This window comes from Ruegeria sp. BG3 (genome assembly GCF_056538485.1).
Window position 1 is genome coordinate 220,980 of sequence record NZ_JBQFTE010000007.1, and the last position, 57,671, is coordinate 278,650.

52 protein-coding genes and 1 tRNA gene (2 of these 53 cut by a window edge) are annotated in these 57,671 nt (G+C 57.4%); 26 read left to right on the forward strand and 27 right to left on the reverse strand.

From position 1 onward, the window contains the following. A protein-coding gene (locus ACR0AI_RS12980; protein WP_480674346.1) for an SPOR domain-containing protein crosses the window boundary here: on the reverse strand, positions 1 to 79 show its 5' end (the start). The gene continues 1,241 nt to the left of window position 1, outside the view; only the first 79 of its 1,320 coding nucleotides appear in the window; it begins with the start codon at positions 77 to 79; its stop codon lies beyond the left edge, outside the window. A 202-nt stretch (positions 80 to 281) separates the two neighbouring features. On the opposite strand from ACR0AI_RS12980, the gene ACR0AI_RS12985 reads away from it, so the two are divergent. After that, positions 282 to 371 (forward strand) — tRNA-Ser (locus tag ACR0AI_RS12985). Positions 372 to 855: 484 nt separating this feature from the next. Beyond that, complete coding sequence (locus ACR0AI_RS12990) at positions 856 to 1,563, forward strand: IS6 family transposase (RefSeq protein WP_480674344.1); 708 nt, start codon at positions 856 to 858, stop codon at positions 1,561 to 1,563. Positions 1,564 to 1,706: 143 nt separating this feature from the next. Here ACR0AI_RS12990 and ACR0AI_RS12995 read toward each other — a convergent pair whose 3' ends face one another. Then, positions 1,707 to 3,362: a caspase family protein gene (locus tag ACR0AI_RS12995; protein WP_480674342.1), complete on the reverse strand. Its 1,656-nt coding sequence runs from the start codon at positions 3,360 to 3,362 to the stop codon at positions 1,707 to 1,709. A gap of 214 nt (positions 3,363 to 3,576) precedes the next feature. Then, positions 3,577 to 5,379, reverse strand: coding sequence for a caspase family protein (locus tag ACR0AI_RS13000; RefSeq protein ID WP_480701342.1), 1,803 nt, complete (start codon positions 5,377 to 5,379; stop codon positions 3,577 to 3,579). A 79-nt stretch (positions 5,380 to 5,458) separates the two neighbouring features. Here ACR0AI_RS13000 and ACR0AI_RS13005 point away from each other — a divergent pair, with 79 nt between their 5' ends. The 4 genes from ACR0AI_RS13005 to ACR0AI_RS13020 all read left to right on the forward strand — a co-directional run bounded on the left by ACR0AI_RS13005 (position 5,459) and on the right by ACR0AI_RS13020 (position 10,399). Continuing rightward, positions 5,459 to 6,199, forward strand: coding sequence for a DUF928 domain-containing protein (locus ACR0AI_RS13005; RefSeq protein ID WP_480701343.1), 741 nt, complete (start codon positions 5,459 to 5,461; stop codon positions 6,197 to 6,199). Between the two features lie 29 nt (positions 6,200 to 6,228). After that, positions 6,229 to 8,109, forward strand: coding sequence for a CHASE2 domain-containing protein (locus tag ACR0AI_RS13010; protein ID WP_480701345.1), 1,881 nt, complete (start codon positions 6,229 to 6,231; stop codon positions 8,107 to 8,109). 485 nt (positions 8,110 to 8,594) lie between these two features. Beyond that, entirely contained in the window at positions 8,595 to 9,302 is a 708-nt protein-coding gene (locus ACR0AI_RS13015) for an IS6 family transposase (RefSeq protein WP_480674336.1), read from the forward strand. 437 nt (positions 9,303 to 9,739) lie between these two features. Next, positions 9,740 to 10,399, forward strand: coding sequence for an IS6 family transposase (locus ACR0AI_RS13020; protein ID WP_480674661.1), 660 nt, complete (start codon positions 9,740 to 9,742; stop codon positions 10,397 to 10,399). A 608-nt stretch (positions 10,400 to 11,007) separates the two neighbouring features. On the opposite strand, the gene ACR0AI_RS13025 is transcribed toward ACR0AI_RS13020, so the two are convergent. From ACR0AI_RS13025 to ACR0AI_RS13035, 3 genes are read right to left on the reverse strand one after another with little or no spacing between them, the layout of a single operon-like run. Then, positions 11,008 to 11,613 (reverse strand): response regulator transcription factor, encoded by a 606-nt coding sequence (locus tag ACR0AI_RS13025; RefSeq protein ID WP_480674334.1) that lies wholly within the window; start codon positions 11,611 to 11,613, stop codon positions 11,008 to 11,010. Then, positions 11,594 to 13,891 carry an ATP-binding protein gene (locus ACR0AI_RS13030; protein ID WP_480674332.1) on the reverse strand — a complete coding sequence of 766 codons (2,298 nt, stop codon included), beginning with the start codon at positions 13,889 to 13,891 and terminating at the stop codon, positions 11,594 to 11,596. The genes ACR0AI_RS13025 and ACR0AI_RS13030 overlap by 20 nt, the downstream gene beginning before the upstream one ends. Continuing rightward, the gene (locus ACR0AI_RS13035; protein WP_480674330.1) at positions 13,891 to 14,532 is read right to left on the reverse strand and encodes a biliverdin-producing heme oxygenase; all 642 of its coding nucleotides are present in this window, start codon (positions 14,530 to 14,532) and stop codon (positions 13,891 to 13,893) included. The genes ACR0AI_RS13030 and ACR0AI_RS13035 overlap by 1 nt, the downstream gene beginning before the upstream one ends. A gap of 248 nt (positions 14,533 to 14,780) precedes the next feature. Between ACR0AI_RS13035 and ACR0AI_RS13040 the strand changes: the two genes are divergently transcribed. Beyond that, positions 14,781 to 16,136, forward strand: coding sequence for a PAS domain-containing protein (locus tag ACR0AI_RS13040; RefSeq protein ID WP_480674328.1), 1,356 nt, complete (start codon positions 14,781 to 14,783; stop codon positions 16,134 to 16,136). Here ACR0AI_RS13040 and bchO read toward each other — a convergent pair. The 4 genes from bchO to crtA are packed head-to-tail and all read right to left on the reverse strand — an operon-like array spanning position 16,133 to position 20,363. Then, positions 16,133 to 17,005 (reverse strand): alpha/beta fold hydrolase BchO, encoded by an 873-nt coding sequence (bchO, locus tag ACR0AI_RS13045; protein ID WP_480674326.1) that lies wholly within the window; start codon positions 17,003 to 17,005, stop codon positions 16,133 to 16,135. The genes ACR0AI_RS13040 and bchO overlap by 4 nt on opposite strands. 3 nt (positions 17,006 to 17,008) lie before the next feature. Continuing rightward, positions 17,009 to 18,643, reverse strand: coding sequence for a magnesium chelatase subunit D (locus tag ACR0AI_RS13050; RefSeq protein WP_480674324.1), 1,635 nt, complete (start codon positions 18,641 to 18,643; stop codon positions 17,009 to 17,011). Beyond that, on the reverse strand, positions 18,640 to 19,647 hold the full coding sequence (gene bchI / locus ACR0AI_RS13055; RefSeq protein ID WP_480674322.1) for a magnesium chelatase ATPase subunit I: 1,008 nt from the start codon (positions 19,645 to 19,647) through the stop codon (positions 18,640 to 18,642). Before bchI ends, ACR0AI_RS13050 begins: the two co-directional genes overlap by 4 nt. Continuing rightward, the gene (crtA, locus tag ACR0AI_RS13060; RefSeq protein ID WP_480701353.1) at positions 19,644 to 20,363 is read right to left on the reverse strand and encodes a spheroidene monooxygenase; all 720 of its coding nucleotides are present in this window, start codon (positions 20,361 to 20,363) and stop codon (positions 19,644 to 19,646) included. The genes bchI and crtA overlap by 4 nt, the downstream gene beginning before the upstream one ends. Positions 20,364 to 20,465: 102 nt before the next feature. On the opposite strand from crtA, the gene ACR0AI_RS13065 reads away from it, so the two are divergent. From ACR0AI_RS13065 to tspO, 3 genes are read left to right on the forward strand one after another with little or no spacing between them, the layout of a single operon-like run. Next, positions 20,466 to 22,016 (forward strand): phytoene desaturase, encoded by a 1,551-nt coding sequence (locus ACR0AI_RS13065; RefSeq protein WP_480674320.1) that lies wholly within the window; start codon positions 20,466 to 20,468, stop codon positions 22,014 to 22,016. Beyond that, a complete protein-coding gene (crtB, locus tag ACR0AI_RS13070; protein WP_480674318.1) occupies positions 22,013 to 23,056 on the forward strand; it encodes a 15-cis-phytoene synthase in 1,044 nt (347 codons plus the stop codon). The genes ACR0AI_RS13065 and crtB overlap by 4 nt, the downstream gene beginning before the upstream one ends. Continuing rightward, the gene (tspO, locus tag ACR0AI_RS13075; protein ID WP_480674316.1) at positions 23,056 to 23,538 is read left to right on the forward strand and encodes a tryptophan-rich sensory protein TspO; all 483 of its coding nucleotides are present in this window, start codon (positions 23,056 to 23,058) and stop codon (positions 23,536 to 23,538) included. The genes crtB and tspO overlap by 1 nt, the downstream gene beginning before the upstream one ends. On the opposite strand, the gene crtC is transcribed toward tspO, so the two are convergent. After that, on the reverse strand, positions 23,535 to 24,404 hold the full coding sequence (gene crtC, locus ACR0AI_RS13080) for a carotenoid 1,2-hydratase (RefSeq protein ID WP_480674657.1): 870 nt from the start codon (positions 24,402 to 24,404) through the stop codon (positions 23,535 to 23,537). The two genes, tspO and crtC, sit on opposite strands and share 4 nt — an antisense overlap. Beyond that, on the reverse strand, positions 24,368 to 25,948 hold the full coding sequence (gene crtD, locus ACR0AI_RS13085) for a 1-hydroxycarotenoid 3,4-desaturase CrtD (RefSeq protein ID WP_480674314.1): 1,581 nt from the start codon (positions 25,946 to 25,948) through the stop codon (positions 24,368 to 24,370). Before crtD ends, crtC begins: the two co-directional genes overlap by 37 nt. A 99-nt stretch (positions 25,949 to 26,047) precedes the next feature. Between crtD and ACR0AI_RS13090 the strand changes: the two genes are divergently transcribed. The 13 genes from ACR0AI_RS13090 (at position 26,048) to dxs (ending at position 38,954) form a co-directional block, all read left to right on the forward strand. Then, positions 26,048 to 26,917 (forward strand): polyprenyl synthetase family protein, encoded by an 870-nt coding sequence (locus tag ACR0AI_RS13090; protein WP_480674312.1) that lies wholly within the window; start codon positions 26,048 to 26,050, stop codon positions 26,915 to 26,917. Positions 26,918 to 27,009: 92 nt separating this feature from the next. After that, on the forward strand, positions 27,010 to 28,044 hold the full coding sequence (locus tag ACR0AI_RS13095) for a methyltransferase (RefSeq protein WP_480674310.1): 1,035 nt from the start codon (positions 27,010 to 27,012) through the stop codon (positions 28,042 to 28,044). Between the two features lie 126 nt (positions 28,045 to 28,170). Then, complete coding sequence (gene bchC, locus ACR0AI_RS13100; RefSeq protein ID WP_480674308.1) at positions 28,171 to 29,109, forward strand: chlorophyll synthesis pathway protein BchC; 939 nt, start codon at positions 28,171 to 28,173, stop codon at positions 29,107 to 29,109. After that, entirely contained in the window at positions 29,106 to 30,107 is a 1,002-nt protein-coding gene (locus ACR0AI_RS13105) for a chlorophyllide a reductase iron protein subunit X (protein WP_171327847.1), read from the forward strand. The genes bchC and ACR0AI_RS13105 overlap by 4 nt, the downstream gene beginning before the upstream one ends. Then, a complete protein-coding gene (gene bchY / locus ACR0AI_RS13110) occupies positions 30,104 to 31,660 on the forward strand; it encodes a chlorophyllide a reductase subunit Y (RefSeq protein ID WP_480674306.1) in 1,557 nt (518 codons plus the stop codon). Before ACR0AI_RS13105 ends, bchY begins: the two co-directional genes overlap by 4 nt. Continuing rightward, positions 31,660 to 33,153 (forward strand): chlorophyllide a reductase subunit Z, encoded by a 1,494-nt coding sequence (gene bchZ, locus ACR0AI_RS13115; protein ID WP_480674304.1) that lies wholly within the window; start codon positions 31,660 to 31,662, stop codon positions 33,151 to 33,153. The genes bchY and bchZ overlap by 1 nt, the downstream gene beginning before the upstream one ends. Next, complete coding sequence (gene pufQ / locus ACR0AI_RS13120; protein WP_170474577.1) at positions 33,141 to 33,368, forward strand: cytochrome PufQ; 228 nt, start codon at positions 33,141 to 33,143, stop codon at positions 33,366 to 33,368. The genes bchZ and pufQ overlap by 13 nt, the downstream gene beginning before the upstream one ends. A gap of 87 nt (positions 33,369 to 33,455) precedes the next feature. Next, positions 33,456 to 33,605 (forward strand): light-harvesting antenna LH1, beta subunit, encoded by a 150-nt coding sequence (gene pufB, locus ACR0AI_RS13125; RefSeq protein ID WP_170474575.1) that lies wholly within the window; start codon positions 33,456 to 33,458, stop codon positions 33,603 to 33,605. Positions 33,606 to 33,618: 13 nt separating this feature from the next. Next, positions 33,619 to 33,777, forward strand: coding sequence for a light-harvesting antenna LH1, alpha subunit (gene pufA / locus ACR0AI_RS13130; RefSeq protein ID WP_170474572.1), 159 nt, complete (start codon positions 33,619 to 33,621; stop codon positions 33,775 to 33,777). Positions 33,778 to 33,895: 118 nt separating this feature from the next. Then, complete coding sequence (gene pufL / locus ACR0AI_RS13135) at positions 33,896 to 34,735, forward strand: photosynthetic reaction center subunit L (RefSeq protein WP_170474570.1); 840 nt, start codon at positions 33,896 to 33,898, stop codon at positions 34,733 to 34,735. A gap of 3 nt (positions 34,736 to 34,738) precedes the next feature. Then, positions 34,739 to 35,725: a photosynthetic reaction center subunit M gene (gene pufM / locus ACR0AI_RS13140; protein WP_170474567.1), complete on the forward strand. Its 987-nt coding sequence runs from the start codon at positions 34,739 to 34,741 to the stop codon at positions 35,723 to 35,725. Position 35,726: 1 nt separating this feature from the next. Further along, positions 35,727 to 36,842: a photosynthetic reaction center cytochrome PufC gene (gene pufC, locus ACR0AI_RS13145; protein ID WP_480674301.1), complete on the forward strand. Its 1,116-nt coding sequence runs from the start codon at positions 35,727 to 35,729 to the stop codon at positions 36,840 to 36,842. Positions 36,843 to 37,031: 189 nt separating this feature from the next. Then, positions 37,032 to 38,954 (forward strand): 1-deoxy-D-xylulose-5-phosphate synthase, encoded by a 1,923-nt coding sequence (gene dxs, locus ACR0AI_RS13150; protein ID WP_480674299.1) that lies wholly within the window; start codon positions 37,032 to 37,034, stop codon positions 38,952 to 38,954. Here the strand turns inward: dxs and ACR0AI_RS13155 are convergent. From ACR0AI_RS13155 to bchF, 15 genes are all read right to left on the reverse strand, one after another. Beyond that, positions 38,951 to 39,376 (reverse strand): c-type cytochrome, encoded by a 426-nt coding sequence (locus tag ACR0AI_RS13155; RefSeq protein ID WP_480674297.1) that lies wholly within the window; start codon positions 39,374 to 39,376, stop codon positions 38,951 to 38,953. The two genes, dxs and ACR0AI_RS13155, sit on opposite strands and share 4 nt — an antisense overlap. 71 nt (positions 39,377 to 39,447) lie before the next feature. After that, positions 39,448 to 40,662: a 5-aminolevulinate synthase gene (hemA, locus tag ACR0AI_RS13160; protein ID WP_480674295.1), complete on the reverse strand. Its 1,215-nt coding sequence runs from the start codon at positions 40,660 to 40,662 to the stop codon at positions 39,448 to 39,450. Next, entirely contained in the window at positions 40,652 to 41,455 is an 804-nt protein-coding gene (gene puhE / locus ACR0AI_RS13165; protein ID WP_480674293.1) for a putative photosynthetic complex assembly protein PuhE, read from the reverse strand. Before puhE ends, hemA begins: the two co-directional genes overlap by 11 nt. Continuing rightward, positions 41,455 to 42,582: a magnesium-protoporphyrin IX monomethyl ester (oxidative) cyclase gene (gene acsF / locus ACR0AI_RS13170; RefSeq protein WP_170474548.1), complete on the reverse strand. Its 1,128-nt coding sequence runs from the start codon at positions 42,580 to 42,582 to the stop codon at positions 41,455 to 41,457. The genes puhE and acsF overlap by 1 nt, the downstream gene beginning before the upstream one ends. Then, a complete protein-coding gene (locus ACR0AI_RS13175; protein WP_171327865.1) occupies positions 42,579 to 42,875 on the reverse strand; it encodes a hypothetical protein in 297 nt (98 codons plus the stop codon). Before ACR0AI_RS13175 ends, acsF begins: the two co-directional genes overlap by 4 nt. A 12-nt stretch (positions 42,876 to 42,887) precedes the next feature. Then, positions 42,888 to 43,349: a photosynthetic complex assembly protein PuhC gene (gene puhC / locus ACR0AI_RS13180; protein ID WP_480674290.1), complete on the reverse strand. Its 462-nt coding sequence runs from the start codon at positions 43,347 to 43,349 to the stop codon at positions 42,888 to 42,890. A 9-nt stretch (positions 43,350 to 43,358) separates the two neighbouring features. After that, the gene (gene puhB / locus ACR0AI_RS13185; protein ID WP_480674288.1) at positions 43,359 to 43,982 is read right to left on the reverse strand and encodes a photosynthetic complex putative assembly protein PuhB; all 624 of its coding nucleotides are present in this window, start codon (positions 43,980 to 43,982) and stop codon (positions 43,359 to 43,361) included. Between the two features lie 17 nt (positions 43,983 to 43,999). Further along, positions 44,000 to 44,770 carry a photosynthetic reaction center subunit H gene (puhA, locus tag ACR0AI_RS13190; RefSeq protein ID WP_480674285.1) on the reverse strand — a complete coding sequence of 257 codons (771 nt, stop codon included), beginning with the start codon at positions 44,768 to 44,770 and terminating at the stop codon, positions 44,000 to 44,002. Between the two features lie 31 nt (positions 44,771 to 44,801). Continuing rightward, on the reverse strand, positions 44,802 to 46,223 hold the full coding sequence (locus ACR0AI_RS13195) for a PucC family protein (protein WP_480674283.1): 1,422 nt from the start codon (positions 46,221 to 46,223) through the stop codon (positions 44,802 to 44,804). Continuing rightward, the gene (gene bchM, locus ACR0AI_RS13200; RefSeq protein WP_480674281.1) at positions 46,220 to 46,888 is read right to left on the reverse strand and encodes a magnesium protoporphyrin IX methyltransferase; all 669 of its coding nucleotides are present in this window, start codon (positions 46,886 to 46,888) and stop codon (positions 46,220 to 46,222) included. The genes ACR0AI_RS13195 and bchM overlap by 4 nt, the downstream gene beginning before the upstream one ends. Then, entirely contained in the window at positions 46,888 to 47,787 is a 900-nt protein-coding gene (gene bchL / locus ACR0AI_RS13205; RefSeq protein ID WP_480674279.1) for a ferredoxin:protochlorophyllide reductase (ATP-dependent) iron-sulfur ATP-binding protein, read from the reverse strand. The genes bchM and bchL overlap by 1 nt, the downstream gene beginning before the upstream one ends. A gap of 10 nt (positions 47,788 to 47,797) precedes the next feature. Further along, a complete protein-coding gene (locus ACR0AI_RS13210; RefSeq protein WP_480674277.1) occupies positions 47,798 to 51,352 on the reverse strand; it encodes a magnesium chelatase subunit H in 3,555 nt (1,184 codons plus the stop codon). Next, positions 51,342 to 52,850: a ferredoxin:protochlorophyllide reductase (ATP-dependent) subunit B gene (gene bchB, locus ACR0AI_RS13215; protein WP_480674275.1), complete on the reverse strand. Its 1,509-nt coding sequence runs from the start codon at positions 52,848 to 52,850 to the stop codon at positions 51,342 to 51,344. The genes ACR0AI_RS13210 and bchB overlap by 11 nt, the downstream gene beginning before the upstream one ends. Further along, positions 52,847 to 54,124 (reverse strand): ferredoxin:protochlorophyllide reductase (ATP-dependent) subunit N, encoded by a 1,278-nt coding sequence (locus tag ACR0AI_RS13220; RefSeq protein WP_480674273.1) that lies wholly within the window; start codon positions 54,122 to 54,124, stop codon positions 52,847 to 52,849. Before ACR0AI_RS13220 ends, bchB begins: the two co-directional genes overlap by 4 nt. Continuing rightward, positions 54,121 to 54,609: a 2-vinyl bacteriochlorophyllide hydratase gene (gene bchF, locus ACR0AI_RS13225; protein WP_480674270.1), complete on the reverse strand. Its 489-nt coding sequence runs from the start codon at positions 54,607 to 54,609 to the stop codon at positions 54,121 to 54,123. Before bchF ends, ACR0AI_RS13220 begins: the two co-directional genes overlap by 4 nt. A 305-nt stretch (positions 54,610 to 54,914) precedes the next feature. Between bchF and ACR0AI_RS13230 the strand changes: the two genes are divergently transcribed. The 3 genes in view from ACR0AI_RS13230 to chlG are tightly spaced (at most 47 nt apart) and all read left to right on the forward strand, a layout consistent with a single transcriptional unit that may run on beyond the window. Continuing rightward, complete coding sequence (locus ACR0AI_RS13230; protein ID WP_480701347.1) at positions 54,915 to 55,697, forward strand: cobalamin B12-binding domain-containing protein; 783 nt, start codon at positions 54,915 to 54,917, stop codon at positions 55,695 to 55,697. Further along, positions 55,660 to 57,117: a transcriptional regulator PpsR gene (gene ppsR, locus ACR0AI_RS13235; protein WP_480674266.1), complete on the forward strand. Its 1,458-nt coding sequence runs from the start codon at positions 55,660 to 55,662 to the stop codon at positions 57,115 to 57,117. The genes ACR0AI_RS13230 and ppsR overlap by 38 nt, the downstream gene beginning before the upstream one ends. 47 nt (positions 57,118 to 57,164) lie before the next feature. Further along, positions 57,165 to 57,671, forward strand: partial view of a chlorophyll synthase ChlG gene (gene chlG / locus ACR0AI_RS13240; protein WP_480674264.1) — the 5' portion only. The gene runs 402 nt beyond the window's last position; only the first 507 of its 909 coding nucleotides appear in the window; it begins with the start codon at positions 57,165 to 57,167; its stop codon lies beyond the right edge, outside the window.

A 57,671-nucleotide genomic window follows, 5' to 3' on the forward strand; every position in this document is an offset into this window, starting at 1 on the left:
AACCCGACAACACCACCAAGGCTACAGCCAAGCACGCCAGCCGTTTTGGCCCTGGGCGGATCTCAGTCGCTCGCTTCATTTTGTCATCCCTTGCCTGAAGGGGCCTCGTTCCCCGAGCCCCACCGTCAGCCAGCCGGTTCTTCGCGCCAGTCTGCTGCGGTCTTTCATGCGGATCATAACGTGGGTATGGTTCTATGGAAAGTCCGCTGCTTAGGCTTCGGCAAGATTTCCCGATTTCGACTTGCCTCTGATTTCAGTTGGCCTTAGACCCTGCTCTCGACGGGGAGGTGGCAGAGTGGTCGAATGCGGCGGTCTTGAAAACCGTTGGGCGTGAGAGCGTCCCCAGGGTTCGAATCCCTGTCTCCCCGCCACTCATACCTGTCTCACTTCAGTTGTATTTTCTGATCCGGAATTGTTGCGCAATTCCCGCGCGTTGGCGCATGCGCTTTTAATCAGAGACGAAGCAAACCGTACATTCAGAGGACAATTCAGGCGCCAGTCTCAGTGTCGCATTTTAGCGGGGTCGCTTTGGATTGGATTTCCCTGATGACCTGCAATTTACAGGGAATTTTCGCAAACCGGGACTGACTTCCGTCATTTCTTCTACCAGAACTGTATGTTTTCAGAGGTTTATGCTGCAAATTCCCTAAATCGCGGAACAGGGAATTTTCTCGTGGGAACAGGGAATTGTGCCGACGGATCAGGGAGGGCGAAGTCTGTATCAGGGACGCAGGATCTGGAGATGTCAGAAGCCGAACAGGCGTTCCTGTTCGGACCATTCAAGTGGGTGGGTCACGCGGTCTTGTCAGATTAACATTGCTTGAGCGGGGGAGGGCAGTTGCGTAGCTTTTGCCCATGACCAGACCTGCCTCCTTCAAGTATTTCAAGACCAGCCCCGAGATCATCCGCCTTGCGGTGATGCTGTATATTCGGTTTCCACTCTCGCTTCGGAATGTCGAAGATCTGCTGCACGAACGCGGGATCGACGTTTCCCACGAAACCGTCCGATATTGGTGGAACAGGTTCGGTCCGATGTTTGCTTCTGAGATCAGACGAAAGCGAGTTCAGCAACTGCGCGCATTCTCGAAATGGAAGTGGCACGTGGACGAGGTTTTTGTGAAGGTGAATGGCAAGAGGCACTACCTCTGGCGGGCTGTAGATCATGATGGCGAAGTGCTGGAAGCAGTCGTCACCAAACGCCGAAACAAGCAGGCCGCATTGAAATTCCTCCGGAAATTGATGAAGCGCCATGGCTGTGCGGAAGAGATTGTGACGGACCGCTTCGCATCGTATCGGGCCGCTCTCAGAGAGCTTGGGGCTGCCGAAAAACAGCAGACGGGCAGGTGGCTCAATAACCGCGTTGAGAATTCACACCTCCCGTTTCGAAGACGCGAACGCGCCATGCAACGTTTCAGGCGCATGCGAAGTTTGCAGAAGTTCGCCTCCGTCCACTCCTCTGTCTACAACCACTTCAACCAGGAAAGATCGCTTACTAGCCGAGAAACCTTCAAGCTGACACGCACCGTCGCTCTTGCCGAGTGGCGCGGTCTTTGTGCCGAATAAAGGACAGCTCTACTGGCCTAGCTGAGACTGGTTCGAATTTGTCTGACAGCACCCCAATGACAGCAATGCGCAGGAAGCGGACTTTGCAAAGTCTTGATGCAAATCTTCCTGAAACTGACCAAAGCAAAAGAATAAGCGGTAATTCAGCCTCTTGATACGACAACATGACATTTGTCCCGAGATGTCGCATGAAACTCAAACGGGTTTTGGGTTGGTTTTAAGTGGTAGTAGTAGTTAAAGCCATGAATGTCTGGAGTGGACAATCTTAATTCGTAGCCGATAATCCCGCCGCTCAATTCACGGGCCCACCCACCCGTCCGCACGAGACTAGCAGAAAAGTTGGCCTCTGATGTGTTCCGTAGTTTCAACGAATTCACGATAACCATGTTGGGGTATGGACTGTTTTCAGGGCAATGCTCGACCAAACGCCATACGCCGTTTAGAATTTTCGGGTTTTCTGCTCCGCGCACAATTCCTGAACAAGCAAAGCTGGGAAGCTCTCGCAACGCGCTTAAAGTATCAATCGAGAAGGTCGTCGAGAACGTTTCCATGGAGCTAAACTGTTTTACCAACTCCAACAATGCGCCTCTTGTCTTGTTTCCAAGTTTTCCATCGGGTTCTCCTGCACCACAACTCAGCCTGTTGAGTTCCACCTGAATGGAGTAAACAACTTGTTCATCCTCAGACAACCCTGGCGGGCTTCCCGTCAAACCGACGAACCATCCTCTGTAGTTACGCGACAAACATTCCACGTCTTCGCCGCATGCGTCTCTACTTTGCTCATGCTCCAAATTGGTCAGCAACAATTCTCCCCAAGCGTCACCACCACCAAGCTCTTCGAGGCGCTCGTCAAATAGGACCTGAACCTGCTGCTGCTGGGCCAATAATTCGGGGATCGCGCAAATTTGAACATGAGCCGGTTCCTGAGGATTTTGGCACAGATCAGGAACATCAGGGTTTCCCAGGGCTCCGATTGCTTCAACTGGCTGGCCAGAGACTTCACGCACAGGGGCTGGGGCAGCAACTTTAAGGGGCGGAACCAAGAAAATGTCCTCGCCCGGTAACGATCCGTAAGTGAATGGTTCTTGGTATCCTTCTGTGAGAGAAAATACTGTGTCACGAATTTTCCGGAACATTTTACCTAGTTCTAATCCTGGTTCCTCTATATGAGACAGAATGGCCTGTGCGTATGGGCTGTTGCGCCCCTTTCCATCAAGCGCCAGTGTTCCGTTTCGCGCGGCATATCCCACCAACACACCTCTTGGGTCGATGCGGCCCAACCCGCGTCCAATCGAGCGTGTCGCCGATGTTCGGTTCATGTCAGCGAGAAAAGGATTATTGCGGCAGGCGTCAACAAGGATGATCTTCATGCCTTCCACGCCGGACAACGCATTCACAACAGCATCAAGACGGATGGCCTCGAACTCGACATCTCGATCATTTACCAGTTCCGCGTTCACGGGTATCAAGTAGTTGGTGTTGTCGATCTCAATACCGTGACCTCCAAAATAAACGACAGCCATCGAGGCGCCATCAGCAGCTTCCGCAAAGTTACGAAGTGCCAGGCGCATACCCCGGCCATCCAAGTTTTGGCCGCGGGTCACTGTGAACCCTATCCGTTCTAGCGCCTCCGCTATGTCGGTGGCATCGTTTGCCGGATTCGATAAATTTGAAACGTGAGCATACTCGGAATTCCCGATAACCAGAGCTACGCGTTTGTCCGACGCATAGACAGCACGGCCAAAAGCAACCAACGCTAGAACAATAGCCGTTACCAAAACAAGAAGACGTTTATCCATAGCTAAACCACGGGATGTGTGTTTTGGAAGAGCTTAACACGAGGCGTTTCTATCGCGAAGAATAAGACTTTCACACGATTTAAGCATCAAAAAAGGTGAACAATGCGACCAAAGCAACGTTATTCCGTCCGAGTAGCTTGATTGCAATGGCAGCAATGTGCGCGCCGTTGTGTTCGAAAGCAGTTTGAACAAATGCGTTGGAATATAGACTGTGCTACCGGCTGACTGAGATGATGCATTTCGACCAATCTGAGCCTACAAACTTATTCGGAGAATCACTTGGTTCGAAAAAGTACGATTGTCTGCTTCCATTCGTCGTGACATGAGTGAGTGCAAGCGTGCGGTCAGACAGACGGGCGCCTATCGCTCGCTTAAACGCACCGTTTCCAAAAGCCAGCCGACCTGAATAGACACCGTCGCGTTCATAGCTGAGCTTTACCCGTCGCGAATTTCCTACCCCCATCTCTCCGGGGCATTTAACGGTAACTATTTTCCAAACGCCTTCCAAAAGGTCGGGGTTTTTGACCGCCCGCTTCAGAAACGAACAAGCTGCGGTTGGTTGAGCCCGCAGCAGGTTCAGCGTTTGGGTATCGTCCAAAGCGGCCCCGCCTTCGATCCCAGAAAGCAGAGATGCGGCCAAATCATAGGCGTTTCGTGTTTGGGCACCTATCACGCCATCAGGTTCACCTGCGCCACAGCTCAATCGATTGAGCTCTTCCTGAATCGAGCGGACAACTAAAACTGTTGGCATCACCGCGTCGCCAAACTCTGCTAACGCGATCTTTCGCAGCTTGTACGCCTGCGCGACGCAATTTGGATCGGCACCGCATTGATCGCGCGAATTGCGCCAGTTCATTTGTTCTACGAGGGCTTGCCCGCGGGCCGCGCCACCTCGGACAATCTCGAGACGCTTTTGAAACAGCTTTAAAACCTCGCTGTCATATGCAAGAAGGTCGGGATCGCGGCAGATCAGGGATTGTGTTGCGTTCTTCGGATTTTCGCACCATTTCGGCAGGCCGACGGGTGGAGGCGTCTGAGTTGCGCTTTCGCGATACCTTTCGGCGATAGACAAGGCCAGCGCAGCATAGGCTGTGTCTGGATAGGTATTTGCAAATGCCTCCAAGGCGTTAGGCGATGTGCTTTCGCGAAAATCATCCCAAGCTGCCTCGGCCTTTTCATAGGTTGACTGAGGCGTCGTAGCACTTTGTTCCTTTGCGATGACACGCGTCGGCTTTGGCGGGGACACAAGGTAGATATCATGGCCTGGTAACGACCCATAGGTAAACGGCTCCTGGTAGCCGTCTGTCAACTCGAATACGGTGTCCCGCACTTTGCGGAACATTTTTCCCAATTCCAGACCGGGTTCTTCGATGTGGCGCAGAAGTGCTTGGGCATAGGGGCTGTTCCGACCGCTGCCGTCCAACGCCAGCGTGCCGCTGCGCGCTGCATAACCCACCAAAACCCCGCTCGGATCTATGCGCGCCAGTCCGTGACCAATGGATCGTGTGGCGGACGTGCGCGTCATGTTGGGGACGAAGGGGTTATTGCGGCAAGCATCGATCAGAATGATCTTCAGACCGTCGCTGCCGGAAACAGAGCCGATCAGCGTGTCTAAACGGATCGCCTCAAGATCTATGTCCCGATCACTTTGCAACTCGGCGTCCACCGGTATCAGATAGTTGGCATTGTCAATCTCGATGCCGTGACCAGCAAAGTAGATGAGCACCACTTTGGCTTTTTCCGCGACTTCGGCGAAATCACGGATCGCGATACGCATCTCGCGAAAACTCAAATTCGACCCTCGGGTCACGTCAAACCCGATGCGCTCGAGCGCGTCGGCCAAGTCATGGGAGTCATTGAACGTGTTCGGCAAGCTTGACACACGCTCGTATGAGGAATTGCCAATTACAAGCGCAACACGCCCGTCTTTGGCGTTCGATGCCGCTGGAAAACATAAAAGACAAGCAATGACCAATAATTGCAGAAAAAACCTAGTGTGGCGAAAGACAACAATCATACTACAAAACCTGAACCAATCCCGTCGAACATTGCCATATTACAACATCATATCGCATTTTTCGATGGTGAGCGCTTCGTTGCGGAAACTGGACACTGTTCGAAATCAAATTTACATTGAACAAAATAGGGTTCTTTTGTCGGTAGGTTTTTTCGCGAGGCATCGTGTGTGGTGCACTAGGCTTTCAAAAAACGCGTTAATTGCTCTTTTGATCGCAATTCTTTTGCCTGGCGATAAACTTGCGGCTGCCAATGAAAACAATACCCCAGACACGACCGAGGAGGTCGTATTCGTACCTCCTAAAATGGGAGCTCCCAAAGAGCGTATGGGGGCGGGGACGCGAAACTCTGCTTCCAATGGCGAAAATGCCGGTCTGTTGATGCTGGCGCCCGAAGACGGCGGTTTGACGACACTAGCGACGCCTCCGCTGGTTTGGCATTTGGAATCCGGCCACCGGGGTGATTTGGTTTTTGCGCTGAATCCGGTTGGGTCGCCGGGCGACCAGGTGCTGATCACCGGGCCATTCCCACCGGGCTATTACGGGTTGGATCTTGTTCGGCTGCAACAACAACTGGAAACCGGCAAGATTTACGAATGGCAAATTCTGCTTCTGGGCAGGAATACAGATACGGTGGAGGCGTGGTCGACGCGTCTTGTAGAACGTGTTTCTGAAGAGGTGAGTTCTGCGAACCCGTCCGCCGATGGACTGTGGTTTGACGCATTGTCGCCGCTGGTCGAAATCAGTCTAAGTGGTCGCGTTCGACCGGTGAATTCCAAGCAATTCGAGCAACTCTTGCGTTCAGCCGGAGTAGGTTATTGATACGTAAGGGCCGAAATAAAGCAGGCTCTATGACTTCATCGCTTTTGCCAAATTGGCAACGTTGGGCGCTGGTCGCATCGATCACATTGATCGCCGGAAGCCTGATAGTGGCCCTTCAGAACAAAGGGGTACTAGAGCCACTTGAGCTTGCTCAGTACGATTGGACCACATCGGCGATTGCGGAAAATACGCAGACCGAAGATGTCTATCTCGTTGCCATTTCAGATCAGGACCTGGGCCAATGGGGTTGGCCTATACCGGACGCTCAGCTTGCAATCCTTATTGATAACCTGCTTGAGGCTGGCGCAGCCGCGATTGGAGTGGATATTTATCGAGATGTTCCCGCTGGTTCTGGTCATGAGAGCCTGCTTGAGACTCTGGATGATCCCAAAGTTGTTGTGATTTCGAAGTTACCGGATGAAAGCGGTTCGGGCATTGCCGCACCACCTGGAGTGCGGACAGGATTTTCCGATATACCCATTGATCCTGACGGCGTCGCTCGCCGCGCCTTGCTGCTAGTCAGCGATGTAGAAGAGATTTTCCTGTCTTTTCCGGTGCTATTGGCGGCCGAATTTTCACGTCAGCCGGTGCTGCAAAGTGATCCGAACAATCCGCGCAATCTGATGTTTGGAAGCACGGTGGCACCCCCTTTGAAACCCGGTTCTAATCTGTTTCGAAATGTCGATACATCCGGCTATCAGATTATCATCGACTTTAAGAACGCGCTGCCAATCGTGAACCGGATACCTGCTTCGGAAGTACTAGCTGGGCGCGATCTGGAACCTGTCCGCGAAAAAGTGGTAATCATCGGCTTGACCAGCCAGTCGGTAAAGGACTATTTCGGGACACCCCTGAACCGCTCGACCGGAGCGAATTTTACCTATGGCGCTGAAATACATGCGGCCATTGTTCAACAACTGGTTGACTACGCAGAAGGCAAACTTTCGCCGCTAAACTCTTTGGGCAGTTCTCTGTCCTCAATACTGATCTTTGCCGCGGTTTTTGTCGGCGCATCAATCGCATTGTTTGTTCGGGTCACAGCAAATTCCATCGGTCTTGCCGTGTTTGGTTGCGCTGCATTGATCGTTGTAATGTCGCTAATTCAAAAAAGTGCCCTTTTGATGCCCGTCGTACCATCCGCGTTAGGTTGGTTCTTGGGATACCTATCTGCATTTGCGATCATCTCGGGGATTTCGCGCAATCAACGACGTGCGATTGTACAGGTCTTTTCCTCTCATCTGTCAGATGAGTTGTCTGCAGAGATTTGGAAGCAAAGGAAAAACCTGTTAACCGGCGGCAAACCGAAATCCCATCGATTGTTCGTTACAGCACTTCTTGCTGACATCGAAGGTTCAACACGGATTGGAAATTCGATGGATGCTGAAAGCTTCATGAATTGGATGTCCCGCATTCTGGACAAACTGGGTGAGATTGCCCGAAGACACGGAGGTTTCGTCGAGAAATATACCGGTGATGGCATTCTTGTGATCTTTGGAGCGCCCATACCCAGTGATACTCACGAGCATAGACAGGACGACGCCATTTCGGCCCTACGATGCGCCCAGGATATGCGCGTTGCTGCACTGGATCTGAATCGCAGCGCTGATGAGCGCCAAAAATATAGATTGCGAATTGCGCTGAACAGCGGAGAAGCATTGGGTGGAACGTTGGGAGTAAGCGGCTCTATGCGTTACAACGTTATCGGAGACACAATAAATGTGACTGCAAGACTTGAGAACTGGATAAAAACGCTGGATGCGGAGGCCGACGGAATGCGCCCCGTTTGCATGTCACTACAAACTGCAACGATGATAGACTCTCAAAAAGAATGGCCCGTCTATTCCACTTTTGTGCACGACGACGGTGTCACGAAGATCGGGGTTATCAAAGTTCTTCAGGTTCCAGACTGATTTCCGTTTGACCAAAAGCACGGTCACAGCGGCCAGTTTTTCGAAATTTCTGAACCCGACCTACAAATGTGCTGGTTCCGAATTTTATTTTCGACGTGAAGCACAATGTGAGGGATTCGATATGACCTCTTTGAAAGGCTGCCGCATTTGTGCGCCGAACGTCCAAAAAAATGTCACGAACGAACAATCCAGCTCTCTACTCGCTTGGTATTTGCTGATGAAAGCACATGTGCAATTACCGTTTCGAAGAAAGTGTCAGAAGAATTGGGTGTTCGCTACATTGTTGAGGGGAGCGTTCAAATTGCCGGTGAGCGTTTGCGCGTGACGTCCCAACTCATTGACGCGACAACGGGCCAGAACATTTGGGCAGACAGCTATGACCGAGACCTACAGGACATATTTTCAGTACAGGATGAGATAACGCGAACGGTCTTGTCAGAAGAACTTGTCTTGAGGCAGGCAGGACGGTTGCGTAGCTTTTGCCCATGACCAAACCTGCCTCTTTCAAGTACTTCAAAACCAGTCCCGAGGTCATCCGCCTTGCGGTGATGCTGTACATCCGTTTCCCGCTCTCGCTTCGAAATGTCGAAGATCTGTTGCACGAGCGAGGCATCGACGTGAGCCACGAAACCGTCCGATATTGGTGGAACAGGTTTGGTCCAATGTTTGCAGCTGAGATCCGACGGAAGCGTGTTCAGCACCTGCGCGCCTTCTCCAAGTGGAAGTGGCACGTTGACGAGGTTTTCGTGAAGGTGAATGGCAAGCGGCATTATCTTTGGCGGGCTGTTGATCACGAAGGTGAGGTTTTAGAAGCCGTTGTCACCAAACGCCGAAACAAAGCTGCAGCACTGAAATTCCTCAAGAAATTGATGAAGCGACACGGTTGCGCCGAGGAGGTCTTCACAGATCGCTTCGCTTCCTACAAGGCTGCGCTCAGAGAAATGGGCGCGCTCGATAAACAACGGACGGGCAGGTGGCTCAACAACCGCGTCGAGAATTCGCACCTCCCGTTTCGACGACGCGAACGCGCGATGCAGCGTTTCAGGCGCATGCGAAGTCTACAGAAATTCGCCGCCGTCTATTCCTCTGTCTACAACCACTTCAACCAGGAAAGACCGCTAGCCAGTCGAGACACCTTCAAGCTGACCCGCGCCGCCGCTCTCTGCGAATGGCGTCAACTTTGTTCCGGATAGGTTCGCGGTTTCCGCGGCAAACTGAGACTGGTTCGAATTCGTCTGACAGCACCCATTCAGAGGACAATTCAGGCGCCAGTCTCAGTGTCGCATTTTAGCGGGGTCGCTTTGGGCTGGATTTCCCTGATACCACGAAATTTAAAGGGAATTTTCGCAACGCAGGTCTGGAGCCCGACATTTCAGATGACACAACTCTATTTTTCCAATAGCTTATGTTGCAAATTCCCTAGAACGTGGAACAGGGAATTTTCTCGTGGGAACAGGGAATTGTGCCGACGGATCAGGCAGGGCGACCCTTTATAAGGGACGCAGGATCTGGAGCTATCAAAAGCCGAGGCACTGTCAGACAAAACCAGCTCTAGGCGGGCAGGGCGCCGATTTAGCGTCCGGACATGAAAAAGAAATCCCCGTTTCGATACTTCAAGACCAGCCCGTAGATCATCCGCCTGGCTGTGATGTTGTATGTTCGGTTCCTGCTGTCGCTTCGAAATGTGGAAGATTTGCTGCACGTACGCGGAGTTGATGTGAGCCATGAAGCCGTTCGAAACTGGTGGCATCGGTTCGGCCCGATGTTCGCATCCGAAATAAGAAAACGACGCACAACAGGCGTGAATTCTAGCCATTGGCGTTGGCACCTGGATGAGGTTTTTTTGAGGATCAACGGCGAACGTTACTATCTTTGGCGTGCTGTTGACCACGAAGGCGAGGTGCTCGAAAGCTATGTCACGAAGACGCGGGACAATAAGGCTGCGCTGAAATTCCTAGGAAAAGCAATGCGTAAGCATGGGCGAACGGAATTGATCGTGACGGACAGGTTGAGGTCGTTCAGGGCTGCGATGAAAGAAATCGGCGCTACCCATCGTCAGGAAACAGGCCGCTGGCTGAACAACCGCGCAGAAAATTCACACTTTCCTTTCCGACGACGAGAACGGGCCAAGCTCCGTTTTAGGCGCATGCGAAGTTTACAGAAATTCGCCGCGGTACACGCCTCGATCTACAACCTTTTCAATTCGGAACGCAGCCTCTCCTCCGGATCCAACTTCAAGATGAACCATGCTGCTGCTCTCGCTGAATGGCATGGTCTCTGCGAGGCATAAGGGGTAGCCATCCTGTCCTTATGGAGATTGGTTAGAATTCATCTGGCAGCACCCTCTGGGTCGACCGGACATCAGCCTCGAGTGAGAAAACCTAAGCTTGGTCTGGTTCATAGAAACCTTCCGAAATCTACAAAACAAGGTTCAACTCAGAATGAAATCAGGGAGTGGGCAAAATGCACTGCAAAGGCGTTGTACTATCAACGACTGACAATAACTTGGAAACGGCTGCCAAGCACTAGAACACAGACTATTTCTTAATCGAGTTTCTGATGGAGGCCACCAGATCGTGCAATTGGGAAATTTCGCTAAGCAACCCAAGGCGAACGAGCTCGGTCAGAGCTTCATTCGTTGACTTGATTTTGTTTGCCTTTCGCCATCCTTCGGCTGCAGCAGCGAGCTCAGCGTCCAACTCAATCAGGTAAGTTGTGGGATCCGATGCTCCGTTGGGTGCAGGACTATGCTGAGTGCTGCCGTCAAAAGGCTGACTTGCGTCAGTTGGCACGTTCTTTCCCCTAAGTTGCGGTGCGACTTAGGGTAGGTAGGTTTCGGGTCGCCCGGTAGTTGTGGTGATCCACTAAGTAGTAATACGTATAATTGTAACCGAGGCTCTATTCCGTCATCCTGATGAGGTCTGCGATTCCACGAGCCTGCATTTTTTCGCGGATGCGGGATCTGTGAACTTCGACCGTGCGACGGCTCAGCCCAAGTTCACTGGCAATCTCTTTGTTGAGCCTACCCTTAAGTAGCAACTGCAAAACCTGATGTTCGCGATCTGTCAGTTTTGACAGGCGCTCTTCTACGATTTTCTTTGGCACAGTCAAAATCGGTTTGTTGGCAAGACTGGTTTCAGCCGATTTGATTGCCTCAAGGATTTGTTCAACGGGCGGTGGCTTTTCGATAAAGTCGACAGCCCCCAGACGCATGGCCTCAACAGCGGCAGGCACGTCGCCATGGGCGGTGATTACGATAACCGGGCAGCGCGCATTTGTTTCGCTCAGATGCTTGAGCAGTTCCATCCCGCTCATGCCCGGCAGTCGGAGATCCATGATGAGGCAGGATTTCGCGTGTCTATCGAACCGATCAATAAAAGCCTCAGCCGAGGTGAGTGGTTCTGTTTGAAATCCATAAGCACCCAATACCGCGCAAAGCGAGCTCAGAACCGCTTTGTCGTCCTCGATAACATAGATCAGTATGTCACTGAGTTTGGTAGGCATTTGCTTCCCCATTCAACGGGAGGCTGAAGATCATAGTTGCACCGGTGGGCGCAGGTTCGACCCAGATTTTTCCCCCATGTGCTTCAAGGATAGAACGGCACAGAGATAAGCCAATACCCATGCCCTGGGTTGTCGTTGCGCGCAGAGGTTCGAAAAGAAAGTCCTTTATCTCCTCAGGAATACCGGGTCCGGAGTCCCGAACCACGACCTGAACCTGGTTTCCCAGCCTCTTGGTCTCTATGGTCAGCCGGTGGTCATCTCGGTTTTCCATGGCCTGAAGACTGTTGCGCACCAAATTGAGAACCACCTGAGACAATTGAACCGGATCTCCGACGACTTTGGGCAAACCGTGATCCAGATGGGTGGTCACTTGCAGGTCAGGGAGCTCGCTTGCGACCAATGCGAGATCCAACCCCTGTTGGATCACTTTGTTGATGTCGATGAGGTCTGTGTTCAGATCACCGCTGGAAATGAAATTTCTGATGCGTTGAACCAATTCGCCTGCGCGTGCGGTCTCGTTGACGGCCATATCGATATGGCTTTGAGCGGGCTCCGGAATTTCGACGCCGGACCGAACCAACTCTTGACGGCACGCGTTTACATAGTTCGATACCGCCGTAAGGGGTTGATTGAGCTCATGTGCGATGGCCGAGGCCAATTCCCCCATCGAACTTGCCCGGGCGGCGTCAAGCAGAGCATGACGCAACTTGATTTTCTCAGCTTCTGCTTTCTTCTGCGCCTCTAACGCGGCCTGTTCATGTTCCAGACTGTTCAATGCAAAAAGCGCACGCCGCAGAATCCGCAAGGCATCCCGGTCCATGGCGTCAAAAGGTTTGCTGTGTCCGCGTCGTTCCTCGCTCCAAAGCGCGAATGAGCCGCGTGGTGAAAGGCGGGTTGCACCTTTATCTGTTTGTGTTTCAATCTTCTCGGGTTTCCCGGCCCAACTGATCGTCTGGACGTATTCCGAACGCAGGAGAACCAGATAGTCTTTCCCATCTTCCGAAAGTTCCAGAAACGCTGCGCCGGCTGCCTGTTCGATTTGCTCATCATTCAGTTGCGTCATTGAGGACAGATGCGAGGACGTTGCAACACCGTCATTGGAATGTGCGCGTAAAGGTTGAAATTCGATTGGATGCGATGGTACCGAACCGACTGTGGTGACTGTGCGACCCAGAACCAGAACCAAGCCTTGGGCGTCTATCATCTCCATCAAGGCTTCGGCCTGATCTCTGACCAGATCACTCAAAGCAGCTCCGCTTCGCGCGCGCTGTTCGATTTGGAATGCGGTCTTTTCCGCGGTAATGCATTTTTTCAGTTGGTTTGTGTTTTCGATGCTTTGAAGCAGGGCAGAGGTCGTGCTGGCCAGAAGCTCTGCAAATCGCAGCCTGCTGGAGGACACGAGGCGTTTGCCGTAATGATGGCAGGCGACCAGCCCCCAAAGTTCATTGTTTGTCACCAGCGAAATCGAAAGGCTGGCACCAACACCCATATTGTTCAGGTACTCGACATGAACCTGAGCCACTGCGCGCAGTTTCGAGTACGTCAGATCAAGTGGACGAGAGGACGTTTCGCTGGCCACCTCACCTGACCGGGAGACGATCGGGATGCGTGTGCCGTTTATGTCGGGGATGGTGCGAATGACATTCAAAGTAAAATGTCGGCGCGCTGGATCAGGGATATCAGACGCGGGGTAGTGCAGGCCCAGAAAGCTGTCCGGTCGGTTTGTGCTCTCGGCGATGACTTCGCCGTGTTTGTCTTCGGCGAATTTGTAAATCATGACGCGGTCGAAACCGGTCACATCTCGGATCATCTTGGCACTGGCTTCGGCAATCTCGACCAGAACGCCGGGTTTGACGAGTTCGGAAATGATGCCCTGCCGCAGAATTTCGTCTTCCCAAACGGCAGTTGGGCTTGGTTCGGGTTCGACGAACTCCAGAATTATGTGGCCGCGATATCTGTGCGGAAAGCACTCGACGCGAAGCGCATCGCCCGTTTGGCTTTCGATGCTGAAGAACCAGGGCTTGAGGAGTTCCGGGATGGACGGCTCCAATGGCAATTCAAGCAATCGCCGTGTGTTTTCGTCGCCAATCAGCTCGGAGATATGCCTGCCCAGAATGGCTTCTGCCGCAGCACCGACGAACAGGTACGTGTTCTGGCTGGCGTATTCGATTTCCAGGGTTTCTTCCGATAGGGCAACCAGCGCGCCATGAGGCTGAACAGCCCCGATCAGATGGATCGGTTCGCGGTCGCACGTGCTGAGATCGACGCCATTGGACATCAAACCGCTCCCTGTTTGGGTCTCGGATCCAGTGGCGCAAGCCAGTCGTCCAGCAAACGAAACGTGTCCTTTGCGCCAGACACAAGATCATCAAGCGAACCGGCAGAAAACTGCAGGTGGTCCAGATATTGCAGGGTCATGCGCCACCGGTTTCGGCCTTCGACGCGGCACCAGTCCCAGTACCTGCGACCAAGGGTATTGTCTGTGTTCAGAAGCCTTTCCGCGGCCTTGTTGATGAGCGCCCCGCCCATTGTTGCACCCTCAACGACGTAGAGCACACCACCGACCGTTTTCGGTGTCACAACCTCGGCAATTTCTCTGCAGGTCGGGCCGGTCGAAACGTTGTCGTGATCACCTTCCAGATCGCGGATATCCTGCGCGATCAAGCGCGATCTCTTCTCGTACCAGAACGATGGTGCCGAAACGTCATCAACAGTAAGCGCCTTCAAGACTGCGTCATCCAATGGCGCATAAAACCCATGCAAGCGTTTAATTAACGCCTGATATTCAGACCGTTGTAGCGTACCGTCGAGCAGCGACGCGAAACTGAATTGCGCGTGCAGTTTATTGTGCAAGACATCCGTCTCGTTCCGCAAAATCGCCCTCAAGGACTGGCCGTCCAATTCTGACAAAGCTTTCAAAAACGTTCCTCCGGTCTGCGCTATTGGCAAGTCTGCGGTCCAAAGCGATGACATAGACCGCTACAAGCTCGGCAGGATCATTTTGAAACGACCGTGCGCTCATAACTTAGGTCTATCGTGAAAAAAATCTGGTGCAAAATCAATGAGACACTGGGTGAGCGATTTGAATACCTAGAAGTTCTGAGGTATGGCTTTTCATACTCAGGAAAAGGTGAGACGGCGTTGTGAGTAGTCAAGACACGGGTTTGTTGACAAAATTTTCCGAACTCGATGCGGGGACATTGAAATCCTTGCTGGCACAGACAGCGGATGTCCTTCTTTTTGTCAATGAGGATGGCCTGATCAACGATGTCATAGGTGACGCGCAGTTGCTCGACAGCATCGGGGCCTCTACCTGGAGCGGACAGCACATCAGCGATGCTTTGCCTGGTGACGCTTACGTTCAGTTCCGGGAGTTCCTTTCAGACGTAGCAAACGACCAACTCGGACATGAATGTGTGGTGCAGCACGAGACGGGCGACGGCCACACGAGAACGATCGCATATTCGATCGCGCCGGTGATTGAGGGACACCCTCGGATCGTCCTGGGTAAGGACATCAGCCCATTTTCCGCATTGCAAAACCGTGTCGTCGAATTGCATCGGATGATGGGAGAAAAACTGGATGCTCAGAAACGGGTCGAGGCCGAATATAGAACCCTTTTCAGCATTGGGTCAGAGCCGTGTTTGATTGTGAACGTGGCCTCCGGGCAGATAATTGACGCCAATCCGGCGGTTGCCAAAACTCTGGGGGAGGACCTGGAAACGCTGTCGAAACGGCTAGTTGTATCCCTGTTTCGAAAATCGGATCACAAGGAGCTGAAAGCGCTCCTTGATGCCGTTTCGCGCACAAAGGCTCCTGCTTCGTTGCAAGCGTTTCTTGCGAATGGTCAGCTGCTTGTTGTGGATGTATCGCCGAGTTTTGGTGGCAGCGAAACGGCCGTTCTGAGGTTGCGCCCTGCCGGGTCTGCGGGTGGACAGATGACGCAGGAAGACGTCCTCGTCGAATGGGTCCGCGCGGCAGTTGAAGCCATCATCGTCACAGATGAAGCGGGTAGAATTATTTGGCACAACACGGCGTTTGAGGAACTGGTCCATCTAACTCCGTCGACTTTGGAGCGGGGTCTGGGTGAGTTCTTTGATCCTGCGGACTTGGACTTCGCTTCCGTTCTGAAAATTCTACGGGACAATCCGCGCATTCGGTCCCTACCAGCCAGCGTTAGACGGCCCAACGGTCAAACCCTTGAAGTCGAGCTTTCCGGGACCGTAATCCCTGACTCTGATCCTCGCAGGATCGGGTTCGTATTTCGGAACCTTTCAACCCGGTTGACCAACGATAGCGCAAATTCCGTCGCTGACGCGTCGATTGAGGCGATGCTCAGTCGGATCGGAAAGGCTCCGCTGCGCGAATTGGTTCAGGAAGAAACGTCGGGTCTGGAGAAAAACCTGATACTTGCTGCGCTGAAACTGACTGGCAATAACCGAGCCGCGACGGCCAAGGTGTTGGGCCTCAGCAGGCAAGGTCTCTACAGCAAGTTGGACCGTTATGGTCTTGGGTCTGATTAACGGGCACCTTCAAACGTTGAACGGAAAAGAGAAACGAACAACTCGGGCGCTTCTTCATGCGCGAGATGCCCGAGATTGGGCAGTTCGGTCAGCGTTGAGTTGGGCAGAGACTGTTGCACCTCAGCTGTGCGATCCGGCGGCACTGCCTGATCGTTCAGTCCGACGACGATGTCCATTGGGGTCTGCGATTGGGACAGGGTTGTTCTGAAACCCCTCAACGACCATTGCGCCATCATGAACAAAGCCCCCTGAACATGTTTACGGTCCTTCAACAGCCTCGCATACAGCGACAGTTGCTCGGCAGGGATCGTTGATCCAGTTGAAGCGATCAACCGTTTCGCGCGAGATATGGCGTCAGGACCGAGTGTAAAAAGCCACGGTGTCAACGGGTTCACGGCCAAAGACTTGGCTATGAGCGGGAAGAGCACTCCTGCCAAACCGTCAAAATCGGTGAAGGCCGGGTTTATCGCCAAAATGGATTGAGGTTGATCGTCTGGCGTCAGGTGATGTTCACAGAGTTGCAGAGCAATTGCGGCCCCGGCAGAATGGGCGATGATTTTCTGCGGCTGCCATCCTTCCTGTTTGCAAAGGGAGGCGACATCTTCGGTCATCGGGTTCAGCCCGCTGCGGTTTGAAGCGCCCAGATTCGTAAAGCCATGTCCGGGCAGATCGATCGCAACGACATGATGGTCCCGCGAAAGCTCTGTCATCATTGCGTTCCAGCTATGCGTCGAAGCACCGGCCCCATGGAGGAAAAGTAGCGTTGGTCCTTTGCCACGCTCTTGTACATGCCAGCGATGCGGCGGGCAGATTACCCGGCGCGACCAGTCGTGATGTGGCCAGGTGGGATGATCGCGCTGCCAGTCCATCGCTCAGGTGTGGACTGCGGTTTCAATTGCTTGCGTCAGCCCTGCCGTGGTTGCGCGGGGCAGGGCGACATGGTCGGCGCCCATCCGATGCGCGAGGCTCCGCAGTGCCTTTTGCGGGCGGATGGCGGTATCCAGAACAACGCTGCGGATTTTAGAGGCGCGCAGCCAATCGGCGGTGTGTTCTGCATCTTCGGTGGCCTTTTGTCGGTTTCTCTGGCCATCCAGCGCCACGTTCGCACGTCCATCCGTCAGCAGGATCACAGTTGGGGTCATGCCTCGCTTATGAGCGGTACCCGCCATTATCCCTGCGCATTGCAGCCCGTCGGCCAATGGCGTCGCGCCACCTCCTGGCAGGGCGGCCAGTCGTCTCTTTGCCAAGACCAAAGACCGGTTCGGGGGCAGAAGGACATCGGCCGAGTCATTACGGAACCCGATCAGGGCCACTTGATCTCGATGGGAATAGGCGCGGGCCAGCAGGTGCTCGACTGCGCCCTTGGCCTCGTTCAAGCGCGCACGTGCAGCTGATCCTGAGGCATCGACAAGGAAGATCAGCAACCGTTCGGTCTGGGTCTCAAACCGTTTCAGGCAGATATCGCTGGGCAGCACGCTGACATGGCCCTCGGCGGCACGCCGCAGTTTCTGCCAGGGCGCGGCCATGCGCAGCGTGGCGATCAGATCAACCCGGCTGCGCCCGTCCGGTCTGCGCCGGCGCGATGTGATTGGCCGTCCGCGTTGTTTTGCAATCCGCGCATCCCCGGCCCCTGTTCCTTTGGCTCCGGCGCGGCGGGGGGACGTTTGCGGCAGAATCCCGTCAGGTAAGGCCATCCGCACGGCTTCGACCAGCACGTCTTGATCAGGTGTGCTGTCCGATGGCGAAGAGGGTGCGGGTTGTTCGGGGGTGGGCGCTTCGGCTTTGGGTTCCGAGGCGGGCAGGCATGTCGCACGATGAGCCAGAACCGACGTGGCCGCGATTTCGAGGTCTTCGGTTTCGACAGACATTCGCTCATTCAGGGCTGCATTACATCGAGCGGCTTTCAAAGCAAAAGATGGAGCGCGCAAGCTTGAGATGCCCAGTCGAGCAGAAAGATGCACAATCGTGGAGATATCTTCCGCCTTTGTCTGAACGGCTGGCAGCAAAGCACGCGCGTGCTTCAGATCTTTGGTATCTATGGCAGGCGGATCGCACGCGCGCAGATCGGTCAGATCAATGCGCAAAGCAAGGCGGTCAGACAGGGCAGGGGTCAGCGTTTCGTCCGGCTCGGCGCCTTCATCGAACGCTATCAGGCAGGAATGACCTTCATCCAACCGGCGCGTCAGTTTGGCGGCCAGTTGAGAATGGCAGCGTTCCGCCATACACAGGTGATAAGCCGCTGGTAGGTGCAAAAGACCTTGGCGATAGATTGGCTGTCCTTTTGCAAGGGTTGCGGCGAAATCCATCGAGGCAAATAGCTCGGCATCCGTCAAAGAAGGATGCAGCCGTTGGTGTGGCAAGCCTAGATCAGGCAGTGTCGCCACACAAACATCGCGAGCGGGTCCAGCACGTGCCCGCAGGACGATCCCGCCCAACCCAACCGGGTCGACGGCAAACAGGCGCAGGTTGTGCCAGACTTGCGCCCACGGATCGGGCAAGGGTGTCATCCCAGAACCTCATCCAAGGCACGGCGGACGCGCGCAACAGATCCGGCCTCGTCCATCGGGTCGCGGCGCAGGCGGTGGGCCAGCGCGATCGGCGCAATACGACGGATGTGCCGACGCGTGACCGAGGCCGCGCCTTCGTAAGCCGCCAATGCACGGCAGGCGCGAACAAGGGTCAGTTCTCCACGCAACCCGTCCGAGCCGAGCGCAATGCACAGTTCCGCGCAGTCGCGTAGTTCGCGCTTGCGGATTTTGATGTCTGGCAGGGTTTCGCGCGCAGTTAGTATGGCTTTGCGCACACGGGTGTCCTCGCGGTGCCATTTCTTCAGGAACTTGTCGGGCTGCAACTCAAACGCATCCCGGCGTTGTACCACTTCGACCCTTTGATCGATATCATCAGGTGACCGTACTTCGACCGACAGGCCAAACCGGTCCAGCAATTGCGGACGCAGCTCGCCTTCTTCGGGGTTGCCAGACCCGACCAACACGAACCGAGCCGGATGACGGATCGAAAGCCCCTCGCGCTCGACCACATTCTCTCCGGTTTGGGCCACATCCAAGAGCAGATCGACGAGGTGATCTTCCAGCAGGTTGACCTCATCAATGTAAAGGTATCCCCGGTTCGCTTGTGCCAGCAGCCCAGGTTGAAAGGCCTTCTCGCCATTCACCAAGGCGCGCTCGATGTCCAAAGCGCCGGTCACCCGATCTTCGGTCGCGCCCAAAGGCAGATCGACGACAGGGGTGGGGTGGTCGAGAACCAGCGCATCTTCAGCCACCTCGGCCCAATCCGGGCAAGCGGACCGTGTTGCGGATTGCACCGGGCAGCCCTCAACCGCCGAGATCGGTGGCAGCAAAGCGGCCAACGCGCGGACGGCGGTGGATTTGCCGGTGCCCCTGTCGCCAAAGACAAGGACTCCACCAAGTTTCGGATCAATCGCTGTCAGGATCATGGCGAGTTTCATCTGATCCTGACCTACAATTGCGGAGAATGGAAACGCGTGCGTCATGTGTTGTCCTGACCCTCCTTCAAGACCACCGGGTGCTTCCCTTCCCAGTGACCGGTTTCGTTTATGACGTCGAACCTTGCGTAAAGCTCTTCGCGGAACCAATTGCCTTCGCGCACCGCTTTCACGGCCTCGGAATGTGGGCCAGGGTGACGGGCGAAGGCGGCCATCGATCCGGTATCTGGCCAGATCGAGAACGTAATTTGATGAAGGAACGGTACCTCTCCCAACCCGACTTTCATCAGCACATCTGAGTTCGCACCGATCATCTGACTGATATCCGGTACCCTGCGCCAAAACCGCATCAGGATCTTCGGCTTCAGCGTCGCGCGGGTGAGTGCTGCCGTAAGCGACCCAGTGGGCGTCGGGCTGTCGACATGGAACGGTTTCTGCCCCGACCAAGCGCCGCGGGATGAGATCGGGCGTAGGAACACAGTCCAATGTTCGCAAGCATGGTTTCGATACCATCTGAACGGGCTGGCGGATTTCAGGCGGCTCTGCGCCGTTTTTTCATCTGACCAGACACATAAGACAGCCCAAACGGCGGTATTGGGGCGCGGCGTAAATCCTTCGCCGGTGCCAGAGCCGCAGAGTTTCCAGAATTCCAGCCCGTTGAGTCGTGACAACGGCCAGCGTGCCAAGCCCATCATGGCAAAGGCACCGAGACGGCTGAAAACGCCGTCAAAACGAAACAGGCTCAGGGTTGCGACTTGAATGATCGAACCTCCATTGTGTCAATTTAGATTGACATACTAATGTCAAAACCGGAAGACTTTTGATGGAGTGTGTCAATTTAATTGAACAGATTGGACCGCTAACGCATGACTCGCCTTGACGCGCAGCTGACGCAAGACGCGATCCCTGTTGGGGATGACCGGTCTCATGCCGTGGTGATAGGCGCGGGGTTAGGCGGTTTGGCGGCGGCGATGCGGCTGGGGGCGAAGGGCTACCGTGTCACCGTTCTGGACCGGCTGGATATGCCCGGCGGGCGCGGTTCGGCTATCTGGCGCGACGGTCACCGGTTCGATTTGGGACCTACGATTGTGACTGTCCCCGAGGTGTTTCGCGACCTCTGGGCCGATTGCGAGCGCGACTTTGACGAGGACGTGAAACTGGTCGCGCTGGACCCGTTTTACGAAATCCGCTGGCCGGATGGCTCGAAGTTTGCAGCGCGGCGGGGCGCAGATGCAATGGAAGCCGAAGTCGCACGCTTGTCGCCCGACGATGTGAAAGGTCTGCGCAAGTTCCTGAAGGACAGCGAGGCGCGCTATCTGTTTGGCTTCGAGGATCTCGGACGTCGTCCGATGAACCATCTTTGGGACCTGATCAAGGTCTTGCCGACCTTTGCATGGCTGCGCGCGGATCGCTCGGTCTATGCCCACGCAGCGCGGCGGTTCAAGGACCCCCGTCTGAGGATGGCCTTCAGTTTCCATCCCCTCTTTATCGGTGGGGACCCGACGCAGGTGACCTCAATGTATATTCTGGTCAGCCATCTGGAGAAGGCGTTTGGCGTGCACTACGCCATTGGCGGAGTCGCGGCGATCGCCGAAGCCATGCGCAACGTCGTGCGCGATCAGGGCGGGCTTGTGCGCCAGAAAGCCGAGGTGGATGAGATTCTGGTCTCCGGCGGTGCCGCGCAAGGTGTGAGGCTAACCACCGGAGAGGTGATCAACGCAGACATCGTCGTCTCCAACGCCGACCCGGGCCATACCTACACCAAGCTTCTGCGCAAAACCAGGCGCAAACGCTGGACCGATGCGCGGCTGAAACGCACCAGTTGGTCCATGGGTCTGTTCGTCTGGTATTTCGGAACCAATGGCACGCGGAATCTGTGGCCCGATGTTGGGCACCACACGATCCTGAACGGGCCACGCTATCGGGGGCTGATAAACGACATCTTCCAAAAGGGGCATTTGGCGGAGGATATGAGCCTCTACATCCATCGCCCGTCGCTGACCGATCCGACCGCAGCGCCGGAGGGGGATGACACCTTTTATGCCCTCAGCCCCGTGCCGCATCTGGGGCATGACAGTTCCGTTGATTGGGTCACCCACGCTGAGACCTACCGGCAGCGCGTGCAAGCGGTGCTAGAGGATCAGCTTTTGCCCGGATTGGGCCAGCACCTGACAGCGTCCGAGGTATTCACGCCGGACACGTTCCGCGACCGCTACTTGTCACCTTTTGGCTGCGGGTTTTCAATTGAGCCCCGCATCCTTCAGAGCGCATGGTTCCGGCCGCACAACATCAGCGAAGAAGCAAAAGGACTGTATCTGGTCGGCGCAGGCACCCACCCGGGCGCAGGCTTGCCGGGCGTGATTAGCAGTGCTGAGGTGTTGGCGAAACTCGTTCCCGATCCGGTGAGTGTGCGATGATCGATCCGCAGGATATGCAATTCTGCCGGGATGCGATCCGGCACGGGTCCTTGTCTTTCCATGCCGCCTCCAAGCTGCTTCCGCAGTCAGTGCGTGACCCGGCGCTGGCGCTCTATGCGTTCTGTAGATTGGCTGATGATGAGGTCGATCTGAAAGCCGAAAAGGCCGCTGCTGTTCTGATGCTGAAAGAGCGATTAGAGCTGGTCTACACCGGGCGTCCACGTAATGCGGCACCAGATCGGGCGTTCGCGGCGTTGGTTCACGAATACGAGATGCCCCGCGCCTTGCCCGAAGCATTGTTGGAAGGCCTTGCGTGGGACGCGATGGAGCGGCGCTACGATGATATCTCTGACCTTATCGCCTATTCCGCCCGGGTCGCGAGTGCCGTGGGTGTTATGATGTCTGTACTTATGGGTGAGCGCAACGCCGACGCCTTGGCTCGAGCCTGTGATCTGGGTGTCGCCATGCAATTAACCAACATCGCCCGTGACGTCGGTGAGGATGCGCGTGAAAACCGGTTGTACTTGCCGTTGGAATGGCTTGAGCAGGAAGGCGTCGACGCGGATGCTTTCACGGCAGATCCGCGCGCTGAGCCGGGCATACGCATCTGTGTCTCTCGATTGTTGAAACACGCGCAAGACCTGTATTTGCGGTCAGAGTCGGGTATTGCGGAACTGCCATTGCAGTGTCGCCCGGGAATTTATGCCGCACGCTTTGTCTATGCCGGTATCGGCGGGCAAATTCGCAAATCCGGTTTTGACAGCGTGTCGCGACGCGCTCGGACCGGGAGGGGGCAAAAACTCGGCTGGCTGATGTGGTCGCTGTGCCGCACGGCGTTGAGTGCGGTTGCGCCTCGGTCACCGCGCTTATACGCTCGGCCCTTGCCTGAAACCGCTTTTCTGGTGGACGCTGCAGCGCATAACCGGCCCGCTCAAACGGATTGGAGCGATACGTTGTACACGGCCTTTGCGCAGTTGCAAACCTCGGAAAACTCGCGGCGACAGCGCGCTATGGCCTCAGTGCGGACGCATGCAAGATAATGTTTATTCTGTATTTTCTGATCTTCTTTGCAGCTTGTGCTGCAGCCGGTGCGACTGGCGGTATGTTCCCGCCGGGCCAGTGGTATCGTGACCTGCGAAAGCCATCGTGGACACCGCCGAACTGGTTATTCCCGGTGGCCTGGACGACACTTTACGTTTGTATGAGCTGGGCAGGGGCCCGTGCTGCGGTGGCTGGTGATGCAAGCCTCGCACTGGCGCTTTGGGGTCTGCAGATCGCAATCAACACGTTGTGGACGCCCGTGTTCTTTGGCTTGCGGCGTTTGCGGGCTGGTATGGTCGTGCTGTCTGCGCTTTGGGTTGCCGTGGCGGCGACGATGCTTGCGCTTTGGTCCGTCGATACTTGGGCAGGTGTACTCTTCGTGCCCTATCTGGCTTGGGTGAGTGTTGCGGCAGCGTTGAATTGGTCGGTGCTGCAACTGAACCCTGAAACTGCCAATAATCCGCCTCCGATCGAAACCTAAAAGGTCCAGCTTGCCCGGCGTGGGACGCGCAAGGCGAGCATGGGTTTCAACAACGGAGACCGAAACCGGCGTAGGTCCAGCGCCTCGTACACGCCGGTAGTTTCTGATCCGCCCAGTTGAGTTCTCACCATTGCGCGCGAATAGAACGGCGCGTCGAGCATGTTCATCACCTGCATTGGGCGATACCCTTTGTCTGCCCGCGTTTCTCGCCGGATGGCCCAAAGGCTGCGGTTCAACTGCGCCTTGGGGGGCAACGGAGCCTTTTTAGCGGAGCCATCGGAATTGAAAGAAATGGCCTGGCTCAAGGTTGAGCCATCCAGCCGTTGTGCATCATAAAAACAGGTGCTGCCGTCGGCTGTCGGGAAGCGGCCCCATGTCCAGTACGAGAAATCCTCTTCCAGCGCACGGGTGCCGAAATTCGCGTCAAAATACCCATGCCCAGCCCACTGCCAGCCTGTGGCTGTCAGATCGACATCGATCCGGGCGGTTGGGGCAAACGGTCGCCAGATATGGGTATTGTCCTCAGTCAGCGGCAGTTCCACATCGGTCAGGGCTGTCGGTTCTAGAACCACCCGTCCCCGAACAGGCGAGATCATTGGTGGAGCCCCCATCTCATTGATGTCGATGATCAGCTTGTCACCGTCCCACCTGAGCGACGAGGGGCCAACGGTCATACTGTCGCGCGTCAATCGCAAGGCCGACCTACCGCGGTCCGTCATGGTAAACCGTCCGCCCGGCCCGTAGGTTGCCACGTTGATACAAACATGGTTTTCCGGGTCTCTACGACCCGACCAGCGGTACCACGGCGAAAAAACCGAACCGATAAAGGCTATGATCGAGATTGCCCGGCTCTGATCGTCGCTGATCCCGTCGACATACCACCAGGCGTAGCCGTTTGGTGGGACGCTGAGGGCGAAGTTTGGTCTTGCATGATCGCCTCGACTGCGTGCCGGGCGGAGAGTGCAGCCATCGGCAGACCGGCCCCCGGATGTGTGCCGCCGCCCACCAGATACAGGCCCTTGATCGATGTCCGTGCCCGCGGGCGTTTCAGCGCTGCCGTCAGCCCATGCGGACTCTGCCCGTAGAGTGATCCGCTGCTCTCGGGGAACAGAGCTTCGAAATCCGCCGGTCGGGTCAGGTTGGCTTGTCTCGGTAGCGGGTCGAAGGTCAGACCGAAGCGGCGAAGCACGTCGAAAGTACGGGTTTGACATATCTGGAACTCCAAATCGGGTTCGGGGCCGGTGCCTAAGGGCGGGGCATTCAGAATGATCTCGAACCGCTCGCGCGCACCGGGCGGCTTTTGCGTGCCCGGTCCTCGGTCTTGCGCGCAGACATAGATCGACTGCTGGCGGGGAAAGAGACCGGCTTGCAACTCGTCGAACTCCGGACTGCTCGGATCGGTGAAGAAAACATTGTGGTGCGACAGATCGGGGCCTTGGGGAACAGCATCGAAACTCCACACTACCGCTGACAGGCTGCGAGGGGTGTTCATTGTCTGCTGAGCGACGCCAGTCACATCCGGCCCCAGCGCTCCGTTAGCCAGTGCGCGGGGATCCCCGTTGAAGATCACGAGATCTGACTCGATTGAGGTCTCGCCATTGTATTCGACACTTTTGACGTGGCCGTCTTCGCAAGACACTGAAGTCACCTCAGTGTCATACTGAAAACGTGCACCGTGCCTCTTGCACAACGCCTCCAGCGCCCTTGGCAGGGACTGCATACCGCCCTGAACCGACCAAACGCCTGCTGCTTCGGCTTGCCAAATGAGGCTGAGTAATGCCGGGGACTGGTGCGGCAAACCGCCAACGTAAGTTGCATATCGTTTGAACAATTGCGCCAGACGCGGGTCACTGAACCTGCGCGCGAGCTTCCCGCGAAGGGTTCGCATTGGCGCCATTGCTCCAAGCAAAGCAGGATGCCGAATTAACGTTGCCGCAAGTTCCACTGGCGAGGGCTGCGGCTTCTCCATCATGGTGGGGGTCAGAGCGACAAACAGTGCTTTGGTTTCAGCGTTAAAGCGCATGAAATCCGTCTCTGCCTCGGGTCCGGCAAATTCTTTGATCGCTTTGCGGTTCGCATCCAGCCGGTCGTGCAGATCAAGCGTGGTTCCATCGGGCCAGAAATGCCGCGCGATGATGGGCAACCTTTGAAGCTCAAGGTGATCGTCTAACCGCTCACCCAAATTTGCGAAGACGTCGTCGAAGACATGCCTAAGGGTCAAAACGGTCGGGCCTGCATCAACAGGGCCAGATTCAGAGGGAAGGGTCCTGATCTTTCCGCCCGGACCAGCCTGTCGTTCGAGAACCGTAACACTGAACCCGGACGTACACAGACGCGCGGCGCTGCACAGGCCGCCAATGCCCGCGCCGATGACCACCGCGTGGCGCATATGCGTTTGTTTCGCGCTCATAAGGAATTGTTGACTCCGAACGGATAACTGTCCAGTGTAATTTACACTATTGTGTCAATTTAAACTTTCACACTGGGTTGTCAGAGCAAAGGGATGCGCATGGAACTGAAGACAAGGATCGATAGTGCCATACAGCAGAACATTGCTCGTGCAAGGGTTGCCCCAGCACCGGATCAGCTTGCAAGGGCGCTCGACTACGCTTGCTTTCCTGGCGGAGCGCGAGTGCGTCCGACGATCTTGATGTCCGTCGCGCTAGCCTGTGGTGACGACAGACCCGCCGTAGCCGATGCCGCCGCCGCTGCGCTTGAGATCATCCATTGTGCAAGTCTTGTTCATGATGATTTGCCCTGTTTCGACAACGCGGACATTCGGCGTGGCAAGCCGTCTGTTCACCGTGCGTTTTCCGAGCCTTTGGCGGTTCTAACCGGTGACAGTTTGATCATCTTGGCCTTTGACATTCTGACACGAGCGGCCACGCACGATCCTCAACGCGCACTGGGACTACTATCATTGTTGGCGCAGCAGACGGGCATGCCAAATGGCATCTGTGCCGGGCAGGGATGGGAGAGCGAGCAGAACATTGATCTGGGCGCGTATCATCGATCAAAGACCGGGGCGCTGTTCGTTGCGGCGACCCAAATGGGGGCTGTTGCAGCCGGGCACGATGCTGAGCCTTGGTATGAATTGGGTGCACGGATTGGCGAAGCCTATCAGGTCGCAGATGATCTTCGGGATGCGCTTTACGATGAAAAGGCACTTGGCAAGCCTGCCGGGCAGGACGATCTTCATGGCCGTCCAAGTGCGGTCGAGGAATTTGGGGTCCAAGGGGCTATTCAGCGGTTGAATGATATCCTAAGCGGTGCCATCGCCTCGATTCCGTCCTGTCCGGGCGAGGCCATTTTGGCCAAGTTGGTTCGCAAACAAGCAGAAGCGTTGACCCCGGTTACGCCAGCAGTTGCGAAGGCCTGACAATGGGACGGTCGCCTGATCTTGCGCGTCCGTTTTCGATCAGTACTAAGCTTGGACGTCTTTTGGGACGAACTGACGTACAATCCTTCGCAATGCGATTGCCGATCGCCCGCTGGTTCGCCAGGCGGGACGGGGCAGAGATTTTTGATATTATTCAAGGCTTTGTCTCCAGTCAGGTTCTTGTGGCTCTGGTGGAATTCGAACTGTTCGACCGCTTGGCAGATGGCCCAAAGCCTGTACGGCAGCTGGCGCATGAAACCGGGGTCAAGGTCGAGCGATTGCTGGTCTTTTTGCAGGCCGGTGCGGCTTTGGGTATTCTCCGGCGCCGTCGCGACGGGCGTTTTGGGTTGGCCCGCAAGGGGGCCGCGCTGCGCGGTGTGCCGGGGCTGACTGACATGATCCGGCATCACAGGGTTTTGTATCGCGACCTTGAAGACCCGTCGGCGTTTCTGCGCGGTGTCGCGCGCACCGAGCTGTCTGAGTTCTGGCCCTATGTACATAGCGCAACCAATGTGGGCCGTGATGAGGCAGACCGCTATTCCCTTTTGATGGCGCGCAGCCAGCGCCTTGTGGCTGAGGACACGCTACGCAAGGTCTCGCTGAACGGCATACGCCATCTTGTGGATATCGGTGGTGGCAGCGGCGCATTTCTGGCCGAAGTCGCGCGCCGCTATCCGAACATGCAGCTGACATTGTTTGATCTTCCGGAAACCCGTGACGCCGCAGACGCTTATCTCTCCTCTGTCGGACTGTCGGACCGCATTAGCTGTGTCGGTGGGAGCTTTCGGTCGGATCCGTTTCCGACGGGGGCCGACGCAATCAGCCTGATCCGAGTGCTCTATGATCACGATGATGCGACGGTCCAAGATCTGTTAAGTAAGGTGTTTGAGGCCTTGCCACCGGGCGGGCGTGTGATCGTTTCAGAACCTATGTCGGGCGGGGATCACCCGGACCCGATCACCGATGTCTATTTTGCGATCTATACGCTTGCCATGGGCACCGGGAAGACGCGGTCAGCCATGCAAATCGTTGCGCTGCTCGAACAGGCTGGGTTTGTGGACGTTACCTCACTCACACCGTTGCGCAGCTACATAACGTCGTCGGTGACGGCCTCAAAACCGAGCTGAGGTCGCCGGTTTGCATGTAAAGTGTCAGTTTTAATTGACAGACACATACGTAAAGTTAAACTGACATAATAGCTCGCCAGGGACTCACCCATCAGGGGTCCCAAGTCGGCGAGGGGAGGGAAGACCGTGAGATCTTCAGCCGTAGTACTGCATGGACCCGGGCATCTGTCTGTCGAGTCCGTGACATTGTCCCCGCCATCCGCATCGGATTTGGTGGTTGAAATCCGTCATTCCGGCGTCTCGACCGGGACAGAAAAACTGTTTTGGTCCGGGGAGATGCCGCCATTTCCCGGAATGGGCTACCCGCTGGTTCCCGGCTATGAGGCTGTGGGCGAAGTGGTCGAGGCCGGGTCCGATACACGATACGGAGTGGGCGATAAGGTCTTTGTACCCGGTGCCACCTGTTACGAGGATGCGTATGGCTTGTTCGGAGGGTCCTCGCGCCTGATCGTGACGGATGCCGATCGTGTCACACCACTCGACTCGGGCTGTCAACGTGAAATGACACTGTTGGCCCTGGCCGCTACAGCGCGTCATTCGATGGCCGGTTTGGGCCATCAGGTGCCTGAATTGATCGTCGGCCATGGAGTGGTTGGGCGCCTACTCGCGCGCCTCACTATCGCTGCCGGAGCGCCCGCGCCGCTGGTTTGGGAGACCAACCCAGCCCGCCGTGACGGGGCCGAAGGTTATCAGGTCATCGCCCCCGAGGAAGACCCGCGCCGCGACTATGGCTGCATCTACGATGCCTCGGGCGATAGCGCGATCCTGAACACTCTGGTCTCGCGTCTGAAACGCACGGGCGAGATCGTTCTGACCGGGTTCTACACCCAACCGCTCAGCTTCGCGTTCCCGCCCGCCTTCATGAAGGAGGCCCGAATGCGCATCGCGGCGGAATGGACGCCCGAGGATATGCGCGCCACCCGCTCGCTGGTCGAAAGCGGGGCTTTGTCGCTGGACAATCTGATCAGCCATATCGCGCCCGCGCCGGATGCTGCGACGGCCTATGCCACAGCCTTCGAAGACCCCGACTGCCTGAAACTTGTTCTTGATTGGGAGACCACATGAAAGACGACGCCCCCAACCTGAAAGAGTTCGACGCTCGGCTCAAGGCCGAGGCCCATGAGGATCTGGCCGACGTGTTGCCGACCGAGGCGGTCAAGAAAACCCAGATCATCGCGATCTATGGCAAAGGCGGGATCGGCAAAAGCTTCACGCTGGCCAATCTCAGCCACATGATGGCCGAGCAGGGTAAGCGCGTGCTTCTGATCGGCTGCGACCCGAAATCCGACACAACCTCGCTGCTGTTTGGCGGCAAGGCGTGCCCCACGATCATCGAAACCTCAACCCAAAAGAAATTGGCGGGCGAAGAGGTTAAAATCGGCGATGTTTGCTTCAAGCGTGGCGGTGTTTACGCGATGGAGCTGGGCGGCCCCGAGGTCGGGCGTGGCTGCGGTGGTCGCGGGATCATCCACGGGTTCGAACTGCTGGAGAAGCTGGGCTTCCACGATTGGGATTTTGACTTCGTTCTGCTGGATTTCCTGGGCGACGTGGTTTGCGGCGGCTTTGGCTTGCCGATTGCGCGAGACATGGCACAGAAGGTCATTCTGGTTGGCTCGAACGACCTGCAATCGCTGTATGTCGCTAACAACGTATGCTCGGCGGTGGAGTACTTCCGCAAGCTCGGCGGTAACGTTGGCGTCGCCGGTTTAGTCGTCAACAAGGACGACGGAACGGGTGAGGCGCACGCCTTTGCTGAGGCGGTTAATATCCCGGTTCTCGCGTCGATCCCACAGGATGATGATCTGCGAAAGAAATCAGCGAATTATCAGATTGTTGGCACGGAATCCGGCCAGTGGGGCCCTCTTTTCGCCGCCCTTGGCCTGAACGTGGCCGACGCGCCGCCGGTCCGGCCAGCGCCTTTGGATCAGGACGGTCTACTGGCGCTGTTTGACGGTAAGGAAACCGGAGCGGGGATCGAGTTGGTTCCGGCCACCGACGAAGACATGCGCGGCAAGAACGCAGCGCCCAAGAAATCCCTGGAAGTGATCTACGACGACGCATGAACAAAGAAGTCACATATGACGCGTCCGCTGAGGCGCAGGTGATCAAGGGCGAACCTCGCGTGGAAACCGTCGGTGAGCCGCCTGCCTTGGGCTGTCATTCCGGGTCCGAGATGGAAGTCGCCGCGCGCATCGCAGGCCAGTCCGAGTTGCTGGACCAATTTGCGCGCGATTACCCGCAGGGCCCCCATGACAAACCGCAAAGCATGTGCCCCGCCTTTGGCTCGCTGCGTGTGGGGCTTCGGATGAAACGGGTGGCTACGGTTCTGAGCGGCTCGGCCTGCTGCGTCTATGGTCTGACCTTTGTCAGCCATTTCTACGGCGCGCGGCGATCGGTGGGCTACGTGCCGTTCAACTCGGAAACATTGGTCACCGGCAAGCTGTTCGAAGACATTCGCGCGGCTGTTTACGATCTCGCGGACCCTGAGAAATACGATGCCGTGGTTGTCACCAACCTTTGCGTTCCAACCGCCAGCGGCGTTCCCCTGCGCCTTTTGCCAAATGAAATCAATGGGGTGCGGATCGTCGGGATAGATGTGCCGGGGTTCGGCATTCCAACCCATGCCGAGGCCAAGGATGTTCTGGCCGGCGCCATGCTGGCCTATGCCCGCTCTGAGGCCGAAGCAGGGCCGGTCTCCGCCCCGGACGGTGCGCGGCAGGATCGGCCTACTGTCAGTTTGCTGGGCGAGATGTTCCCCGCCGATCCGGTGATGATTGGCCAAATGTTGGCCCCGCTGGGTCTTGCCGCTGGACCAGTTGTTCCCTGCCGCGAATGGCGTGAGCTCTATGCCGCGCTGGATTGTGGTGCGGTGGCGGCGATTCATCCTTTCTACACCTCGGCCATTCGGGAATTTGAGGCCGCAGGCCGTCCTGTATTGGGAAGTGGGCCAGTCGGGGTGGAGGGCACGGCTGCTTGGCTGTCGTCCATCGGTGACGTGTTTGGTCTTTCCGCGGAAAAAGTGGGCACGGCGCAGAACGCGTTCCTACCCGCAATCAAGGGCGCATTGGCCGCAGCCCCGATCTCAGGGACGGTGACCGTCTCAGGCTATGAGGGAAGCGAGCTGCTGGTGGCGCGTCTGTTGATCGAAAGCGGCGCAACTGTGCCCTATGTCGGCACCGCCTGCGCCAAAAGCCAATGGTCTGCGCAAGACGCTGACTGGCTGGAAGCGCATGGTTCCAAGGTGCAATTCCGCGCCTCGCTGGAACAGGATTGCGCGGCGATGAAAGGGATCAAACCCGATCTGGCCATCGGCACAACTCCGGTGGTGCAAAAGGCCAAGCAACTGGGCATCCCGGCGCTTTATTTCACCAACCTGATATCAGCCCGCCCACTGATGGGACCTGCGGGCGCGGGATCATTGGCGCAGGTGATCAACGCGGCGATTGCCAACAAGGACCGGATGGACCGCATGCGCGACTTCTTCGAAGAGGTCGGCACCGAAGATGCTGCCGGGATCTGGGAGCGCGACCCGAACCTGCGCCCCGATTTCCGCACCCTCAATCAGAAAAAACTGGAACGGCAGGCCAAAGCCGCCAAAGCGCAGGAGATGATCTGATGCTGATCCAAGATCATGACCGCGCCGGGGGCTATTGGGGGGCTGTTTATGCTTTCTGCGCCGTGAAGGGCTTGCAAGTGGTGATTGACGGGCCGGTTGGCTGTGAAAACCTGCCTGTCACGTCCGTCCTGCACTACACCGACGCATTGCCGCCGCATGAATTGCCTATCGTTGTCACTGGTTTGGGCGAAGAGGAACTGGGCCGCGACGGGACCGAAGAGGCGATGAAACGCGCATGGGGCACGCTTGATCCGGCACTGCCAGCGGTGGTTGTCACCGGGTCGATTGCCGAGATGATCGGCGGGGGCGTGACGCCTCAGGGCACTAACATTCAACGCTTTCTGCCGCGCACCATTGATGAGGATCAGTGGGAAGCCGCCGACCGTGCGATGACGTGGATTTTCACTGAATTCGCAATGACCAAGGGTCGGATGCCGCCCGAGAAAAAACGGGACGATGGCGCAAAACCGCGCGTCAATATCCTTGGGCCCATGTATGGCACGTTCAACATGCCCAGCGACCTGGCCGAGATCCGGCGTCTGGTCGAAGGCATCGGGGCCGAGGTCAATATGGTCATGCCTTTGGGGGCGCATCTGGCCGAAATGCGCAATCTGGTGAATGCCGACGTCAATATCGTCATGTACCGCGAATTTGGTCGAGGTTTGGCCGAGCTGCTGGGCAAGCCCTATCTACAAGCCCCAATCGGCGTCGAGTCGACCACCAAATTCCTGCGCAAACTGGGTGAAATAACAGGGTTGAACCCGGAACCGTTCATCACGCGCGAAAAGCACTCGACGATCAAACCGGTCTGGGACCTGTGGCGCTCAGTCACGCAGGATTTCTTTGCCACCGCGTCGTTCGGGGTTGTCGCTAATGAGACTTACGCGCGGGGTCTTAGGCTGTTTTTGGAAGAGGATTTGGGCCTGCCCTGTGGTTTCTCGGTCGCGCGCTGCGCCGGGACCAAGACCGACAATGATCAGGTGCGCGCGCTGGTAGCGCAGAAGAAGCCTCTTGTCGTGTTCGGCAGCATCAACGAAAAAATCTACCTCGCCGAACAAAAAGGTGGGTTCGGGCCATCTCCGGCTTTTATTCCTGCCAGTTTTCCGGGGGCTGCTATCCGTCGGGCAACCGGTACGCCTTTCATGGGCTACGCGGGCGCGACCTATGTTCTGCAAGAGGTCTGCAACGGGCTGTTCGACGCTTTGTTCCACATCCTGCCGCTTGGTACGGAAATGGATGCGGGGCCAGCCACCCCTGCCACGCAACGCACCGAATTGCCATGGGACGAGGATGCCAGCGCCGCGCTGGAACGCATACTGGAAAGTCATCCGGTCCTCACCCGTATTTCCGCCGCGAAATATCTACGCGACGCCGCTGAACAGGCGGCCCTGTCCAACGGGGACGCGCGCGTCTTTGCCAGCACCGTTCAGGCTCTGGACCCCGCGCGTTCCAAAACTGATCTAACCGAAGGAGGAGACCTGTGCCAGCAGTAACCCTGAATTCCCCAAGTGAAACGGGCAAGAAGCGTTCGCAACGCACGCCCGAGTTCATCTTCTATTTCACGATCCTGTTCCTGATTTCGATCCCCCTCGCGATGATCGAATGGATCAGACTGTCCCTGCGCCGCCGCACGCTGAATCTGCGCGGCCCATTGGCGCGGGCCTGGTCCGAGGCCGACAGGATAACGCCACTCATTTTCTCCAAGTGAGGGCGACCCGAGATCCGGCCCGCATTACGCGGGGCGGGGCCCAGCCGCTGGGTAAGCGGCGTCAGCATAATGATCCGGAGGTTCCTTATGGCTGATAACAACGACCTGTCCTTCACAGGTCTTACCGACGAGCAAGCTCAGGAGCTGCATTCGGTCTACATGAGCGGCCTATGGCTGTTCGCGATCGTTGCACTGGTTGCCCATCTGGCAACCTATATCTGGGCTCCGTGGTTCTGAGGAGGGATTAAGAATGGCAAAATTCTACAAGATTTGGCTGATCTTTGATCCGCGTCGCGTCTTTGTGGCGCAAGGCGTGTTCCTCTTCCTGCTCGCCGTCATGATCCATCTCGCAGTGCTGAGCAGCGGTCTCAACTGGTTTGAGAACGCTGCATCGACCGCCGGGTTCTAAACCCGGTTGGCGGCATCCTGTGATGGACCAATGAAACTGCCGCGGGCGGTATGACCCGCCCGCGGCGCAGACCGGGACACTGGCACCCGGCACGGACCGAAAACGTCGGAGTAAGACAATGGCGATGCTGAGCTTTGAAAAGAAATACCGCGTTCGTGGCGGGACTCTGATCGGCGGAGATCTATTCGATTTCTGGTTCGGTCCGTTTTATGTCGGCTTCTTCGGCGTCACGACCGCGTTCTTTGCTGCACTCGGTACCATTCTGATCTTCTGGGGTGCGGCAATGCAAGGCACGTTCAACCCCTGGCTCATTAATATAGCACCGCCGGACCTGAGCTACGGTTTGGGAATGGCCCCGTTAGCGGAGGGTGGGCTTTGGCAGATCATTACCTTTTGTGCTGTAGGTGCCTTTGTAAGTTGGGCACTACGCGAGGTTGAAATTTCTCGCAAGCTGGGGATGGGCTATCATGTGCCCTTCGCCTTCAGCTTTGCCATTCTTGCCTATGTCACGCTGGTTGTGTTCCGCCCGCTGCTGATGGGCGCGTGGGGGCATGGATTTCCCTATGGCATCTTCAGCCACCTCGATTGGGTGTCGAACACTGGATACGCCTATCTGCATTTTCACTACAACCCGGCCCACATGCTGGCCGTGACCCTATTCTTCACCACCACCTTTGCGTTGGCCCTGCACGGTGCGCTGATCCTGTCGGCGGCCAATCCGGAAAAGGGTGAAGAGATGAAAACGCCCGATCACGAAGACACGTTCTTCCGCGATTTCATCGGTTATTCGATCGGGACGCTGGGTATTCATCGTCTCGGATTTCTTTTGGCGATCAACGCAGTCTTCTTCTCTGCCGTCTGCATCATTATCTCGGGGCCCGTTTGGACAAAAGGATGGCCCGAATGGTGGAACTGGTGGCTTGAACTGCCGATCTGGCCTTCTCAGGCGGGGATGTGACCCATGATTGAGTATCAGAACATCTTTACCCAAGTTCAAGTTCAAGGTGAGCCTGAGTGGGGCATGGACGATAACGGTCGTATGGCCGAGGAACGGATTGGCAAGCCGACTTTTTCGAAATTAGCTGGCTGGCTTGGGAACGCTCAGCTCGGGCCGATCTATTTGGGCACATTTGGTGTTGTCAGTCTGGCGACAGGGATACTTTGGCTTAACATCGTCGGGCTGAACATGTTGGCGCAGGTCAATTGGTCGATTTCGGAGTTCTTACGCCAAGGCTTCTGGCTGGCTCTGGAGCCGCCCAGCCCCGAATACGGGCTGACGATCCCACCGCTAACTGACGGCGGCTGGTACATCATTGCCAGCGTGTTTCTCTTAGTTTCCGTGTGTTCGTGGTGGCTGCGCACGTACTTACTGGCGCAAGAACACAAGATGGGCAAGCATGTGGCATGGGCATTTGCAGCAGCGATTTGGCTGTTCCTGGTCCTGGGCCTATTCCGCCCGATTTTCATGGGATCCTGGTCCGAAGCGGTGCCGTACGGCATCTTCCCGCATCTGGATTGGACCACAGCTTTCTCGATCCGCTACGGCAACCTCTACTATAACCCGTTCCACTGTCTTTCGATCGTATTCCTCTATGGCTCAGTCCTGCTGTTTGCAATGCACGGAGCGACCATTCTGGCGGTTACGCGTTTTGGCGGCGACCGCGAGCTGGAGCAGATCGTGGATCGTGGCACGGCCTCGGAACGTGCCGCATTGTTCTGGCGTTGGACCATGGGGTTCAACGCGACGATGGAGGGTATCCATCGCTGGGCCTGGTGGTTTGCGGTGCTTACCCCGATCACCGGTGGGATCGGTATTCTGCTTACAGGCACTGTGGTCGATAACTGGTTCATCTGGGCTCAGGAACACAACTTCGCCCCCGCTTATGACGGGTCATACGGATACGAAGCTTACGGAACGTACGAAGGCTTCATTGGGCAGGAGAACTGAGATGCTTCCGAGCTGGTTCAATGACTGGAATTCAGACAACCCAACGAATGTCTATGGCCCTGCCATCTTAGTCGGTGCTGTTGGAGGCGCGGTCTTGATAGCGACGATGCTCGTGGCTTTCGGGCAGCCCTTTAAGACGGAAAGCGTCCAAACTGGGCCGCGCGGCACTGGCATGTCTGTGACAAAATTCGACTCGCGTATCACGCAACCTGATCCAACAATCGCGGATTACTTGACTGAGGAACCTTATATCCCGCAGCCCGGTGACGTTCTTGCCAAGGATATATACGAAAACGTGCAGGTTCTCGGTGATCTGACCGAAGACAACTTCAATCGCCTAATGAACGCAATGACCTTCTGGGTCGCGCCGGAGCAGGGCTGTGCCTACTGTCATGGCGACGGAGATTTGGAAACCTATGGTGAGGATAACCTCTACACCAAACTGGTTTCCCGGCGCATGATCGAGATGACCCAGAACATCAATGAAAACTGGGATGGGCATGTGAATGCCAACAAAGAGGTTGGCGTGAACTGTTATACCTGCCACCGGGGTCAGAACGTGCCCAGCGACATCTGGTTCCGCATCACTCCGGTTGTCGATGCGATGACGGGGTGGGGCGCAGTTCAAAATCGGGCGACAGTGCAAAGCCAGTCAACATCGCTGCCGTCAGATGCGCTAGAAGCCTACCTTCTGGACTACGGAATTATCGGTGTGCACGATTTGGAGTCCCGAGTTGCAGGCTCGCCCGCAGACGAGGGCTTCCGGTCTATTCAGGACACTGAACGCACCTATTCCCTGATGAACTATTTCGACAACTCCTTGGGCGTGAATTGCGTGTTCTGCCACAACAGCCGCGCCTTCTACGACACAGCTGAGGTTACCCCGCAATGGGCGACCGCCAGCCTCGGCATCGCCATGGTGCAGGAATTGAACAACGACTATCTGGTTCCGCTGGGTGAGCTCTACCCGGAAGAGCGTCTTGGACCGATTCATCAGGACGCGCCCAAAGCCGCCTGCCGGACCTGTCACAAGGGCTATCAGCAGCCGTTGCAGGGCATGAATATGATCGCGGACTGGCCGGAACTGACCACGCCCGAGGCACCGGAATACGAATAGGGCAGGCCGTCTCCCCAAAGATCGGCATGCTCTGACGCAGCACGGACTGGGTGGCTTCCTCGGGTCCGCGCACGGGGCACATCTCGTGTTCCAAACCCGTTCTGTGGCGACAGAACACCTGGCCGGCGATCTGCACGGACGTGCGTTCCATCCCGTGCAGATCGCCGGTCTACAGACCGGAGTAAACCCATGACACACCCAGCCACCCCCCTGTTGGACCGCGTTGCCGGACCCGCTGATCTGCGGATGCTCAGCGATGCGGAACTGGCGCGTATTGCCGATGAATTGCGCGATGAGGTCATCGACATTGTCTCAGAAACCGGTGGGCATCTGGGATCCTCGCTGGGCGTGGTCGAGCTGACTGTGGCATTGCATGCGGTGTTCAACACCCCGATGGACAAGCTGATCTGGGACGTTGGTCACCAGTGCTATCCGCACAAGGTACTGACCGGACGGCGGGACCGGATGCGGACCTTGCGCCAGAAAGATGGGCTGAGCGGGTTCACCAAACGCTCAGAGTCCGTGTTCGATCCGTTTGGGGCGGCGCATAGTTCCACTTCCATCAGTGCAGCGTTGGGGTTCACCATTGGTCGGGATATGGGGATGCCAACCGGGGATGCGATTGCGGTGATCGGTGATGGCTCGATCAGTGCCGGGATGGCTTATGAGGCGCTGAACAATGCGGGCGACGAAGGTCGGCGGCTGTTCGTGATCCTGAATGACAATGAGATGAGCATCGCGCCACCAGTCGGTGCAATGTCGACTTATCTGTCGCGGCTCTATGCGTCGGAACCACTGGCACGGATGCAATCCCTGTCCGAAGGGTTCGAGGCCGCTATGCCTCCCCCAGTACGCGCAGGGATGCGCCGGGCGCGGCAGTTGGTGTCCGGGCTCCCAGGCGCAGGTACGCTTTTCGAGGAATTGGGATTTGACTATGTCGGTCCCATCGATGGGCATGACATGAATCAGCTTTTGCCTGTTTTGCGCGCCGCGAGGGCACGCGCGACCGGGCCGGTTCTAATCCACTGCGTGACTGTCAAAGGCAAAGGCTACGCCCCAGCCGAGAATAGCGCAGATAAGTATCATGGCGTGTCCAAGTTCGACGTCTCAACAGGGGCAATGAACAAAGCTAAGGCCAACGCGCCCAGTTATACCTCGGTGTTTGGCGACACCCTGACAGACGAGGCCAGCCGAGACCCGTCGATTGTTGCGGTGACCGCTGCAATGCCAGCCGGGACCGGGGTCAAGACCATGGCCGACCGGTTCCCTGGTCGTGTGTTCGATGTTGGCATCGCCGAACAACACGCGGTCACTTTTGCGGCCGGGATGGCTGCCAGTGGTCTAAAGCCTGTCTGCGCCATTTATTCGACCTTCCTGCAGCGCGGGTATGACCAAGTCGTACATGACGTTGCCTTACAGGGGTTGCCGGTCCGCTTTGCGATTGATCGCGCAGGCCTTGTCGGGGCTGACGGTGCGACCCATGCGGGGGCTTTCGATTTGACCTATCTATGTAGCCTGCCCGGATTTGTTGTGATGGCCCCGTCGGATGAGGCAGAGCTGCGCCACATGATTGCAACTTCGCTGTCTCATGATGCGGGTCCGTCCGCCGTCCGTTTCCCGCGTGGGGCCGGGGTTGGCGCGGAGCTTCCCGAACGCGGAGAGATCCTTCCAATTGGCAAAGGGCGGATCGTTCGCGAAGGCGAAGAAGTGGCCATTCTCTCGCTGGGCGCACATCTCTCTGAGTGTCTGGCCGCGGCGGATTTACTGGCGGATGAGAGGCATCACCCGACGATCGCGGATGCACGCTTTGCCAAGCCAATCGACACCGATTTGCTGACCGAACTGGCAGCCAGCCACAGCGCTATTGTGACAGTGGAACAAGGCGCACAAGGCGGGTTCGGCGCTTATGTCCTGTCGCATCTGGCCAATACAGGCGCTTTGGATCGCGGACTGAAAGTTCGCGCCATCACGCTGCCTGACCGTTTCATCGAACAGGCCGCGCCGAATGAGATGTATGAAGATGCGGGAATGACTGCAGAGGATATTGCGGACGCGGTTCGCGCGCTTCACGCGCACGAAGCCAAAGTGATTTCTTTCTCAGCTGCTCGTTAGGACTGAGGGCCGACCGAAGCCAGATAGGCCCAGATATTGGCAGCCTCATCTTCTTTGCGCAGCTTGAATGTCATCTTCCCACGCGCACTGGTGTCGTCGAGATACTCTTTCAGGAATTTCGATGGATCTGCCACATAGGTGGTGAAGTTTGCCTCTTCCCAAACCAGTCCGGCCTCACCTGCAGCGACCATTGCGTCCGAGTAGTTGAAGCCTTCATATGTTCCGGCTGTCCGACCCACGATGCCATACAAGTTAGGCCCGGTCTTGCCGCCTTTGACAATCTCTTCACCTGCGTCATCCGCAATGACATGGCAGGCTTTGCATTTGTTGAAATTTTTGGCGCCTTTCTCAGCGTCCCCCTCGGCAAAAGCGGGGCCTGCGAAAGTCGCCAGTGCTGCGCCAGCAGACAGGATTCTTTTCATCTGTATTTCCTCCTCCGAAGTTCTTTTGAATTAGGGCGTCTGCCTCAAAGTCAATTCTGGAAGCACTGAAATCAGGCAACCGCGTGAGCCAAGGCGCATTGCTTCCAAAGCACCATCAACGCCTCGACCAGACGGTCGATGTCGTCATCACTGTGCAAGGGCGAAGGTGTAAAGCGCAGCCGTTCCGTTCCTTTCGGGACGGTCGGATAGTTGATCGGCTGCACGTAGATTCCGTAGTCCTGCATCAGGATATCGGACAGCATCCGGCATTTGACCGGGTCCTTGATCATGACCGGGATGATATGGCTTGGGTTGTCCATATGCGGGATGCCATATGCGTCCAGTTTGTCACGCAGACGTTTCGCCTGACGCCGCTGGGCCATCCGTTCGGTATTACTGGTCTTCAGGTGCTGAATGCTGGCGGTCGCCGCTGCCGCAACCGCCGGAGGCAGGGCGGTCGTGAAGATAAACCCGCTGGAAAAGCTGCGTAGGAAATCACACAGCGCCTCGGACCCTGTGACATAACCACCGACGCAGCCGTAGGCCTTACCCAGCGTGCCTTCGATTAGGGTAATGCGATCTGCCAGCCCTTCGCGCTCGCTGATGCCACCGCCACGCGGACCGTAAAGGCCGACCGCGTGGACCTCATCCAGATAGGTCAGCGCCCCGTGCTTCTCGGCGACTTCAACGATTTCTTTCATCGGGCAGATGTCGCCATCCATGGAATACACCGACTCGAACGCCACGATCTTGGTGCTGTTGACAGGGAGGGCCGTCAGCTTGCGATCGAGGTCTTCGGGGTCATTATGCTTCCAGATGATTTTCTTGGCCCGCGAATGGCGGATGCCTTCGATCATCGAGGCGTGGTTCAGCTCATCGCTCAGGATCACCGCGTCGGGCAGGCGGCTGCCCAGGGTCGACAACGAAGCCCAGTTCGACACATAGCCCGAGGTGAAAACCAAAGCGGCTTCTTTACCATGCAGATCGGCCAGTTCCGCCTCAAGCCGAACGTGGTGATGATTGGTGCCCGAGATATTACGTGTGCCACCGGCACCTACGCCGCAGCTATCGATGACCTCCTTCATCACTTCGCGCACTTTAGGGTTCTGACCCATGCCCAGATAGTCATTCGAACACCAGACAGTCACCTTGTCAGGGCTGTCTTCGACATGCGATTTCGCGGTCGGGAACGCGCCGCAGAGCCGTTCAAGCTCGGCAAAGATCCGGTAATTGCCTTCCTCTTTCAGCTGATCCAGCTGCGCGTTGAACATCTTGTCAAATTCCATGACGTCCCTCCCTTTTGGTATTCATGGTCAGTGGTTTCGGGTCCGGCAACATCCAGCGCCACAGCTTGGCGTCGGGGAGCGGCAGAACCAGCAACCAGTGTTCGAGTAGGGCCAGCGAAGTGAGGCTGGCCAACAAAATTTGCATTGTCTTGATCGGGTCGGTCGCGGCATGCCCGGCGCGGGCCATGAACAGGGCGACGGCGACGGACAGCAGCGAAACGGAAATGGGAAAAAACCAGTTCATCCGGGCAATTCGGAAGTGGCTGGGCAAGTGCGATAGGTGGTCGGGCAGAAACTCGGTGTTGAATTTCGGTACGCCGAAAAACAGGTTCAACTTGGCGGAGATGCGGGCAGCGAAGAGAATGCCGAAGCACCAAGCGCCAACGGTGTTGGGCTGGTTCCAACTGATCAGCGCCAGCGCGATGGTGATCAGGACCAATAGCATCTCGTGATAGGCAATGGTGCCCCAAGCGCGGATGAAGCGTTCCCATAATGGCGCGTCGGTGGGGCATGGATAGGCGTTTGGGCCGGTGATCATACCGCAAAGGAAGGCCAGCTCGATCCAGCCCCAAATCGCCAGAGCGCTTGTGAAACCCTGATAGATTGAACCGGTGCTGCCATCGCCCAGCGACAGCCAGAACCCGGCCAGCCCTGCGATGAGTACGGGTAGCGACCACAGCGCAGCGCGGCTTCGCCCTCCCACGCTGCGACGGACCACCCACAGGATCGCCCCGGTGGAGAACCACCAGAGGAAAAGCGCAATGGGCGCGGCGATCCAGGGGGCGAGGGTCATCAGTAGCAGGGCTCCAATCTTGTTTGGGCCGGAACCTCGTGCTTTTTCGCCGGGATGAAATACAGCGCCGCAAAGGCGCGCCCGGCGCGGAGTGAGCCCCAAAGCTGAGCGATCTTACCCGAGATGCCACCGCGTTCCTTCGCCTTGGCAATGTCTGCGTTGGCCCGATACAGCGCACGGCAGTTCTTTAGCCAACGCGGATCGTCGATATCCAGCGTGATCGGAAAGATCTGCTTGCTGAGTTCGCTGGTCTTTTCGAACACCGCGTGGGCATACCAATCTGGATCGACGCCCAATGCCTCATGGAAAGCGGGTCGCTGATGGTCGCGCACGAACATGGTCGCGTAAACGGCGGTCAGGAAGAATTTGATCCACAGCACGTTGACGCCCGAGGTCAGCTTGGGGTCGGTCTTCATCAGCAGGGCAAACGCTTCGCCATGGCTGAACTCGTCATTGCACCACTCTTCAAACCACTTAAAGATCGGATGGAACCGATGCTCAGGGTTAGCCTGAAGGTGGCGGAAGATGGTTATGTAGCGGGCGTAGCCGATCTTTTCCGACAAGTAAGTGGCGTAGTAGATGAACTTGGGCCGGAAATAGGTGTATTTCTTCTTCTGGGTCAGGAAGCCCAGATTCACCCGTAGCCCGGCCTCGCGCAGCGCATCGTTGATGAAACCCGCATGGCGCGCTTCATCCCTGGCCATCAGCTGGAACAGCTGGGTGATGTCCTTGTTGTTCCCGCGCCGCTTCATCTCTTTGTACAGCACACAGCCTGAGAATTCGGCGGTACAGGACGAGATCAGGAAGTCGATGAACTCTTTCTTCAACTGCGGCTCCATTCCGTCCCAGTCGATCTGGTCCCAATCTTCGTTCTTTTTGAAATGCCCCTTGTTCGGGTCCGAGAGCATCTGGGCAATCAGCCCGTCCCAGTCCTCGCGAACCGAGGATACATCAATCGCGTCCAACTCGTCGAAGTCGGTGGTGTAAAAGCGCGGCGTCAGCAGAGTGTTCTGCATCGCGGTCTCGGTCGCCATCTCGTCGTTATAGATCGCGTCTTGCTCGGCTGCGATGGCCAGGCCCTCTTCGACCGTGGTGGCGTCTGCGGTATGTTTGGATTGCATATTCATAGCGTGACCTCCTCAGAGAAGGAGAATTCGCACAGCTCCATCACCTCGAAATCGCCCGTAAGGCGGGTCCAGAGACGTTCGAGCAGGCTGGCGCGTATGATCGTCGCTTCGCGCTGTTCGATGACGATCTCACCGAACGGGGCCATGATTTCTGGGCCTTTCACCTGCACTTCGTCGCCGGGATAGATCACGGCACCGTTGTCGAACCTTACATGGGCGTGCAGGCTCTCGAATTTGTGGCTCACCTCGACTGTGCAGGGCGCGCGTTCAAAGTCTTTCGTCAAAAGTCCCATGTTGGCTTCCTTTCAAGGTTGATCCAGAAGTCTGGCGAAACGACTGGCGTTATCGGCACCAAAACCCATGAGGTCGGCGCTCCATCCCGTTGCGGGATCGGTGATATCGAGACGGCCGTTGGCGCGGCGCGTTACGATGACGGGGGTGTGTGCAGGCAGATCGGCCTGCGCGCGATTGCGGTCGATGACCCGGGCAACACCGGCGACGAAGCCGCCCTGGGTGGCGTCCAGCTGGGCAATGACTGCACCTTCGGGCGACAGCACGCTGACGGCTCCACTGACGCCATCGCTGATCAAGATCATCGCGCGCTCATGCGTGATTTCAGCCGCCGGAGGCGTCGCCGAAAGTGGCACATCGGCGATACGCGCATAAGTGACGATCGCCAGAACAGCACAAACCAACAGCCCCATGGCCCGCAGCAACACACGCGGGATCAACTCGCGGTCTTGGCTATGGGTTTGGGTATCGGTCACGCTGTTCACCTATTCCGCCGCGATTGGGTTCATGGCGCGCTCGACGCGCGGGATGCTGACCTGCGCCTCGGCGGCATCTGCGAAGATGCGCGCAACATTTTCTGCATCGGGTATGCAGCGCAGGGCAGGCTGGGTGTTGAAGCGCCACGGCCGCACATGGGGCCAGCAGAGCAGATAGCTGAACCGCGTCGGGCCTTGCAGCGTAAGGGCAATCGTGCCGGTGCCATCCTTGCGCAGGTCCAGATCTGCGCTGGCGATTTTCGAGTATGGCAGGTTCAGCGTGATGGTCAGCGCGGCCCCGATCCGCATGGCTACGCGACGGTTGGTCAGCGTGTACATCGTGCACCGGGCCTGAATGACCGAAAACAGGACGAGAAGCGCGCAGGTTACGGCCCCAAGGATCACGAAGGGCAGCGACGCAGCAATGGCCAGATCCAGTGGCATCAGGTCCACCACCGAGACAAAGCGCCAGAGCGTCAGGACCGCAAAATAGCCCGCAATCCACAAGACACTGACAGAGGATTTCGCAAGCGCCCACCAGTGCGGGCGACCCTGCCAAAGGATCACCTCACCCTCGGGCGGGCGTTCCGGCAGGCCCGGCACCGGTTCGACTGCGAAATCGTCATGTGACATGCGGGTGGCTCCTGTCCTTAGATCTGCGGCTCTTGCCGGGCTTCGCTGGCGTAAAGCGTACCGCCGGCGTAGTAGGCGCTGATTTTCTCTTCCTCGAGCAGGGTGACCTGATCGGGGTTCTCGATCTGCGGCACGTCCTTGACATGCTCGGCAAAGATCGAGCGGACCTTGACCCGGTTCGACCAGATGCGCGCCATGGTCAAAGGCACCAGCCGGGTGCCGCCGCCATGTTCCGCGTCCAGTTCGTATTCGAGATAGCGGACCAGTTGCTCAGGTACGTCGACCCACATATCGGTGACGGTGCCGACGGCCTGATTGTCGCCGGTCACAACGGGTTTGCCGCGCGGGTCTCGGCCTGCGGCGTGCGAGAATGCCTCAAGTTTGCGCATTGGCTGCAGTTTGAGGTGTCCATGGCCGTCCAGCTCCGGAATATCGCGTCGTGGAGCCCAGGCGGCGGGCCCCACACCGTCGACCATCGGGTTGCCGGTGGGCTCGAACGGATACCCTCCAGCGGCGTTTGTGCGTTCCAGTGCCAGATCATCGCGATCACCACGTTGGCCGCTCGGAACAGTCAGCTCTCCGCGCCCACGGGGCAGTTTAAAGGTCTTGTCATCGGGGACCGGGAACAGACCCTGATTGGGCGCTTCCTCACCGTCGTCATCCACCAGAGGGAAGCCTTCGCGCATGTTTTCCCGCTGGATGTAGAAGATCAAAAGGGCGAAAAAGACCCAGAACAGCCAGATCGATAGGCTTGCGAGGTCGAATTCTCCGAAAAAGGTCTGGGTCATGCCGTGATCCTTTCTTTTGGTGTTTTGCGCATCATGTCGGGAACTCCGGCAGGCCGGTTGGGCCAGTCGCCCGACGTTTGCGCGTCGCCAGCGGCCCAAGCACAATGAGCGTAACGAAAAGTAAAGCGATTTCAGTGTGGTAGACGACGGAATAACCCGTCGCGTTCGAATTCAGTGCGGTGCCGAGGTTGCCCTGCAGCGCCTGGATGTTGACGATGTCGCGCAGTGCACCGCCAAGGGCGATGGCAAGTCCCGAGGCGGTCGCTTGCGCAGCACCCCATGCACCCAAGGCCAAGCCACGCCCGGCAAAGCCCTGTTCTGGCAGGGACATGGTTGAGATCAGAGTGCATACGGCGAAGATGCCGCCGCCAAAGCCGATCAACCCTGCTCCGGTGAAGAACAATAGCGGGGCCTGCATCGGGGCCGAGAAGATCACGGCGCTGAACGCGGCGATCCCGACCAGAATGCCGCCGCAGGAGAGGCGGATCGGATCGCGACCCAGCCCGAGGAGGCGCGCGGACAGCCCATACCCTGCGAGTGCTCCGGTGGCCCACATGGCCGTCAGAACGGTCGTGGACGAGACCGAAAGGCCAAGAATTTCACCGCCATAAGGCTCAAGCAGCACGTCCTGCATGTTGAACGCCATGGTGCCCAGGAAGACGACTGCCAGCAGCCGCCCGGCCTGACCTCCGCTTAAAAGATCGGACCAGGCATCGCTGAATCGAGGGCGGGGCGCTGCGCGTTCTTCGGCACTCATGGGGCGGACTTTTTCCTGCCGCCAGAGGGCGATCAAGTTTAGTACCATGCCAACCACAGCCGCGCCCTGAACAACGCGGATCAGGCGCAGGTCTGAGAAATCGCGCAGCAGCCAGCCGACGATCAGAGCCGAAGCCCCCATGCCAATAAGGAACATTACGTAAAGCAGGGCGACGACCTTGGGCCGTGTCTCGGGCGTGGCCCGGTCACAGGCCAATGCCAGCCCGGCGGTTTGAGTCATGTGGATGCCCAAACCCGCCATTAGGAAAGAAATCGCCGCCAACGCCTCACCGGCGAAGGGGACATGCAGCGTGGAATGGCCTCCCAACACCAGTAGCGCAAACGGCATCACAGCCAGTCCACCCATTTGCCAGATCGAGCCAAACCACAGGTAAGGGATGCGCTTCCAACCAATCGCGCTGCGATGGGTGTCACTACGGAAGCCCAGAAGGGCGCGGAAGGGCGCAATCAGGACCGGCAAGGCGATCATGATGGCAACGACCGTGGCGGCCACGCCCAACTCGACAATCATCACGCGGTTCAGCGTCCCCAGCAGCATGACCGAGGCCATACCGACCGACACCTGGAAGAGCGACAGCCGCAGTAACTGACCCATCGGCAGGTCCGCGCTTGCGGCATCTGCGAAGGGTAGGAACTCGGCCGGTATCCGGGTGAAGGACGAGGGGCGCTGGCTCATGAAGCAACCTCCAGCGCGTGAGAGATGTAAAAGCCGCAATTAACGCGACCCAGATCTCGGACCGTTCCGGCATCATCGAGCCTACGGGTCAGCACCTTGGTGTTGTGGGGCACCATAGTTGGAGAGCGGTCATTTTTTGGAAAAACCTTGCCTGCGTACCACATGGCGGCCAGCAGAGGCGTGCGGGGAGCCACGGTAAACCGGACGTTTGCGCCGTGACCTGCAAAGCGATCTACCGCTTCGCGGATATGGTCGGCGTCATAATAGATCAGACTGTCCATGGCGAAGACGTGATCAAAGGGGCCGTTGGGTTCGTGCAACATGTCGCCCGCGTGGAAGTCGACTTGGTCCTGCAACGCTTCGGGCAAGCGCGCGCGGGCGATGCCGATCAGGGCAGGGGAGATGTCAATGGCCACCACCTCGGCCCCACGTGCAGCAAGGATTTCGGTCAATTGGCCGGTGCCACAGCCCGCATCCAAAATACGGCGCCCCGTCAGGTCTGTGGGCAGCCCTTCCAGCAGGCGGTCGCGCATCTGATCGCGGCCTTCGCGCACGGTCTGGCGGATCTTTGACACAGGCGCGTCGCTGGTCAACCGCTCCCATGTGCGGGTGGCGGTGCGGTCGAAATAGGTCTCGACCCGAGCGCGTGTGGCTTCATAGGTCATCAGTCAAACCCCAACAGCTCAAAGATTTCCCGGTCTGGCAGAGGTTCAGGCGCCAATGCGTCAGTCCCGTTCCAAAGCGTCTCTGCCAGCCGGACATATTCGGCGCGGCAGCGGACAATGTCTTCGTCATCATCCATCTCGAATAGGGTCTTTTTCTTCAGGCGCGAACGCCGGATGGCGTCGACATCAGGCATATGCGCGATGCGCTTGAAGCCGACCTGATCGCAGAAGCGGTCCACCTCATCCGTGTCGCGGCTGCGATTGGCGACGCACCCGGCCAGACGGACTTTGTAATTGGCGGATTTCGCTTGAACAGCAGCGATGATCCGGTTCATCGCATAGATCGAGTCAAAGTCGTTCGCAGTGACAATTACCGCCCGGTCGGCATGTTGCAGCGGCGCGGCGAACCCACCGCAGACTACATCGCCCAAGACGTCAAAGATCACGACATCGGTGTCGTCCAGCATGTGATGCTGTTTCAGCAGCTTCACCGTCTGGCCGACAACATACCCGCCGCACCCTGTGCCTGCCGGAGGGCCACCGGCCTCGACGCATTGCACGCCGCCCCAGCCTTCGAACACGAAATCCTCGGGGCGCAGCTCTTCGGGGTGGAAATCGACCTCTTTCAGAATGTCGATCACGGTTGGCACCAGGGACCCGGTCAGGGTGAAAGTGCTGTCATGTTTCGGGTCGCATCCGATTTGCAACACCCGCTTGCCCAAAGTCGAAAACGCGGCTGACAGGTTCGAACTGGTCGTGGATTTTCCGATCCCGCCCTTGCCGTAGACTGAGAATACCTTGGCCCCTTCGATCCGTGCAGTCGGGTCCTGATGCACCTGAACTGAGCCTTCTCCATCAAGGCCAGTCAGGTTCGGAGGGTTTTTGTCCAATGGGCTCATGACGTGTTCCTCATTCCGCGGCTATCCCTTCCATCCGGTCTTCCAACGCGTCTGCCGCACGTTGCAGCGCATCCAGGGTGTCCGCATCGGGTTGCCAATAAGCACGATCGCTGGCCTCGAGCAGGCGGTTGGCCATGCGGCTGGAGGCGACCGGGTTCAGATCGGCCAGCCGGTTGCGCATGTCTTCGTCCAGCACGAAGGTTTCCGAGATGCGTTGATACACCCAAGGCTCGACCTGACCGGTGGTGGCCGACCAGCCCAGTGTGTTGGTCACATGCGCTTCGATCTGGCGAACGCCCTCGGCGCCGTGCTTCAATAATCCTTCGTAGAATTTCGGGTTTAGCGAGCGTGAGCGTGTCTCCAGCGCCACCTGATCGGCCAAGGTGCGCACTTTGCCATCGCCCCGTGTCTGATCGCTGATATAGACCGCTACATCCGAACCCCTTGCCCGTCGCACGGCGCGGGAAATACCGCCCAGAGTATCGAAATAGTGGTCAACGGTGGTGACGCCTAACTCGACGGATTCGAGGTTCTGATACGCAACCTCGACGTCTTTCATCGTTTGTTGCAGCAGATCGGTGTTCTTGTGCGCTTTGCCCTTGGTGTCATAGGCGAAACCCTTGCGGGCCTCGTAGGCGTCGGCCAATTCGTCCTCGTCCACGAAGGCCAGACTGTCGACCAGTTGATTGACGTTCGAGCCATAGGCCCCTTCGGCATTCGAGAAGACGCGCAGTGCGGCCTCTTCCAACGGCACATTCATGCGCTCGGCATAGGCAAGCGAGTGAGCGCGGATGAAGTTCTGATCCAGTGGCTCATCGGCTTGCGCGGCCTTCAGCGCGGCCTCGGCCAACAGGCGGGTTTGAAGTGGCAGCAAGTCGCGGAAAATACCCGAAAGGGTCATCACCACGTCGATCCGTGGACGGCCCAGCTCCGACAGCGGGATCAAGTCGGCACCAGACAGGCGGCCAAAGCTGTCAAACCGGGGTCTTGCGCCCATCAGGGCCAGAGCCTGCCCGATCGGGCCGCCATCGGATTTGATGTTGTCGCTGCCCCATAGCACGAGGGCCACGCTGCGCGGCAGGGTATCATGGGTTTTCAGCAGCAGTTCCGCCTGTTTCGCTCCGTCCTTACAGGCATAGGCTGTGGGCATGCGGAACGGATCGAAGGCATGGATGTTGCGGCCCGTGGGCAGAATATCGGGGTTCCGCAGCAGATCGCCGCCGGGAACGGGTGGTGTAAACCGACCCTCCAGCGCGCGCAGCAGGGCGGGGAGTTCGGTTTCGCGGGCCAGAGCGGTGTCCATATCGCTGCGACCTGCTGCGTCCAGGTCAAGCAGATCGAGATAACCTGAACGTTCCTGAGCCGACATCGGCTGCCCGACCACATGCAGACCTTCGGGGATCAGCGCACCTTCTGTATCCAGCAGCGTGTGCCACAGCGCCGCGGGGTCTTGTCCGTCCAGATCAACGGCCTCGGCCTGATCCGCAATCAGCGTTTCAAGATCAGCGCGGTCGGTAGCATTCGGGGGTAGGGCGCGCCAGCGGCTGATGCTGTCCTTCAGTTCGGCCAACCCTTTGTACAGCCCTGCGCTGGAAAGCGGCGGAGTCAGATGGCTGACGGTCACAGCACCAGACCGGCGCTTGGCCAGAGTGGCTTCGGACGGGTTGTTTGCGGCGTAGAGATAGATGTTCGGCAGGTCTCCGATCAGGCGATCTGGCCAGTCCGTACCGCTGAGGCCAGTTTGCTTGCCCGGCATGAATTCCAGCGCGCCGTGCATACCAAAGTGCAGTACGGCATCCGCGCCGAAGCTGTTGCGGAGCCACAGGTAGAACTGTGCAAAGGCGTGGGTCGGGGCAAAGCCACGTTCAAACAGCAGGCGCATCGGGTCGCCCTCATATCCGAAGCCCGGTTGCAAGCCGACGAAGACTTTGCCGAACTGACGGCCCAGAACAAAGACGTCCCGCCCATCTGTCTGAACCCGACCGGGGGCGGGGCCCCAGCTGGCCTCGATCTCATCCAGCCATGGCGTATCGCGGACGATATCGTCGGCGCTGATCTTGGCGGCCACGTTGGCTTCTTGCCCGTAAAGCTCGGCGCTACCACCCAGCACGGCGTCACGCAGGTCTTCGACCGTATCGGGTGGGTCGAGATCATAGCCATCCGCCTTCAACGCCTGCATCGTGCTCAGCAAAGAAGCAAAGACATCCAGATGGGCGGCGGTTCCCGCAGCCCCGGCATTGGGCGGGAAGCCAAAGAGAACAATCGCCAGCTTACGTTCGGCCGCGCTGGATTTGCGCAGAGCAGCTAACCGAGCCATACGGGCGGCCAAAACCTCAATCCGTTCTGGGCAGGGGGCCATGGCTTTGCTGGCGATGGGTTTGCAGGTCCGAGAACATCCTGTGCAGCCCTTTGGCCCATGACGCCCGGCAAAGACGGTCGGCACGGTTGCGCCATCCAACTCGGGTAGGGCGATCAGCATCGTGGTTTCAATGGGCCCAAGTCCTTGCGGTGAGGCGGCCCATTGGTCCAACGATTGGAACTCAAGTGGGTGTGCTGAAACGTAAGAAATATCAAGGTTTTCCAAAACCTTGATCGCGTTCTCATTGTCATTGTAAGCCGGGCCACCCACCAGCGAGAACCCGGTCAGCGACAATAGAGCGTCAATCTTGCGAGCACCATCCTTTTGGAAGAACTGGTCCACGGCAGGCCGCGCATCCAAACCGCCTGCAAAGGCCGGGATCACCCGCAAGCCCTTGGCCTCAAGCGCGTGGATCACGGCGTCGTAGTGTGCGGTGTCAGAGCTGAGCACATAGGACCGCATCATCAGAACACCCACGGTCGCAAACGGTTTGCGAGGGGCTGGCAGATCCTCCACTTCAGTGGTGATGCGCTGGGGCAAGTCCGGGTGATACAGTCCCGCATCGGGATACTCGCGCGGTTCCGGAGCCTCCGCGCTCTGCCACTCCGGTCGGTCTGCGTATCGGCTGATTAGAAAGCGGACCATCGCCTCCATGTTGTCGTCTGAGCTGCCAAGCCAGTACTGCATGGTGACGAACCACGCGCGCAGGTCCTGAGCCTTGCCTGGGATGAATTTTAAGATCTGCGGCAGACGGCGCAGGATTTTCATCTTGCGCTGGCCGGTATCGGATGACGGCTTGGACGAACCGCGCAAGCGCCTAAGCAGTTTCAGCGCGCCCGAGGTTGGTGCGGCCATATCCAGTGCGCCCATGCGGGTCAGCTTGACGATCTGAGCGTCTGCGATAATGCCGATCATAGCGTCGCAACTGTCGCGCCGGGACTGAAGCGCGGGCAGGATTGCATTGATATGTTCTTCCAGGAACAAAAGATTGGCGATGACGATATCGGCCCTGGCGACCCTCTGTCGCGCGGCTTCAAGAGCGGTTGGGTCCTCGCCCCATTCAGCAGCGGCAAAGACTTCAAGTTCCAAGCCTGGGAAATCGGATTGCAGTCGCGCCAGAACCCGATCACACGGACCGGCGGCGTGGCTGTCCAGCGTCACGATCGCAATGCGATAGCTCCGATATGTCTGGCTGTCATCGCGCATAGTGGGCCTTGGCTTCGTAAAGTGTTTCGACGGAGATTTCGGATTCGCCCCGCGCCTCGGCAAAGGCTTCGGTATTGCGCCGCGCCTTGCCGCGCACAAAGAAGGGGACCTTGCGCAGCTCACGCTCGGCGTCATCCAGCCAGATGATCTGGGCGCCGGTGGATTCAGCCGTTTCTGCAACCTGCTTGGCCCCATGGGCATGATGCGAGGGGCCGGCGGCGTCGTTGAATTCGGGGTCTTCGCGGAACATGTGTAGCAGGTGTTCCTCCAGCCCCATGACCAGCGGATGTACCCAAGTGTCAAATATGACGTTTGCGCCTTCGATGCCCATCTGCGGCGAATAGCGAGCGGGGAAGTCCTGCACATGAACCGGAGCTGAGATGACGGCACAGGGAATGCCCAGACGCTTGCCGATATGGCGTTCCATTTGCGTGCCGAGGATCAGTTCAGGCACGAGGTCTGAAATTCGCGACTCGACCTCAAGGTAGTCATCGGTGATCAGCGCCTCAACACCAATCTCCTTGGCGAGCGAGCGGATCGCGCGGGCCATTTCGCGGTTGAAACAGCCGATGCCGACGACCTCGAACCCCATTTCCTCGCGCGCGATGCGGGCGGCGGCAGCGACATGGGTGCCATCGCCAAACAGGAAGACGCGCTTGCCGGTCAGATAGGTGCTGTCCACGCTGGCCGAGTACCACGGCAGGCGCAGCCGGTCGGTATCCAAACGCGGTGCGCATCCGGCGAGCGCAGACACCTCATTGACGAAATCCCGTGTCGCACCGACACCGATTGGAACAATGCGCGTATAGGGTTGACCCAGGTTCCGTTCCATCCAACGGCAGGCACTTTCGCCGGTTTCGGGATACATCAGTACGTTGAAATGTGCGGCGCCCAAGCGCGTAATGTCGGACGCTGTCGCGCCAAAAGGGGCAGCAACATTAACTTCGACGCCCATATCGTTCAGCAGGGCGGTGACTTCGGTGATGTCATCGCGATGACGGAACCCAAGTGCAGTCGGGCCGATCAAATTGCACGACACACGCGCTGTGCGCTCGGTCGGTTTGGCCAGCGTGCGCACAATTTGCAGGAAGGTTTCATCCGCACCGAAATTCTCTTTCCGTTGATAGCTGGGCAGTTCCAGCGGGATCACCGGAACGGGCAGCTCCAGGGCTTCGCCCAACCCACCGGGATCGTCCTGGATCAACTCGGCGGTGCAGGAGGCGCCCACGATCATGGCCTGTGGCTGGAATCTGTCATACGCAGCCTGACAGGCGTCGCGGAACAACTTGGCAGTGTCAGACCCCAAATCACGCGCCTGGAACGTCGTGTAGGTCACCGGCGGGCGGTGATTGCGACGTTCGATCATAGTGAACAGCAGATCAGCGTAGGTATCACCTTGCGGCGCGTGCAGAACATAGTGTAGCCCGGTCATCGCGGTCGCGACGCGCATAGCCCCCACATGGGGCGGGCCCTCGTATGTCCACACCGAAAGCTTCATTCTGCAGCCACCCTCAAAAGGCCGCGCCGACGCAGCGGGCGGGCAAACAGACCAGCCAGATCACCGGCTTGTTCGTAGAAATGGATGGGCGAGAAGACCAACTCGATGGCCCATTTGGTCGCCAGCCCTTCAGCTTCGAGCGGGTTGGCAAGTCCTAATCCGCACACCGTCAGATCGGGCTGCGCAGCGCGCACCCGATCGAGTTGTTTTTCGACATCTTGGCCTTCGGACAGGGTTGGGCCGTTTTGGATTTCAGCAAGGTCTTCGCCGACCAGATCGCGGTGCAGATAGGGTGTTCCGACCTCAACCAGTTCCATGCCGCATTCACGCGTCAGGAAACGCGCCAGCGGAACCTCTAACTGACTGTCAGGCATCAGGAAAACGCGCTTCCCGTTGAGCGGTTCCGACGCTTGCGCAATCGCTTTTCGTGCCCGCAGGCGTGCGGATTGCGCAACCGCATCCACATGATCTGCCGAAATACCGAAGCGAGCAGCAACGGAATGCAGCCAGGCAGTTGTACCCTGTTCCCCCAAAGGGAAAGGTGCACGGATTGGGTGGGTACCCCGACGCACCAGAATGTCATGGGTTTCACCTAGGAACGGCTGCACAAACGCCACCTGAGTATTTGAGCCGATCCCGAACTCTTCGTCGCTGGATCGATTGGGGAGCAGCCGGACGTCAGGCACACCGATCTTCGATAGCAGGTCCAGCATCTGATCCTGAACAACGTCCGGCAGACCCCCGGCGATGACCAGTTGCGTGGTGTCACTGTCGGGCATAGCCGCAACCATCGCGGCCAGGCAACTGTCTTCGCCCTGCGTGAAAGTGGTTTCGATCCCCGACCCGGTGAAGTTCATTACCCGGATCTTCGGCGCATAGCGCGCGTTCAATCGTTCCGCCGCTTTGGCAAGATCCAGCTTAATCACTTCGGACGGACAGGATCCGACAAGGAACAATCGGCGAATGTCAGCCCGTCTTGACAGTAGTCGGTCAACTTCGCGGTCAATTTCTTGCTGCGCATCGGCCATGCCAGCCAGATCGGTCTCTTCAAGAATCGCTGTTCCAAAACGCGGCTCCGCAAAAATCATGACCCCGGCGGCGCTTTGCAGCAGATGCGCGCAGGTGCGCGAGCCAACCACCAGAAAGAAGGAATCCGGCATCATCCGGTGCAGCCAGATGATCGATGTCAGACCGCAGAAAACCTCGTGCTGGCCACGCTCACGCAGCAGCGGCGTCTGGGTACAGCCCGTGGATATGGGAGCAGAGGTATTCATGCGCGGGCCTGCATCTGCAACCGCGCGCGGCGGAGCTTCCAAAGGAACTGCCCAGCGTTGATCACATACGCCAGATACGCGGCCAAGGTCAGCAGCATCAGTTGTGTCGGTGTCAGCCAACCTGTTGAAAGGGCGACCAAATACGCCGTGTGCAGGGCGATGACCAGAAAGCTGAAAACGTCTTCCCAGAAGAAGGCAGGGGCCAGCAGGTACTGCCCGAACACGACCTTTTCCCAGATCGCACCGGTGACCATAATTAGGTACAGAACGAGAGTTTTCAGGACAATCGAAACGGTGGCGATCGTGTATCCCTCACCGGTTGCAAGGTAGCGCAGCACCAACCCAAGCGAGATAAGAAACACCGCAAATTGCAGCGGTGCCAGGATGCCCTGAACGGTCGTCCAATATGTGCTGTCCCGGCGCGCCAGTTGGTCCGGTGTGTAAAGCTGGTGCGTCCCAGGCGTACTCATGGCTGTTCGCGCCATGGTGGCCTCCCTCCTGAACTTCCACACCAGCGTAGAGGGCTAAATCGGAAAGTGTCAATTAAAACTTACACTCAGAAAGTGTCGGTGAGAATGCAGCGGATTCAGGGCTCCCAGGGCTGTTTCTGAAATAGGACATTGTTATTAAATGATAATAATTTCCAGAGCCCTCATAGTCGACGGAAATATCCACAGTATGTCTACTAAGTTTGACAAATTCGCTTGCTTGAACCAGACTGATCCGAGGTCAGTTCACTACCCAAGTACCGATTCCAGTCACCGCCCTTTAGCAAGGATTGGATATTCCGATGCCACCTGCCGATCCATTTCAAGGCAATCGTCCACTGGATCAAAGCCAGCTTGAAGCGTTTGCGAAGCAGGTGTTGAGTTCCCTTGACCCGAATTCACAGAGTCCATCGTTGCTTGATCTCGACGCGGTGACGGATTGGTTGTTTTCCGAGGTGATGTACAAGGGTGACTTTTCTCATGAAACTGCAATTGATTTCCTGCGGGAAACCGGGGTGTCATCGTCCGAAATTATTGACGTATGCATCCCCGAAGTCGCCCGTCGCGCTGGTCAGATGTGGGTGGATGACGAAGCGAGTTTTGCGACGGTGACGTTTGCGTCTTCACGCCTCTATGCACTGTGCAAGGCTTTGTCTGATAACTGGGACAAGCGCCCGCGTCGTACCGGGCAACCCACGATCCTTGTTGCCATAGCACCTGGTGAGCAGCACATGATCGGATCAGTCGTGATGACGTCACAGTTGCGCCGCATGGGATGTTCCGTTCAGTTGATCGCTGGAGCCAAACAAAAGGAAGTGGTCTCTTGCATTCGGCGAGGGCGGTTTGATGCTGCGCTGATTTCCTGTGCCGGAACCCAGGCTCTTGACAATGCGGTGCGTTTGATCACACGTATTCGGTCAGAAATAAACCGGCCGCCAAGGCTGGTTATCGGCGGGGCAATAGAGAAGCAGGTGAAGTTGACTTCAGCAGGAACAGGCGCGGATATCACCACATCCAATTTCGAAGTAGCGCTTGCCGGACTGGCGAATGCCAAGGATCGCGCGGGTCCTCTCGCGGCTCAATGACATGACGTCGGGCAAGCCGAACCCTTGGCAGATCGCCGCACTGCCAATGATCGAACCAGAGTTCTTAGCGGGCGTTCTTTCTGAAGCGTCAGATATCGCATTGATCATAGATGCCGAGGGCGTGGTCATGGCCGCGCTGGTCGGAGAAAGCGGGTCCCCGTACGGCGATCTGGATCATTGGGTCGGTAACAAGCTGACAGATTTCTTGACCGAGGAGTGCTTTCCCAAGCTGGACCGTATCCTCAAGCAGTCCGCCGAAAGTGCCAGTGTTCAGCGGGTCGAATTGAATCATCGGGACAAGATGGTTTGGCAATACCCGGTTCGGTATTCCATACATCCGGTCGGACACAGCGAGCCTGCCATCCTAATGCTCGGGCGCGATCTGCGACAAGTCGCTGAAACGCAACAGCAATTGGTACAGGCTCAACTGGCGTTGGAGCAAGGCTACGAAGAGCGGCGTGAGTTTGACGCGCGCTACCGCATGCTGATGTCAGTCACGCGTGATGCTTTTGCGTTGGTTTCGGTCACAGATGGGCGTATTCGCGATTTGAACGACGCGGCCGCGCATCTGTTGGGGGCCGCTAAAGACCAGCTTCAGGGCCAGCCCTTCGCAAATGAGTTCAAGGATCGTGGACGTGCCGAGTTTGTTCAGAACATTCTGGCTCTGGCTCTTTCCGAGGTCGACGCCGAGGTCACCATTCAGGCCAAGCGTACGCGCAGTGATATAACGATCACGCCGATTAGTTTCCGGGCGGGTGGCGAGCGTATGCTGATCTGTCGTCTGGAATCCGGCACAACGGAAGAGCATGCCAGCGATCAGCTGTCGGACAACCTGGCTCGGCTGTTTCGGACGGGGGCTGAGGCGATTGTTTTCACGGATAGCAAGGGTGTCATTCAGTCGGCAAATGAAGCCTTTCTCAGACTTGTCGATTTTGCCCATCACGTAGATGTGCGGGGAACCAGTCTGGCTGAATACATGTCGCGCGGTCAGATTGACCTGAATGTACTGCTTGACAATGCAATGAAATCAGGTCGCATGTCCGTATATGCGACCAAGTTTTGCAACGACGTGGGCGTTTGGACAGCTGCCGAGGTCTCGGTTTCCTATCTGAACAGCCGCTCTAATCCATCCGTCGCATTTGTGATCCGGGACGCGACGCGGTCCGAGGCGATGCGGGCGCCGGTCAGCAATCGTCAGAATCTGGCGGGTGGGGACGTGGTGGATCTGGTGGGTTCGGCACATCTCAAGGAAATCGTGTCCCAGACCACGGATGTGATTGAGCGTATGTGCATTGAAACGGCGATTGAGCTAACGGGTAATAACCGGGCTGCCGCTGCCGAAATGTTGGGCCTGTCGCGCCAAAGTCTATATGTCAAGTTGCACAAGCTGGGAATTCAGGAAAAACAAGACGGCGAATAGCGCTCGTTTTTCTTGCATCGACTCAAGTTGTCAATCAAGATTGACACATGAGCGCAAATCCTGATTTACACTCATCCTCCTGGCCGCAGCCACTGGCGGCGTTGGAGTTGATCAAGCCCATCACCTGGTTTCCGCCGATGTGGGCGTTTTTGTGCGGGGTGGTGTCCTCGGGCGGCGCATTGTCTGGACAGATCGGATTGATCCTATTGGGCCTGGTCCTTGCCGGTCCGATTGTCTGCGGGATGAGTCAGGCCGCGAATGACTGGTGCGACCGTCATGTCGACAAGATCAACGAGCCCCACCGCCCCATTCCGTCGGGTCGCATCCCCGGTATGTGGGGGGCTTGGATCGCCATCGCGATGAGCGTTCTGGCCTTGGCGGTCGGTTGGCAGTTGGGGCCCTGGGGCTTTGGCGCAACCGTGTTTGGAGTGCTTGCGGCCTGGGCCTATTCGGCTGAACCCGTACGGCTGAAACGGTCTGGCTGGTGGGGTCCGGGCCTTGTGGCCCTGTGTTACGAAGGCCTGCCCTGGTTCACTGGCGCGGCGGTTCTGTCG

Bases quoted from the DNA above. Each gene is read 5' to 3' on its own strand.
- ACR0AI_RS12990 (WP_480674344.1), top strand. From the start codon at position 856: ATGACCAGACCTGCCTCCTTCAAGTATTTCAAGACCAGCCCCGAGATC.
- ACR0AI_RS12995 (WP_480674342.1), bottom strand. From the start codon at position 3,362: ATGGATAAACGTCTTCTTGTTTTGGTAACGGCTATTGTTCTAGCGTTG.
- ACR0AI_RS13000 (WP_480701342.1), bottom strand. From the start codon at position 5,379: ATGATTGTTGTCTTTCGCCACACTAGGTTTTTTCTGCAATTATTGGTC.
- ACR0AI_RS13010 (WP_480701345.1), top strand. From the start codon at position 6,229: ATGACTTCATCGCTTTTGCCAAATTGGCAACGTTGGGCGCTGGTCGCA.
- ACR0AI_RS13015 (WP_480674336.1), top strand. From the start codon at position 8,595: ATGACCAAACCTGCCTCTTTCAAGTACTTCAAAACCAGTCCCGAGGTC.
- ACR0AI_RS13025 (WP_480674334.1), bottom strand. From the start codon at position 11,613: ATGCCTACCAAACTCAGTGACATACTGATCTATGTTATCGAGGACGAC.
- ACR0AI_RS13030 (WP_480674332.1), bottom strand. From the start codon at position 13,891: ATGTCCAATGGCGTCGATCTCAGCACGTGCGACCGCGAACCGATCCAT.
- bchO (WP_480674326.1), bottom strand. From the start codon at position 17,005: ATGGACTGGCAGCGCGATCATCCCACCTGGCCACATCACGACTGGTCG.
- ACR0AI_RS13050 (WP_480674324.1), bottom strand. From the start codon at position 18,643: ATGACACCCTTGCCCGATCCGTGGGCGCAAGTCTGGCACAACCTGCGC.
- bchI (WP_480674322.1), bottom strand. From the start codon at position 19,647: ATGACGCACGCGTTTCCATTCTCCGCAATTGTAGGTCAGGATCAGATG.
- ACR0AI_RS13065 (WP_480674320.1), top strand. From the start codon at position 20,466: ATGACTCGCCTTGACGCGCAGCTGACGCAAGACGCGATCCCTGTTGGG.
- crtB (WP_480674318.1), top strand. From the start codon at position 22,013: ATGATCGATCCGCAGGATATGCAATTCTGCCGGGATGCGATCCGGCAC.
- tspO (WP_480674316.1), top strand. From the start codon at position 23,056: ATGTTTATTCTGTATTTTCTGATCTTCTTTGCAGCTTGTGCTGCAGCC.
- crtD (WP_480674314.1), bottom strand. From the start codon at position 25,948: ATGAGCGCGAAACAAACGCATATGCGCCACGCGGTGGTCATCGGCGCG.
- ACR0AI_RS13090 (WP_480674312.1), top strand. From the start codon at position 26,048: ATGGAACTGAAGACAAGGATCGATAGTGCCATACAGCAGAACATTGCT.
- ACR0AI_RS13095 (WP_480674310.1), top strand. From the start codon at position 27,010: ATGCGATTGCCGATCGCCCGCTGGTTCGCCAGGCGGGACGGGGCAGAG.
- ACR0AI_RS13105 (WP_171327847.1), top strand. From the start codon at position 29,106: ATGAAAGACGACGCCCCCAACCTGAAAGAGTTCGACGCTCGGCTCAAG.
- bchY (WP_480674306.1), top strand. From the start codon at position 30,104: ATGAACAAAGAAGTCACATATGACGCGTCCGCTGAGGCGCAGGTGATC.
- bchZ (WP_480674304.1), top strand. From the start codon at position 31,660: ATGCTGATCCAAGATCATGACCGCGCCGGGGGCTATTGGGGGGCTGTT.
- pufB (WP_170474575.1), top strand. From the start codon at position 33,456: ATGGCTGATAACAACGACCTGTCCTTCACAGGTCTTACCGACGAGCAA.
- pufA (WP_170474572.1), top strand. From the start codon at position 33,619: ATGGCAAAATTCTACAAGATTTGGCTGATCTTTGATCCGCGTCGCGTC.
- pufL (WP_170474570.1), top strand. From the start codon at position 33,896: ATGGCGATGCTGAGCTTTGAAAAGAAATACCGCGTTCGTGGCGGGACT.
- pufM (WP_170474567.1), top strand. From the start codon at position 34,739: ATGATTGAGTATCAGAACATCTTTACCCAAGTTCAAGTTCAAGGTGAG.
- pufC (WP_480674301.1), top strand. From the start codon at position 35,727: ATGCTTCCGAGCTGGTTCAATGACTGGAATTCAGACAACCCAACGAAT.
- dxs (WP_480674299.1), top strand. From the start codon at position 37,032: ATGACACACCCAGCCACCCCCCTGTTGGACCGCGTTGCCGGACCCGCT.
- ACR0AI_RS13155 (WP_480674297.1), bottom strand. From the start codon at position 39,376: ATGAAAAGAATCCTGTCTGCTGGCGCAGCACTGGCGACTTTCGCAGGC.
- hemA (WP_480674295.1), bottom strand. From the start codon at position 40,662: ATGGAATTTGACAAGATGTTCAACGCGCAGCTGGATCAGCTGAAAGAG.
- puhE (WP_480674293.1), bottom strand. From the start codon at position 41,455: ATGACCCTCGCCCCCTGGATCGCCGCGCCCATTGCGCTTTTCCTCTGG.
- acsF (WP_170474548.1), bottom strand. From the start codon at position 42,582: ATGAATATGCAATCCAAACATACCGCAGACGCCACCACGGTCGAAGAG.
- ACR0AI_RS13175 (WP_171327865.1), bottom strand. From the start codon at position 42,875: ATGGGACTTTTGACGAAAGACTTTGAACGCGCGCCCTGCACAGTCGAG.
- puhB (WP_480674288.1), bottom strand. From the start codon at position 43,982: ATGTCACATGACGATTTCGCAGTCGAACCGGTGCCGGGCCTGCCGGAA.
- puhA (WP_480674285.1), bottom strand. From the start codon at position 44,770: ATGACCCAGACCTTTTTCGGAGAATTCGACCTCGCAAGCCTATCGATC.
- ACR0AI_RS13195 (WP_480674283.1), bottom strand. From the start codon at position 46,223: ATGAGCCAGCGCCCCTCGTCCTTCACCCGGATACCGGCCGAGTTCCTA.
- bchM (WP_480674281.1), bottom strand. From the start codon at position 46,888: ATGACCTATGAAGCCACACGCGCTCGGGTCGAGACCTATTTCGACCGC.
- bchL (WP_480674279.1), bottom strand. From the start codon at position 47,787: ATGAGCCCATTGGACAAAAACCCTCCGAACCTGACTGGCCTTGATGGA.
- ACR0AI_RS13210 (WP_480674277.1), bottom strand. From the start codon at position 51,352: ATGCGCGATGACAGCCAGACATATCGGAGCTATCGCATTGCGATCGTG.
- bchB (WP_480674275.1), bottom strand. From the start codon at position 52,850: ATGAAGCTTTCGGTGTGGACATACGAGGGCCCGCCCCATGTGGGGGCT.
- ACR0AI_RS13220 (WP_480674273.1), bottom strand. From the start codon at position 54,124: ATGAATACCTCTGCTCCCATATCCACGGGCTGTACCCAGACGCCGCTG.
- bchF (WP_480674270.1), bottom strand. From the start codon at position 54,609: ATGGCGCGAACAGCCATGAGTACGCCTGGGACGCACCAGCTTTACACA.
- ACR0AI_RS13230 (WP_480701347.1), top strand. From the start codon at position 54,915: ATGCCACCTGCCGATCCATTTCAAGGCAATCGTCCACTGGATCAAAGC.
- ppsR (WP_480674266.1), top strand. From the start codon at position 55,660: ATGCCAAGGATCGCGCGGGTCCTCTCGCGGCTCAATGACATGACGTCG.